This is a genomic window from Citrobacter sp. MGH104 (assembly GCF_001034485.1).
GTDB classification, from domain to species: domain Bacteria; phylum Pseudomonadota; class Gammaproteobacteria; order Enterobacterales; family Enterobacteriaceae; genus Citrobacter; species Citrobacter freundii.
This window is the reverse complement of record NZ_KQ089818.1, coordinates 115344-173014: the sequence shown is the minus strand read 5'-3', so window position 1 is coordinate 173014 and position 57671 is coordinate 115344. Positions and strand designations below refer to the sequence as shown.

General features: G+C 51.4%; 52 protein-coding genes and 1 pseudogene (2 of these 53 cut by a window edge). 36 read left to right on the top strand and 17 right to left on the bottom strand.

The features are described 5' to 3' along the window. From SK34_RS00750 to dbpA, 4 genes are all read left to right on the top strand, one after another. A protein-coding gene (locus tag SK34_RS00750) for a methyl-accepting chemotaxis protein (protein WP_016150306.1) crosses the window boundary here: on the top strand, positions 1 to 1008 show its 3' portion. The gene continues 102 nt to the left of window position 1, outside the view; the window shows 1008 of its 1110 coding nt (coding positions 103-1110); its start codon lies off the left edge, out of view; it ends in the stop codon at positions 1006 to 1008. A gap of 154 nt (positions 1009 to 1162) precedes the next feature. Continuing rightward, positions 1163 to 2146, top strand: a complete 984-nt coding sequence (zntB, locus tag SK34_RS00745) for a zinc transporter ZntB (protein ID WP_003020379.1) — start codon at positions 1163 to 1165, stop codon at positions 2144 to 2146. 275 nt (positions 2147 to 2421) lie between these two features. Further along, on the top strand, positions 2422 to 2589 hold the full coding sequence (gene ynaL, locus SK34_RS25085; protein ID WP_085951593.1) for a proline-rich small protein YnaL: 168 nt from the start codon (positions 2422 to 2424) through the stop codon (positions 2587 to 2589). Positions 2590 to 2617: 28 nt separating this feature from the next. Then, complete coding sequence (gene dbpA, locus SK34_RS00740) at positions 2618 to 3991, top strand: ATP-dependent RNA helicase DbpA (protein ID WP_048232112.1); 1374 nt, start codon at positions 2618 to 2620, stop codon at positions 3989 to 3991. Between the two features lie 93 nt (positions 3992 to 4084). On the opposite strand, the gene ttcA is transcribed toward dbpA, so the two are convergent. The 5 genes from ttcA to nifJ form a co-directional block, all read right to left on the bottom strand. Further along, on the bottom strand, positions 4085 to 5020 hold the full coding sequence (gene ttcA, locus SK34_RS00735; protein WP_003833209.1) for a tRNA 2-thiocytidine(32) synthetase TtcA: 936 nt from the start codon (positions 5018 to 5020) through the stop codon (positions 4085 to 4087). 198 nt (positions 5021 to 5218) lie between these two features. Then, positions 5219 to 5653, bottom strand: coding sequence for a universal stress protein UspF (gene uspF, locus SK34_RS00730; protein WP_003020369.1), 435 nt, complete (start codon positions 5651 to 5653; stop codon positions 5219 to 5221). Positions 5654 to 5734: 81 nt separating this feature from the next. After that, on the bottom strand, positions 5735 to 5947 hold the full coding sequence (locus SK34_RS00725) for a KTSC domain-containing protein (protein WP_003020366.1): 213 nt from the start codon (positions 5945 to 5947) through the stop codon (positions 5735 to 5737). A 145-nt stretch (positions 5948 to 6092) separates the two neighbouring features. Further along, positions 6093 to 7223, bottom strand: a complete 1131-nt coding sequence (gene ompC / locus SK34_RS00720) for a porin OmpC (protein WP_044710856.1) — start codon at positions 7221 to 7223, stop codon at positions 6093 to 6095. A 366-nt stretch (positions 7224 to 7589) separates the two neighbouring features. Beyond that, on the bottom strand, positions 7590 to 11114 hold the full coding sequence (nifJ, locus tag SK34_RS00715; protein WP_048232111.1) for a pyruvate:ferredoxin (flavodoxin) oxidoreductase: 3525 nt from the start codon (positions 11112 to 11114) through the stop codon (positions 7590 to 7592). Between the two features lie 274 nt (positions 11115 to 11388). Between nifJ and SK34_RS00710 the strand changes: the two genes are divergently transcribed. Further along, positions 11389 to 11655: a putative hemolysin gene (locus tag SK34_RS00710; protein ID WP_003020360.1), complete on the top strand. Its 267-nt coding sequence runs from the start codon at positions 11389 to 11391 to the stop codon at positions 11653 to 11655. Positions 11656 to 11668: 13 nt separating this feature from the next. On the opposite strand, the gene hslJ is transcribed toward SK34_RS00710, so the two are convergent. Continuing rightward, on the bottom strand, positions 11669 to 12088 hold the full coding sequence (gene hslJ, locus SK34_RS00705) for a heat shock protein HslJ (RefSeq protein ID WP_003840829.1): 420 nt from the start codon (positions 12086 to 12088) through the stop codon (positions 11669 to 11671). A gap of 112 nt (positions 12089 to 12200) precedes the next feature. After that, a complete protein-coding gene (locus SK34_RS00700; RefSeq protein WP_003020354.1) occupies positions 12201 to 13190 on the bottom strand; it encodes a 2-hydroxyacid dehydrogenase in 990 nt (329 codons plus the stop codon). 615 nt (positions 13191 to 13805) lie between these two features. Between SK34_RS00700 and SK34_RS00695 the strand changes: the two genes are divergently transcribed. The 10 genes from SK34_RS00695 (at position 13806) to SK34_RS00650 (ending at position 22953) form a co-directional block, all read left to right on the top strand. Then, positions 13806 to 16445 carry a YdbH family protein gene (locus SK34_RS00695; protein ID WP_048232109.1) on the top strand — a complete coding sequence of 880 codons (2640 nt, stop codon included), beginning with the start codon at positions 13806 to 13808 and terminating at the stop codon, positions 16443 to 16445. Next, a complete protein-coding gene (locus tag SK34_RS00690; RefSeq protein ID WP_003020350.1) occupies positions 16442 to 16633 on the top strand; it encodes a YnbE family lipoprotein in 192 nt (63 codons plus the stop codon). The genes SK34_RS00695 and SK34_RS00690 overlap by 4 nt, the downstream gene beginning before the upstream one ends. Before the next feature lie 7 nt (positions 16634 to 16640). Beyond that, positions 16641 to 16967: a YdbL family probable chaperone protein gene (locus SK34_RS00685; RefSeq protein ID WP_032935636.1), complete on the top strand. Its 327-nt coding sequence runs from the start codon at positions 16641 to 16643 to the stop codon at positions 16965 to 16967. 107 nt (positions 16968 to 17074) lie between these two features. Further along, entirely contained in the window at positions 17075 to 17680 is a 606-nt protein-coding gene (locus SK34_RS00680) for a CDP-alcohol phosphatidyltransferase family protein (RefSeq protein ID WP_032935638.1), read from the top strand. Then, positions 17677 to 18594, top strand: a complete 918-nt coding sequence (locus SK34_RS00675; protein WP_048232106.1) for a phosphatidate cytidylyltransferase — start codon at positions 17677 to 17679, stop codon at positions 18592 to 18594. The genes SK34_RS00680 and SK34_RS00675 overlap by 4 nt, the downstream gene beginning before the upstream one ends. Before the next feature lie 3 nt (positions 18595 to 18597). Beyond that, a complete protein-coding gene (locus tag SK34_RS00670; RefSeq protein ID WP_032935643.1) occupies positions 18598 to 19239 on the top strand; it encodes a lysophospholipid acyltransferase family protein in 642 nt (213 codons plus the stop codon). Further along, positions 19232 to 20992, top strand: a complete 1761-nt coding sequence (locus tag SK34_RS00665; protein ID WP_048232105.1) for a bifunctional alpha/beta hydrolase/class I SAM-dependent methyltransferase — start codon at positions 19232 to 19234, stop codon at positions 20990 to 20992. Before SK34_RS00670 ends, SK34_RS00665 begins: the two co-directional genes overlap by 8 nt. Continuing rightward, complete coding sequence (locus SK34_RS00660; protein ID WP_032935646.1) at positions 20982 to 22286, top strand: phosphatase PAP2/dual specificity phosphatase family protein; 1305 nt, start codon at positions 20982 to 20984, stop codon at positions 22284 to 22286. The genes SK34_RS00665 and SK34_RS00660 overlap by 11 nt, the downstream gene beginning before the upstream one ends. Further along, positions 22262 to 22663, top strand: a complete 402-nt coding sequence (locus SK34_RS00655) for a hypothetical protein (protein WP_044710836.1) — start codon at positions 22262 to 22264, stop codon at positions 22661 to 22663. Before SK34_RS00660 ends, SK34_RS00655 begins: the two co-directional genes overlap by 25 nt. A 98-nt stretch (positions 22664 to 22761) precedes the next feature. Beyond that, a complete protein-coding gene (locus tag SK34_RS00650; RefSeq protein WP_003020344.1) occupies positions 22762 to 22953 on the top strand; it encodes a hypothetical protein in 192 nt (63 codons plus the stop codon). 43 nt (positions 22954 to 22996) lie between these two features. Here SK34_RS00650 and azoR read toward each other — a convergent pair whose 3' ends face one another. After that, on the bottom strand, positions 22997 to 23602 hold the full coding sequence (gene azoR, locus SK34_RS00645; RefSeq protein ID WP_003020341.1) for an FMN-dependent NADH-azoreductase: 606 nt from the start codon (positions 23600 to 23602) through the stop codon (positions 22997 to 22999). Positions 23603 to 23803: 201 nt separating this feature from the next. On the opposite strand from azoR, the gene hrpA reads away from it, so the two are divergent. From hrpA to aldA, 3 genes are all read left to right on the top strand, one after another. Continuing rightward, positions 23804 to 27706 (top strand): ATP-dependent RNA helicase HrpA, encoded by a 3903-nt coding sequence (gene hrpA / locus SK34_RS00640; protein ID WP_048232102.1) that lies wholly within the window; start codon positions 23804 to 23806, stop codon positions 27704 to 27706. A gap of 80 nt (positions 27707 to 27786) precedes the next feature. After that, positions 27787 to 28584, top strand: coding sequence for a YdcF family protein (locus tag SK34_RS00635; RefSeq protein ID WP_171820670.1), 798 nt, complete (start codon positions 27787 to 27789; stop codon positions 28582 to 28584). A gap of 199 nt (positions 28585 to 28783) precedes the next feature. Further along, a complete protein-coding gene (gene aldA / locus SK34_RS00630) occupies positions 28784 to 30223 on the top strand; it encodes an aldehyde dehydrogenase (RefSeq protein WP_048232099.1) in 1440 nt (479 codons plus the stop codon). 41 nt (positions 30224 to 30264) lie between these two features. Here the strand turns inward: aldA and SK34_RS00625 are convergent, their stop codons facing one another. Continuing rightward, the gene (locus SK34_RS00625; RefSeq protein ID WP_003843756.1) at positions 30265 to 31191 is read right to left on the bottom strand and encodes an alpha/beta hydrolase; all 927 of its coding nucleotides are present in this window, start codon (positions 31189 to 31191) and stop codon (positions 30265 to 30267) included. A gap of 126 nt (positions 31192 to 31317) precedes the next feature. Continuing rightward, positions 31318 to 32319 (bottom strand): type I glyceraldehyde-3-phosphate dehydrogenase, encoded by a 1002-nt coding sequence (gene gap / locus SK34_RS00620; RefSeq protein WP_003020325.1) that lies wholly within the window; start codon positions 32317 to 32319, stop codon positions 31318 to 31320. 189 nt (positions 32320 to 32508) lie between these two features. Here gap and cybB point away from each other — a divergent pair, with 189 nt between their 5' ends. From cybB to SK34_RS00605, 3 genes are all read left to right on the top strand, one after another. Then, positions 32509 to 33039: a cytochrome b561 gene (gene cybB, locus SK34_RS00615; protein ID WP_044700084.1), complete on the top strand. Its 531-nt coding sequence runs from the start codon at positions 32509 to 32511 to the stop codon at positions 33037 to 33039. A 172-nt stretch (positions 33040 to 33211) separates the two neighbouring features. Next, positions 33212 to 33631 (top strand): translesion error-prone DNA polymerase V autoproteolytic subunit, encoded by a 420-nt coding sequence (locus tag SK34_RS00610; RefSeq protein WP_003020321.1) that lies wholly within the window; start codon positions 33212 to 33214, stop codon positions 33629 to 33631. Positions 33632 to 33633: 2 nt separating this feature from the next. After that, on the top strand, positions 33634 to 34902 hold the full coding sequence (locus SK34_RS00605; RefSeq protein WP_048232098.1) for a Y-family DNA polymerase: 1269 nt from the start codon (positions 33634 to 33636) through the stop codon (positions 34900 to 34902). Between the two features lie 109 nt (positions 34903 to 35011). On the opposite strand, the gene fdnI is transcribed toward SK34_RS00605, so the two are convergent. Genes fdnI through fdnG form a run of 3 tightly spaced genes read right to left on the bottom strand, consistent with a single transcriptional unit; the run spans position 35012 to position 39608 of the window. After that, entirely contained in the window at positions 35012 to 35665 is a 654-nt protein-coding gene (gene fdnI / locus SK34_RS00600) for a formate dehydrogenase-N subunit gamma (protein ID WP_003020312.1), read from the bottom strand. Beyond that, positions 35658 to 36545, bottom strand: coding sequence for a formate dehydrogenase subunit beta (gene fdxH / locus SK34_RS00595; RefSeq protein ID WP_003836079.1), 888 nt, complete (start codon positions 36543 to 36545; stop codon positions 35658 to 35660). Before fdxH ends, fdnI begins: the two co-directional genes overlap by 8 nt. A 12-nt stretch (positions 36546 to 36557) precedes the next feature. Further along, complete coding sequence (gene fdnG, locus SK34_RS00590) at positions 36558 to 39608, bottom strand: formate dehydrogenase-N subunit alpha (RefSeq protein WP_016150294.1); 3051 nt, start codon at positions 39606 to 39608, stop codon at positions 36558 to 36560. A 175-nt stretch (positions 39609 to 39783) separates the two neighbouring features. Here fdnG and SK34_RS24590 point away from each other — a divergent pair. The 6 genes and pseudogenes from SK34_RS24590 to SK34_RS00565 form a co-directional block, all read left to right on the top strand. After that, positions 39784 to 39959 (top strand): annotated as a pseudogene (locus SK34_RS24590) (DUF4113 domain-containing protein); the annotation flags it as partial. A 175-nt stretch (positions 39960 to 40134) separates the two neighbouring features. Next, on the top strand, positions 40135 to 40734 hold the full coding sequence (rclC, locus tag SK34_RS00585; RefSeq protein WP_032932627.1) for a reactive chlorine resistance membrane protein RclC: 600 nt from the start codon (positions 40135 to 40137) through the stop codon (positions 40732 to 40734). A 34-nt stretch (positions 40735 to 40768) separates the two neighbouring features. Beyond that, entirely contained in the window at positions 40769 to 41227 is a 459-nt protein-coding gene (locus tag SK34_RS00580) for a DUF302 domain-containing protein (protein WP_008322331.1), read from the top strand. Positions 41228 to 41348: 121 nt separating this feature from the next. Continuing rightward, a complete protein-coding gene (locus tag SK34_RS00575; protein ID WP_003020296.1) occupies positions 41349 to 41624 on the top strand; it encodes a metal/formaldehyde-sensitive transcriptional repressor in 276 nt (91 codons plus the stop codon). 32 nt (positions 41625 to 41656) lie between these two features. Then, on the top strand, positions 41657 to 42775 hold the full coding sequence (locus tag SK34_RS00570) for an S-(hydroxymethyl)glutathione dehydrogenase/class III alcohol dehydrogenase (RefSeq protein ID WP_003020293.1): 1119 nt from the start codon (positions 41657 to 41659) through the stop codon (positions 42773 to 42775). 169 nt (positions 42776 to 42944) lie between these two features. Continuing rightward, the gene (locus tag SK34_RS00565; protein ID WP_044710829.1) at positions 42945 to 44633 is read left to right on the top strand and encodes a methyl-accepting chemotaxis protein; all 1689 of its coding nucleotides are present in this window, start codon (positions 42945 to 42947) and stop codon (positions 44631 to 44633) included. 40 nt (positions 44634 to 44673) lie between these two features. On the opposite strand, the gene pcaQ is transcribed toward SK34_RS00565, so the two are convergent. Continuing rightward, positions 44674 to 45597, bottom strand: coding sequence for a pca operon transcription factor PcaQ (gene pcaQ, locus SK34_RS00560; RefSeq protein WP_003020288.1), 924 nt, complete (start codon positions 45595 to 45597; stop codon positions 44674 to 44676). Between the two features lie 231 nt (positions 45598 to 45828). On the opposite strand from pcaQ, the gene SK34_RS00555 reads away from it, so the two are divergent. The 4 genes from SK34_RS00555 (at position 45829) to SK34_RS00540 (ending at position 50436) form a co-directional block, all read left to right on the top strand. Then, positions 45829 to 46731 (top strand): manganese-dependent inorganic pyrophosphatase, encoded by a 903-nt coding sequence (locus SK34_RS00555; RefSeq protein ID WP_003020285.1) that lies wholly within the window; start codon positions 45829 to 45831, stop codon positions 46729 to 46731. Between the two features lie 120 nt (positions 46732 to 46851). Continuing rightward, complete coding sequence (gene hglS, locus SK34_RS00550) at positions 46852 to 48195, top strand: 2-oxoadipate dioxygenase/decarboxylase HglS (protein ID WP_003020282.1); 1344 nt, start codon at positions 46852 to 46854, stop codon at positions 48193 to 48195. A 193-nt stretch (positions 48196 to 48388) separates the two neighbouring features. Further along, complete coding sequence (locus tag SK34_RS00545) at positions 48389 to 50044, top strand: glucan biosynthesis protein D (protein WP_003836107.1); 1656 nt, start codon at positions 48389 to 48391, stop codon at positions 50042 to 50044. A gap of 167 nt (positions 50045 to 50211) precedes the next feature. Beyond that, positions 50212 to 50436 (top strand): HP1242/YdcH family protein, encoded by a 225-nt coding sequence (locus SK34_RS00540; protein ID WP_003020276.1) that lies wholly within the window; start codon positions 50212 to 50214, stop codon positions 50434 to 50436. Positions 50437 to 50502: 66 nt separating this feature from the next. On the opposite strand, the gene alr is transcribed toward SK34_RS00540, so the two are convergent. Further along, the gene (gene alr / locus SK34_RS00535) at positions 50503 to 51729 is read right to left on the bottom strand and encodes an alanine racemase (protein ID WP_003020268.1); all 1227 of its coding nucleotides are present in this window, start codon (positions 51727 to 51729) and stop codon (positions 50503 to 50505) included. 218 nt (positions 51730 to 51947) lie between these two features. Here alr and rimL point away from each other — a divergent pair, with 218 nt between their 5' ends. Next, the gene (gene rimL, locus SK34_RS00530) at positions 51948 to 52493 is read left to right on the top strand and encodes a 50S ribosomal protein L7/L12-serine acetyltransferase (protein WP_032935674.1); all 546 of its coding nucleotides are present in this window, start codon (positions 51948 to 51950) and stop codon (positions 52491 to 52493) included. Here rimL and ydcK read toward each other — a convergent pair. Then, positions 52485 to 53465, bottom strand: a complete 981-nt coding sequence (ydcK, locus tag SK34_RS00525) for a YdcK family protein (protein WP_048232096.1) — start codon at positions 53463 to 53465, stop codon at positions 52485 to 52487. The genes rimL and ydcK overlap by 9 nt on opposite strands. Before the next feature lie 113 nt (positions 53466 to 53578). Between ydcK and tehA the strand changes: the two genes are divergently transcribed. The 3 genes from tehA (at position 53579) to SK34_RS00510 (ending at position 56016) form a co-directional block, all read left to right on the top strand. Then, positions 53579 to 54580, top strand: coding sequence for a dicarboxylate transporter/tellurite-resistance protein TehA (gene tehA, locus SK34_RS00520; RefSeq protein WP_003020259.1), 1002 nt, complete (start codon positions 53579 to 53581; stop codon positions 54578 to 54580). Then, entirely contained in the window at positions 54580 to 55176 is a 597-nt protein-coding gene (gene tehB, locus SK34_RS00515; protein WP_003836119.1) for a tellurite resistance methyltransferase TehB, read from the top strand. Before tehA ends, tehB begins: the two co-directional genes overlap by 1 nt. A gap of 168 nt (positions 55177 to 55344) precedes the next feature. Beyond that, positions 55345 to 56016 carry a DUF3313 domain-containing protein gene (locus SK34_RS00510; RefSeq protein WP_003020253.1) on the top strand — a complete coding sequence of 224 codons (672 nt, stop codon included), beginning with the start codon at positions 55345 to 55347 and terminating at the stop codon, positions 56014 to 56016. 37 nt (positions 56017 to 56053) lie between these two features. Here the strand turns inward: SK34_RS00510 and SK34_RS00505 are convergent, their stop codons facing one another. Then, positions 56054 to 56962 (bottom strand): DMT family transporter, encoded by a 909-nt coding sequence (locus SK34_RS00505; RefSeq protein WP_048232094.1) that lies wholly within the window; start codon positions 56960 to 56962, stop codon positions 56054 to 56056. 185 nt (positions 56963 to 57147) lie between these two features. Here SK34_RS00505 and SK34_RS00500 point away from each other — a divergent pair, with 185 nt between their 5' ends. Next, positions 57148 to 57671: the 5' portion of an AraC family transcriptional regulator gene (locus tag SK34_RS00500; RefSeq protein WP_003836123.1), read on the top strand. 346 nt of this gene lie beyond the right edge of the window; only the first 524 of its 870 coding nucleotides appear in the window; the start codon lies at positions 57148 to 57150; its stop codon lies beyond the right edge, outside the window.

Below are 57671 nucleotides of genomic sequence, written 5' to 3'. Positions count from 1 at the left end.
ATTATCATTGGAACTAATTTGGTCAGTTTTACTTCTATATTATGTTTGTGGTGGTACATGACGAAATATTTGGTCGTGCCAATTAATACGGTTAAAAGAAGCATTGAGGAGGTAACCTCCGGGAATCTGGCGATTAGTATTCCAGAGTTTGGCAATAACTGTGCGGGGAGATTAATACCGGGCATTAATAGTTTATCAAGTAATATCTCAACACTCGTTAATGAGATCAGAACATCTTCACAAACGGCGATGGCGCTCTCTGAACAGCTCGCGGAACGCAGCGCTGAGTTATCAGTAAAAACAGAGCAGCAATCCGGAGCATTAATGCAAACGGCTGCCAACATGGATGAAATAGCGGTCAGCACGCGTAACAATGCAGAGAATACGCAAATGGCGAGTGCTAAGGCCAATATTGCAACACTATCTGCCCGGCAGGGCGGTGATTTAATGGTGCAGGTCGCAACCAATATGCAGTCGATCACCGAGTGCGCCCAGCAGATGACAGAAATTATTACCCTGATAGATGGTATTGCATTCCAGACAAATATTCTGGCATTGAATGCCGCCGTAGAAGCGGCGAGAGCGGGAGAACATGGCAAAGGTTTTTCCGTGGTGGCCGGAGAGGTACGAATGCTCGCGCACCGTAGCGCAGATGCCGCTAAGAATATTAAACATCTGATTGCCCAAACTCATGAAAACGTTCAGCAAGGTGCGGCTATTGTGCGTGAAGCTGAAAAAAATATGCAGGATATTGTTGGTGGTGCCGGGCAATTAAACCAACTGATGGGCGAGATATTAACCACTACGCAGGAGCAGGAGAAAGGGATCATCAGTATTACTCATGCGCTCGCGGAACTGGAAAACGTTACCCAGAGTAACGCCATTATGGTGGATGAACTGTCTGACTCTTCGGATATTCTGAAAAATCAAGTGACTGACCTCCAGTCGCGAACGCACAAGTTTCGCTTAAGTCACGCTTTTGAATCTGAGAGACGCCAGCGGGCTTAACAGGGTACCTCGCAACAAGCGCCACATTTGTCGGCGCTTTTTTTGTTATCAGATACTTTTATGAGTCATTTCAGCACAATGGGACAATGAGATATTGCTTAACATATTCTGACGGCTAGACTAACGAAAAAAGCTGAATGTTTGTGGAGGCGCTGTGGAAGCCATTAAGGGAACGGATGTTAATGTGCCGGATGCCGTGTTTGCCTGGCTGTTGGATGGGCGTGGTGGGGTGAAACCACTGGAAGATAACGATGTTATCGACACTCAGCATCCCTGCTGGCTGCATCTTAATTATACTCATCCTGAAAGTGCGCAATGGCTGGCGACAACGCCCTTACTTCCCAATAACGTGCGTGATGCGCTGGCGGGTGAAAGCACGCGCCCGCGTGTCAGCAGGGTAGGAGAAGGTACGTTAATCACGCTGCGCTGTATCAACGGCAGCACCGACGAGCGGCCTGACCAACTGGTAGCGATGCGTTTATATATGGATGAACGTCTGATTGTCTCAACGCGTCAGCGCAAAGTGCTGGCACTGGATGATGTGGTCAGCGACCTCCAGGAAGGTACAGGGCCGGCTGATTGTGGCGGTTGGCTGGTGGATGTTTGTGATGCGCTGACCGATCATGCCAGCGAATTTATCGAACAGTTGCACGACAAAATTATCGATCTGGAAGATAACCTGCTCGATCAGCAGATCCCGCCGCGTGGCTTCCTGGCATTACTGCGTAAGCAGTTAATTGTGATGCGCCGTTATATGGCGCCACAGCGTGATGTCTATGCCCGGCTGGCGAGCGAACGGTTGTCCTGGATGACTGACGACCATCGGCGACGGATGCAGGATATCGCTGACAGGCTGGGGAGAGGGCTGGATGAAATCGATGCCTGTATTGCCAGAACCGGTATCATGGCGGATGAAATTGCGCAGGTGATGCAGGAGTCTCTGGCTCGCCGAACGTATACAATGTCATTGATGGCAATGGTTTTTCTTCCCAGCACATTCTTAACCGGGCTTTTCGGCGTTAACCTCGGCGGTATCCCCGGCGGTGGTTGGCAGTTCGGTTTCTCACTTTTTTGTATTCTGTTAGTGGTCCTGATTGGTGGTGTTACTTTATGGTTGCATCGTAGTAAATGGTTGTAACAACAACGTTTTTTAGTGACTTTTGCGCATGAAAACGTCCTGAATTTTGAGCGAGGTCAATAAACCATCTACCTATTCGGGGCAATATCTCTCTCGCAGGTGAATGCAACGTCAAGCGATGGGCGTTGCGCTCCATATTGTCTTACTTCCTTTTTTGAATTACTGCATAGCACAATTGATTCGTACGACGCCGACTTAGATTAGTCGGCTTTTTTTTGCCTGCAGGAAATCAGCGTCTACCCTAAAAGAGTCAACCTGAATGACTGGAGGAGTATATGACCTGTCTGATTGCAACTGCGCACACGGATTCGCTCCCGACTGACCCGGTTCCCATTCCCGATCCCATTCCTCGTCCGCAGCCAATGCCGGATCCGCCGCCGGATGAAGAACCTATTAAATTGTCGCATCGTGGGCGTAGATCTGCGAGGATACGCGCCTGCTGAATGTGAGTTTTTACCGCGAGATTAAATTGTGACCGCTTTTTCAACCCTGAATGTTTTACCTGCTGCTCAACTCGAGAACCTTAACGAGCTGGGTTATCTTGAAATGACGCCTGTTCAGGCTGCCGCATTACCGGCAATCCTGGCGGGGAAAGATGTTCGCGTGCAGGCTAAAACCGGCAGTGGCAAAACGGCTGCTTTTGGTCTTGGGCTATTACAGCATATTGATGCCGCGCTGTTTCAGACGCAGTCTCTGGTGCTGTGCCCAACCCGAGAGCTTGCCGACCAGGTGGCGGGTGAACTGCGTCGTTTAGCGCGCTTTCTGCCAAACACCAAGATCTTAACGCTATGCGGTGGGCAGCCCTTTGGTGCACAGCGTGACTCTCTGCAGCATGCACCTCATATTATTGTCGCCACGCCGGGGCGTTTACTCGACCACCTGCAAAAAGGCACCGTTTCTCTGGAAGCCCTGAATACGCTGGTTATGGATGAAGCCGACCGTATGCTGGATATGGGCTTTAGCGATGCGATTGATGATGTCATTCGCTTTGCACCAGCTTCTCGCCAGACCTTGCTGTTTTCTGCGACCTGGCCGGAAGCCATTGCCGCCATCAGTGGCCGGGTGCAACAAAATCCATTAACCATTGAAATTGATACGGTCGATGCGTTACCGGCGATTGAACAGCAGTTTTTCGAAACCTCCAGCCACGGAAAAATTCCGCTGCTGCAAAAATTGCTCAGCCAGCATCAGCCTGCTTCATGCGTCGTTTTTTGCAACACCAAAAAAGACTGTCAGGCCGTGTGTGACGCATTGAATGAGGCGGGGCAAAGCGCACTTTCACTGCATGGAGATCTTGAACAGCGCGATCGCGACCAGACGCTGGTGCGTTTTGCCAACGGCAGCGCACGCGTTCTGGTTGCCACCGATGTGGCCGCACGTGGCCTGGATATTAAATCACTCGAACTGGTGGTTAACTTCGAGCTGGCGTGGGATCCGGAGGTTCATGTCCATCGTATCGGACGTACCGCGCGAGCCGGTAACAGCGGTCTGGCGATTAGTTTCTGTGCGCCGGAAGAAGCACAGCGTGCCAATATTCTTTCTGAAATGCTGCAATTGAAGCTGAACTGGCTGCCAGCGCCAGCTAACGTGTCAATCCTGCCGCTGGAAGCAGAGATGGCGACGTTATGCATTGATGGTGGCAAAAAGGCTAAAATGCGTCCTGGTGATGTTCTGGGGGCTCTGACCGGTGATATTGGCCTGGATGGCGCCGATATCGGCAAAATTGCCGTTCATCCGGCACACGTCTATGTCGCCGTTCGCCAGAACATAGCGCCCAAGGCGTGGAAACAATTGCAAAACGGTAAGATTAAAGGCAAGACTTGCCGAGTTCGTTTATTGAAATAAATACCCATTGGAGTGCCTGATGGTGCTCCGCTTACCAGGCCTACAACGGGTATATGCTCGTTGTAGGCCTGATAAGACGTTTACATAATCGCCTTACTTCACTTCCACCACGTTCAGGCGTAACTCATCCAGTTGAGCATCATCTTCTTCTGGCTGCCAGCCCGCAGGCTGCAGCGGGATCTCTTCACGATCGAACGCTAAATCACCGCCGTCCACAACCTCTGAACCGTGTTTAATGCCTTTAAAATCGAACAGATTGATATCGCTCAGATGTGAAGGCACAACGTTCTGCATCGCACTGAACATGGTTTCAATCCGACCTGGATAGCGTTTGTCCCAGTCACGCAGCATGTCAGCAATGACCTGACGCTGCAGGTTAGGCTGTGAGCCGCACAGATTGCACGGAATAATCGGGAAACCTTTCGCTTCGGAGAAGCGCTCGATATCTTTCTCACGGCAGTAAGCCAGCGGACGGATCACGATGTGCTTACCGTCATCACTCATCAGCTTCGGCGGCATACCTTTCATTTTTCCGCCGTAGAACATGTTTAAAAACAGCGTTTGCAGGATGTCGTCGCGATGGTGGCCGAGCGCAATCTTGGTGGCACCTAACTCGGTTGCCGTACGGTACAGAATGCCGCGACGCAGGCGAGAGCAGAGCGAGCAGGTCGTTTTGCCTTCAGGGATTTTGTCTTTGACGATCCCGTAAGTGTTTTCTTCAACAATCTTGTACTCAACGCCCAGCTGTTCCAGATACTCCGGCAGAATGTGCTCTGGGAAGCCGGGTTGTTTTTGATCGAGGTTAACCGCAACCAAGGAAAAACTGATCGGGGCGCTTTGCTGCAAATTACGCAGGATCTCCAGCATGGTATAGCTGTCTTTCCCGCCGGAAAGACACACCATAATGCGATCGCCGTCTTCGATCATATTGAAGTCGGCAATGGCTTCGCCCACGTTACGACGCAGACGTTTTTGCAATTTGTTCAGGTTGTATTGTTCTTTCTTGCTAATATCTTGATTTTGCGACATTTAATAGAGGCTCAATTCATAGTGTGGCATCAGAAGAGTATGCATCACGCCGGATAGTCCGGCAAAAGAAGTCTGATATAAAAACTGTGGCGTGTATGGTACGGATAAGCGGGAAAAATGTCAGCACATTTAGGACAGGAATCGTGGGGTATAAGTGGTAGAAACAAAAAGCCCGCAGCGATGTGCGGGCCTGAAAGCTTAGCGGACTACCAGTACCGAACACTCCGCATGACGCACTACTGCTGCGGCGTTAGAGCCCAGCAGGTAGGTGGTGATGTCAGGTCGGTGTGAGGCAATAATGACCATATCAGCCGGTAATTTTTTGGCGATCTCCAGAATCTTATCTTTCGGCGCACCTTCTGCGACATGAATGTGCACTCTGTCCGTTGGGATATTGAACTTCTTGATAATCTCTTCCAGTTGAGATTTTGCTTCGGCTTTCAGATCGTCCATGGCCGGTAACTCTGCCGAGTAGGCCAGTCCCAGAGAAGCGTAATAGGGCAGTGACGGAATTACGGTCAGAAAATGGACCTGCGCATCGTCAATTTTGGCCTCTGCTTCAACATGGGCAATAACGCGTTGAGTTAATTCTGAGTCTGAAATATCGATGGGTACAAGAATCGTTCTGTTCATAAAACCTCCTGTTTAAGTATCCACCTAAAGCTTACCGCGTAATGGCACTTTATGTACAATGACAAAGATCACATTTTGGCATCACTTTATTTTGATTTCAGGAAACTTGCCTTTTATTACGCCGTCGTAAAATCGACCTTTCGAGACCACGCTCAGGAAATCACGAAAAATACGGGCAGGGACAGGCTGATATTGCAGGGTAGCCAATTGGTGAAAGCGAATTTCCAGCGTGTGAGAGGATTCGTCATAGCCGACGGATGCAATACGGGATGATTTTACAGGATGATGATTCATTGCAGGTATCCTCTACTACAGGTCTTAATGCAAGATATCATCTATCAGAGAGATGTTTTAACGCAACAGATATAATGTTTTGATTTGGATAAAACAGAATTGTTAGAACATAAAGAGAGCCCGCTGTTGCCAGCGGGCTGAGGGATTAGAACTGGTAAACCAGACCTAATGCAACTACGTCATCAGTAGAGATGTTGTTACGAGTGTAGAAGCTGTCGTCTTCGTCCAGCAGGTTGATTTTGTAATCAACATAGGTGGACATGTTTTTGTTGAAGTAGTAGGTAGCGCCGATATCAGCATATTTAACCAGGTCTTTGTCACCGTCGGTAGCGTTCAGGTCTTTACCTTTAGACATCAGGAAAGACACAGCCGGACGCAGACCGAAGTCGAACTGGTACTGTGCAGTGACTTCGAAGTTCTGGGTTTTGTTGGCTACGCCGCTGTCGCCGTACGGAGTCATGTTACGGGTTTCGGAGTACATGGTTGCCAGATAGATGTTGTTGGCATCGTATTTCAGGCCGGTAGTCCATGCGTCAGCGGTATCACCGCCAGCAACGTTGCCGCCAGCTTTACCTGCGTTAACCTGCTCGTTAGTACGGTCAGAAGTGGAGTATGCCGCACCGAAGCTCACGCCCATACCCAGATCGTAGGTAGAGGAGATACCGAAGCCGTCGCCGTTAGAGTTCTGAACGTTACGGTCGCCACCGTTACCGTTACCGGTACCTTCCTGCTCATCACCCGCTTGTTCGTTTGCGCCCTGATACTGCAGTGCAAAGTTCAGACCGTTCACCAGACCGAAGAAGTCAGTGTTACGGTAGGTTGCTACGCCGTTAGCACGGCCGGTCATAAAGTTATCAGCATAGGTGTAGGAGTCACCGCCGAACTCAGGCAGCATATCGGTCCAGCCTTCTACGTCGTACAGTACGCCGTAGTTACGGCCGTAGTCGAATGAGCCGTAGTCGCCGAATTTCAGACCGGCAAAGGCCAGACGAGTGAAATTATTGTTGCGGTTGCCTTCAGTGGTGTTGGCATTGACCTGATATTCCCACTGACCGTAACCGGTGAGCATATCGTTGATCTGAGTTTCGCCTTTGAAGCCGCCACGAACATAAGTCTGATCGCCATCTTTGTTGGCATCATCAGAGAAATAACGCAGGCCGTCTACTTTACCGTAGAGATCTAATTTGTTGCCGTCTTTATTATATACTTCAGCAGCGTGAGCAGCGCCTGCAGCCAGCAGGGCAGGAATTACGAGAGCCAGTACTTTTCTGTTCATTGAAATAATCCTTTAGTTTTTTTATTAACCTGTGACTACCCATGTAGGGAGTAAAAGCATGCTAAAGGAGAAGTTCCGTAAAGAGATAAATATGAATTGTTACGCCTTAAGTAAAACCTTAAATAAATAATTCTACGGAAATGATGATAATTGCGATGAATGTGTTGCGTGAAAATATATAAAATAAAAATTATACAATTGAATTTTGTTGGGCTATTCTGCGCGTGTTATATGCCTTTATTGTCACGTTTTATTTTTCGTTGGTATATTGATGGTAATTATTAATTAGCCAGCGAATAAATTGACAAGCCCGAACAACTGTTCGGGCTTTTTTTTTGGTTCCAGGCAAATACTGAGATAAATGTATTACTCGGCACCGCTCTTTTCTGCTTTACCTGCCAGTTGGGCCAGGAAGTCGTAGCGTTTTTGCAGATCGGCGGCGGCGTCTTTCCACAGCTGCTCAGCAACTTCTGGCTGTTGGGCATTCAGGCGGCGGAAGCGCTGCTCGTTAAGCAATGTTTCGGCCAGCGCGTCTGACGGTGGGCGAGAGTCCAGCGCCAGCGGCAATTTACCTTCATCTGCACGACGCGGATCAAAGCGGTACAGCGGCCAGAATCCGGTCGCCGTCAGCTGGCGCATCTGATCGTGGCTTAGCGCGAGATCGTAACCGTGCTCCTCACATGGGCTATAGGCGATAATCAGCGACGGACCCGGATAGGCTTCTGCTTCCTGAATCGCTTTCACCGTCTGGTTCAACTGTGCGCCCAGAGAGATCTGTGCAACATACACGTGCCCGTACATCATCATACTGACGCCAAGATCTTTACGCGCCTTGCGCTTGCCGTGTTCGCCAAATTTGGTGACAGCCCCGAGCGGTGTGGCTTTCGACGCTTGTCCACCCGTGTTGGAGTAACATTGAGTATCCAGCACCAGAATATTGACGTTCTCGGTCAGACTCAGGACGTGATCCAGACCGCCAAAACCAATATCGTAAGCCCAGCCGTCGCCGCCAATCAGCCAGATGGATTTCTCGACCAACGCGTCGGCATCGGTTAACAGCTGCTGTGCGCCTTCGACATCTTTCAGGTGCTGGCGCAGCGCGGCAACTTGTTCACGGCGTACTTCTGGCGTCGCTTCAGCGCGCAGGGCGTCATTCAGTTCAGCCGGAATGTTATCGGCAAACTGTTCCAATAAACGCATAACGCGCACACGGTGCTGATCCACCGTCAGACGGAAGCCCAGACCGAACTCGGCGTTATCCTCAAACAGTGAGTTTGCCCACGCTGGCCCACGACCGTTAGCGTCGGTGGTATACGGCGTTGAGGGCAGGTTACCGCCATAAATCGATGAACAGCCGGTCGCATTGGCGATCAGCATGCGGTCGCCGTACAGCTGCGTAAGCAGTTTGATATACGGTGTTTCACCACAGCCCGAGCAGGCGCCGGAATATTCAAACAGCGGCGTTATCAACTGTGAGGTACGAATATCAATGCGTTCCAGTTTAGTGCGGTCTATTTCCGGCAGATTGAGGAAGAAGTCGTAGTTAACTTTTTCTTCTTCAACATGCTCAAGGCGCGACATCATATTGATGGCCTTGATCTCCGGATTCTGCCTGTCTTTCGCCGGGCACACTTCGACGCACAGATTACAACCGGTGCAATCCTCAGGCGCAACCTGCAGGACATATTTCTGACCGCGCATATCGCGTGATTTCACATCCAGAGAATGCAGGCTGGCAGGGGCGTTTTCCATCGCTTCTGGTGAAACCACTTTGGCGCGGATTGCCGAGTGCGGGCAAGCGGCAACGCAGTGGTTACACTGGGTACACAGCTCTTCCTTCCAGATGGGGATCTCTTCGGCGATATTGCGTTTTTCCCAACGCGTGGTGCCCATTGGCCAGGTGCCGTCTGGCGGCAGCGCGGATACGGGAAGAGCATCACCCAGACCGGCGAGCATTGCCGCGGTAACGGTTTTCACGAAATCCGGCGCGGCATCAGAAACCACCGGTGGGCGGTTAGCGCTGTGCGGGTCAACTGGCTGGAGTGCCACTTCGGCGACGGATTCACGCGCCAGAGCCAGCGCCTGCCAGTTACGTTCAACCAGATCCTGACCTTTACTGCTATAGCTTTTCGCAATCGCACCCTGCAATTCAACCAACGCGCTGTCGCCGGGTAAGATTTGCGTCAAATGGAAGAATGCCATTTGCATAACGGTGTTAATACGCGCTGCCAGACCGCATTCGCGAGCGATTTTGGCCGCATTAATCACGTAGAAACGGGCCTTCTTCTGATTCAGTACTGCCTGAACTTCCTGCGGCAAACGCGCCCAGACTTCATCCACGTTGTAAGGAGTATTAAGCAGGAAGATCCCGCCTGGTTTCAGGCGCTCGGCCATCTGATACTTATCGATAAATTGCAGTTGGTGACAGCCAACAAAATCGGCTTGTGAAACCAGATACGCTGATCGAATAGGCTGCTCGCTGACGCGCAGGTGAGAAACCGTCAGACCGCCTGCTTTTTTCGAGTCATACACGAAATAACCCTGCGCATACCACGGCGTCGAGTTACCGATAATCTTGATATTATTTTTGGTGGCCGACACGCTGCCGTCACTGCCCAGACCGTAGAACAGCGCTTCGAGCTTCGCGGTACCGGGCAGGGTGCTTTCCGGTAGCGGTAGTGACAGGTTGGTGACATCATCATAGATACCAACCGTAAAGCGAGGTTTCGGCTTCGCGCTACTCAGCTCAGTAAAGACCGCCATGACGCAGTCCGGGCCAAACTCTTTGGAAGAAAGGCCATAACGCCCGCCAATTACGCGCGGTAGGGTTTCCCGCTCGCCGCAGTTAAAGGCTTCCGCCAGCGCGGTCATTACATCCAGATACAGCGGTTCTGCCTGAGCACCCGGCTCTTTAGTGCGATCCAGAACGGCGATGCTGCGTACGGTTTCCGGCAGGGCGCGCAGTAAATGTTTGGCAGAGAATGGGCGGAACAGCCGAACTTTCAGGACGCCAACTTTCTCTCCACGAGCAAGTAACTCTTCGACGACTTCTTCGCAGGTACCAATTGCAGAACCCATCAAGATAATGACACGTTCCGCCTGTGGATGACCGTAATACTCAAAGGGTTGATACTGGCGGCCCGTCGCCGCGGCGAAGTCGTTCATCGCCTGTTCGACGTTTTCGTAAACCGCGTTGTACCAGGGGTTTGTCGCTTCACGCGACTGGAAGTAGGTATCCGGGTTCGCAGATGTCCCGCGAATAACGGGATGTTCAGGGTTTAGCGCGCGGGCACGATGCGCATCAATTTCAGCTTGCGGCATCAGGCTGAGGATCGTGTCATCGGCCAGCGGCACAATTTTATTGATTTCATGCGATGTGCGGAAACCATCAAAGAAATGAATAAACGGAACCCGACTTTTCAGAGTGGCCATTTGTGAAATGAGCGCAAAGTCCTGTGCTTCCTGTACGCTGCTGGCACACAGCATCGCGCACCCTGTCTGGCGCACTGCCATTACGTCGGAATGGTCACCGAAGATAGACAGCGCATGAGTAGCAATGGTACGCGCGGCAACGTGCAGCACAAATGGCGTCAACTGACCGGCCAGTTTGTACAGCGTTGGGATCATCAGCAACAGGCCCTGCGATGAGGTAAACGACGTAGAGAGCGCACCGGTCTGCAATGCACCGTGAACGGTCGCGATTGCGCCGCCTTCTGACTGCATTTCTACGACGCGAGGGGTATCTCCCCAGACGTTTTTAAGCCCGTTTCCGGCCCAGGCATCCGCCTGTTCAGCCATCGTCGAACTGGGCGTAATCGGGTAGATGGCGATAACTTCGCTGGTACGAAATGCGACTGAAGCAACCGCACCATTACCGTCAATTGTGATCATACTGACACCCTTACATTGCGCAAAAAGAGGGACTCGCGTAACTGCGGCGAATCCTGTAGTTATCTTTCTATTTTAGCAAAAGCGCTAAAGACAGATTTTCGCTTTTGTGTCCTGGGAATAATCAGAATGAATGGTTTGATCAAAGGAGTAGCTAAAAAATTGCCAGAAAATGTAAACAGCACGCATAAATGCGCATTTTGCCTCTCGACGGCAATGTTTCCGCTGCCTATTATTTATGGCTGTGTCGTTTGGTTAATTTTCAGAGGGGAGTAAGATGCGCGCAGCGTTTTGGGTAGGGTGTGCCGCGTTATTATTATCGGCGTGCAGCAGTGAACCTGTTCAGCAGGCAACCGCCGCTCATGTCGCACCGGGGATGAAGGCCGCAATGTCCAGTTCTGGAGAGGCAAATTGCGCCATGATTGGAGGTTCGCTCTCCGTGGCACGCCAACTGGATGGTTCTGCCATCGGCATGTGTGCATTACCTAACGGCAAACGCTGTAGTGAGCAGTCGCTTGCCGCCGGAAGCTGTGGGAATTATTGAGCCACTGCTTTTATTACATTAAATCTGCCAGTTTAAACGTCAACGTTTGTTCTGCTGTAGCCAGTGTTAACTGGTCAGCAGTCAGATCAACCTGTGCGCCTTGCTTAAACATCTCGCTGACGATGCCGTCGAGCGCGTTAAGCTGTGGATCGGCGCACATCATGCGCGTCATTGCCATGTCTTTCACTTTTAATTCACCGTCGGACAGCTTGCCCTGACCATGGAACTGATTACACATTTTTCCCGACACCGTCATATTTTCACCGAAACTTAATTCAGGTGGGTTATTGGCGACGGTTACCGGCTTGCCATTGACGCTCTGCAAAACGAAGCGGTGATGCTGCAACTGTTCGCGATTGACGGACACTTTTCCATTGCTCACACAGCCAGCCATCAACATGCTGAGCGCAATCAACGTGACAACTTTCTTCATTCTATTTCTCTGGGTTTGTGACGGGAATACATTCAATATAATAATGATACTGAGTGTTTTATCATCGGTGATTGTCTGAAAATGCTCCCCTGAATCCAGGGGAGCACGGAAATCAGAAGAGGGCGTTTGGACAGGTTTCGCCTTTGGAGATTTGAGCCAGATTCTGTAGCGTAGTCTCAGAAATGCTGGTTAACGCTTCGGCGGTCAGGAACGCCTGATGCCCGGTAAACAGCACGTTATGACAGGCCGACAGGCGACGGAACACATCATCCTGAATCACGTCATTGGATTTATCTTCAAAGAACAGATCGCGTTCGTTTTCATACACGTCCATACCCAGAGAACCAATTTTCTGGTTTTTCAGCGCATCAATAGCGGCTTGCGAGTCGATCAATGCACCACGACTGGTGTTAATAACCATCACGCCGTTTTTCATTTGCTCAAAGGCTTCATGATTGAGCAGATGATAATTCTCCGGTGTTAACGGGCAGTGCAGAGAGATGACATCGGACTCGGCAAATAGCGTTTTAAGATCGACATATTCAACGCCTAACTCCAGCGCAGCAGCGCTTGGGTAGGGATCAAACGCCAGCAGGCGCATACCAAAACCTTTCAGGATCCGCAGGGCCGCAATACCGATTTTACCGGTACCGATCACCCCAGCCGTTTTGCCATACATGGTAAAGCCGGTCAGCCCTTCAAGAGAGAAGTTGGCATCACGGGTACGCTGATAAGCGCGGTGAATGCGGCGATTCAGCGTCATCATCATGCCAATCGCATGCTCAGCGACGGCTTCCGGTGAATAGGCTGGCACACGTACGACCTGCATACCCAGCTCTTTTGCAGCGTCGAGATCGACGTTGTTGAACCCGGCGCAACGTAGCGCGATATATTTCACGCCATGCTTTTTCAGCTCTTCCAGAACAGGGCGGCTACCATCGTCGTTGACGAAAATGCACACGGCTTCGCAGCCATGGGCGGTTTTGGCTGTTTTTTCCGTCAACAGAAAGTCAAAGAATTCAAGTTCAAAACCAAAAGCCTCGTTAACCTGCTGCAGATACTTCTTGTCGTACTGTTTTGTACTATAGATGGCGAGTTTCATAAGACTTTCTCCAGTGATTTTGACGTCACATTAATCCAATTCAAATTATTTTACAAAATATAAAAAGTTATTGATAGTCATAGACGTAATGAATAATTCCAACGTATATCTGGTTAGTGTGGGCAGATTACGCGTTTTCAACAACTGGAGAATTTTCATCCAGCTCATGCCGGTAAAGACAACGTGGTTAAAAAGCCAGCCGAATCACATCCTGACAGCTACGCTTATACAGGTAGCAAATATCGGGAGGAGTCATGCTAACTCACTCTGAAGCAAAACGATGGGCCACCTTAATGCTGAAGGCGGCATTATGTGATGGTATGAAACCTGATGAGATTTCCCGGCAGGTACATCTGGTCTGCGATCATCATGGTAGGGAGTGCCTCGAAGAACTCATTGAAGAAATTCTGATAGAAGCAGGTCGTATAGGACCTAAACATAGCGATGGACAACTGAGGCCCCATTGAGTCTGAATCTTAATATCCCCGACGGCACGTGTAACAGCGTGCCTATAAAACGGTTATCTATCCTTAATGTGGGCATATCCAGTTAAACATGCCACAATACGGGCCTAAACCGGCTTAAATTTTTGCTAAATCAGGATATTAACTACCCATGAAGGGTAAATATAAAGCCGTTCTGGCACTCCTCTTATTATTGATTCTCGTGCCGCTGACGCTAGTGATGACGCTTGGCCTGTGGGTGCCTACGTTGGTGGGTATCTGGTTACCCGTTGGAACACGCATCGCGCTGGACGAGAGCCCGCGGCTGACACGGCATGGGTTACATATACCTGAACTCCGCTATCTGGTTGAAGATTGTCCGCTAGCGCGCATTACTCAGGCGGATCTGTCTCACCCCAGCCGCTGGTTGCTGAATGTCGGGACCATCGAGCTGGACTCAGCTTGCCTGGCCAAATTGCCGCAGACAGAGCCGTCGCCTGTAGCGCCCAAAACGCTGGCTGAATGGCAGTCAATGCTGCCTAATACCTGGATTAACATCGACAAACTTATTCTCTCTCCATGGCAGGAATGGCAGGGAAAACTGTCACTCTCGCTTACTCCCTCTACTCAACAGCTGCGTTACCAGGGGGAAAAAGTTAAATTCCAGGGGCGTTTGCACGGGCAAAACCTCACAGTAACTGAGCTGGATGTTGCGGCATTTGAAGGCCAGCCGCCGGTAAGACTGGTCGGTGAATTTACTATGCCACTGGTGCCCGATGGACTGCCGGTAAGCGGTCATGCGGTTGCGACGTTAAGTTTGCCGCAAGAACCTACGCTTGTGGACGCCGAACTGGAGTGGCAACAAAACAGCGGACAACTGATCGTCATGGCGCGGGATAATGCCGATCCGCTGCTTGACCTTCCGTGGGAAATAACACGCCAGCAACTGACCATCAGCGACGGACGCTGGAACTGGCCTTATCAGGGATTCCCGTTAAGTGGCCGGCTGGGCATGAAAGTTGAAAACTGGCAGGCAGGACTGGAAAACGCGGTGGTGAGTGGGCGTCTGAATGTTCTGACGCATGGCGACGCCGGTAAAGGAAATGCCGTATTAACGCTGGGGCCGGGTAAGCTTGGCATGGATAGTAGCGAGATGCCGCTACAGTTTACCGGTGAAGCGAAACAGGGCGATCTGATCTTCTACGCGAAATTACCCGCGAGACTCACCGGAAGTCTGAACGATCCGCAATTGGCTTTCGAGCCAGGGGCGCTGCTGCGCTCACGTGGGCGGGTGATTGATTCGCTGGATATTGACGAGATTCGCTGGCCGCTGGCAGGGGTAAAAGTCACGCAACGCGGTGTGGATGGGCGTCTGCAGGCTATTTTACGTGCGCATGAAAACCAGATGGGGGGCTTTGAACTGCATCTGGATGGCCTGGCAAATGATTTTCTTCCTGATGCTGGTCGTTGGCAGTGGCGATATTGGGGTGAAGGCAGCTTTACGCCGATGCATGCCCGTTGGGACGTAGCGGGTAAGGGGGAATGGCATGACAACACCCTGAAGCTATTTGATCTTTCCACCGGATTTGATCATTTGCAATACGGTACGATGAAGGTGGAAAACCCACGCCTGGTGATGGACGAACCGATAGTCTGGGTGCGGGATGCAACCAAACCGACATTTAGCGGCGCGCTGTCGCTGGACGCAGGGAACACCACCTTCACCGGGGGAAGCGTGTTACCACCATCGACGCTGAAGTTCAGCGTCGATGGTAGCGATCCGACAATCTTCCAGTTCAAAGGCCAGCTTCACGCTGGGGCGATTGGGCCCGTACAGTTGAATGGTCGTTGGGACGGTATCCGCCTGCGCGGACAGGCCTGGTGGCCAAAACAATCGCTCACCGTATTCCAACCGCTGATCCCACCTGACTGGAAAATGAAGCTACGAGAAGGTGAGCTGTATGCGCAGGTCGCGTTTTCGGCAGCCCCGGAGCAGGGCTTTGAAGCGGGCGGTCATGGAGTGTTAAAAGGCGGTAGCGCCTGGATGCCCGATAACCAAATCAACGGTGTCGATTTTGTATTGCCTTTCCGGTTTAGTGAAGGTGCATGGCAACTGGGTACGCGTGGACCTATTTCATTGCGTATTGCGGAAGTGGTGAATCAGGTGACGGTGAAAAATATCGCCGCCGATCTGCAGGGGGCATACCCCTGGAGTGAAAACAACCCGTTACTGTTGAGCGATGTCAGCGCTGACCTGCTGGGGGGCAAAATCATCATGCAGCAACTGCGGATGCCGCAGCACGATCCGGCCTTATTGCGAGTGCAGAATATCTCTTCCAGCGAGCTTATCAGTGCGGTTAACCCCAAACAGTTCGCCATGTCTGGCCCGGTCAGTGGCGCGTTGCCATTATGGCTGGATAATGAAAAATGGATCATTAAAGACGGCTGGTTGACTAATCCAGGGCCGATGACGTTGCGTATTGATAAGGATACCGCTGATGCGGTCGTCAAAGATAACATGGCGGCGGGGGCGGCCATTAACTGGCTGCGTTATATGGAAATAAGCCATTCGTGGACGAAAATAAATCTGGATAACCTCGGTGTCTTAACCATGCAGTCAACCGTGACTGGCAATAGTCGGGTGGATGGCAAAGTAGGTACAGTTAATTTGAATTATACCCACGAGGAAAACGTCTTTACGCTATGGCGCAGCTTGCGTTTTGGCGACAATTTACAGGCATGGCTTGAACAAAATGCAGCGCTGCCGGAAACCCATTGCCCGGAAGGCAAGGAATGTGAGGAACAACAATGAAAACGATAGCTGCCATGCTGGGTCTGCTGGCTTCATCTCTGCTGGTAGGGTGCACTCCCAGAATCGAAGTGGCTGCGCCAAAAGAGCCCATCACTATTAATATGAACGTCAAAATCGAGCATGAGATCCATATCAAAGTTGATAAAGACGTCGAAAGCTTATTGAAATCGCGCAGCGATTTGTTCTGAGGTCATGATGAGAAAACAGTTTGCAGTGGCGCTGGTCGTTCTGAGTTTACTCAGTAGCAATGCGTGGGCATTGACCCTGAATGAAGCCAGAACTCAGGGTCGAGTAGGAGAAACGCTCAATGGCTATCTGGTTGCATTGCAAACCGATGCCGAAACGCAGGCACTGGTGAGTGAGATTAATAAAGCGCGCAACGCCAGCTATCAGCAAGTGGCAGAGAGCAATAATATTCCGCCAGATGAAGTAGCAAAAATGGCCGGGCAAAAGCTGGTTGCTCGCGCTAAACCGGGTGAGTACGTTCAGGGTATAAATGGTAAGTGGTTGAAAAAACAATAGCGTATTTTTATTAACTCAATTTATTCAGTTACTCCCATAAAAAGTAATAGGCGGCAACGGTTAATTAATCCACTATATTTAAATCAACAAATTATCAAGGAGTGATGATGACGCTTTATCAGATAAAGCCCGCCTTTCAGGCGCTTTTGCGGCCTGTCATGTTCTGGTTACATAAAAAAGGCGTCACGGCAAATCACGTTACCCTTACCGCGATGGCGCTTTCTTTTGTGACCGGTGCAGTGCTGGTTATTTTCCCCCAACCTGAGTGTTTTGTTCTCCTGCCCATCGTGTTGTTTATACGGATGGCGCTCAATGCTCTGGACGGCATGCTGGCGCGGGAATGCAACCAACAATCGCGACTTGGGGCCATTCTCAATGAAAGCGGAGACATTCTTTCCGACATTGCGCTTTACCTGCCGTTTATGCTGCTCCCCGACAGTAACGTATTACTGGTTATGATGATGCTGTTCTGTGCGGTGATGACGGAGTTTTGCGGCGTGCTGGCACAAACGATTAATGGCGTCCGCAGCTATGCCGGACCGCTGGGTAAAAGCGACAGAGCGTTGGTATTTGGTGCGTGGGGTTTGGCACTGGCGCTGTGGCCACAGGTTGTGCAGTGGAACAATGTGCTTTGGGGTATTGCTACGCTCTTACTGCTATGGACGGTAATTAATCGCTGTAAAAGTGCATTGCGTAACGAGGTCGTGAAATGATGCTGTTAGAGAAGTCACTCGCGGTCATTTTTGCGCTGCTGTTGATTGCAACGGTGGTGAATGGATTACTGGTGTGGCGACGACCAGGCAAAGACTGGCGGGAACTGACGTTACGCATTCGCACCTGGTGGGTAATCATCGTCTTGTTTTCTTTGGCTATTTTAAGTCCACACTGGCTAGCGTTAACCTTTTTTGCGTTAGTGAGTTTTATGGCGCTAAAGGAATTTTTGACGCTGGCACCGTCGCGTCAAACCGATCGCATGCCGCTGCTGTGGATGTTCATTGCTATTCCGATTAACTACTGGCTGATTGGCATCAACTGGTACGGCATGTTTGTCGTCTTTATCCCGGTCTATGCATTCTTATTCTTACCGGTTCGTATGGTGATTGCGGGTGATACGCAGGGCTTCTTACGTTTTGTCTCGCAGCATCACTGGAGCCTGATGACCACCGTATTTGCGTTCAGCCATGTCGCATTTTTACTGGTGCTACCTGATGATGGCAAACAAACTGGCGCATTACTGGTGCTCTTCCTGGTGGGGTTAACGGAATTCAACGATATTGCGCAGTACCTGTGGGGCAAATCGATTGGGCGTATCAAGGTTATGCCTAAGGTCAGCCCTAACAAGACGCTGGCGGGACTGGTCGGCGGCGTGGTAACGACTACGCTGATGGCGGCAGTGCTTGGGCCAGTCATGACACCATTAAACTTACCGTTGTCACTGCTGGCAGGTTTTATTATCGGCCTCAGCGGTTTTTGTGGCGATGTGGTGATGTCGGCAATAAAACGTGATATCGGCGTGAAGGATAGCGGAACACTGCTGCCAGGCCATGGTGGCATTCTTGATCGACTGGATTCACTGATCTTCACCGCTCCTGTTTTTTTCCATTTCATCCGCTACTTTTGCTACTAACTTATGATGAACTCAATTCTGCGAACGCTGTTTACGCTTTGCATTGTCTGGCCAGTGATATGGCTGTGGCTTGGGCTGCGTATCAGGCATCGGGAGCGGCTACCCACTCGCGGCCCGGCGATTATTGTCGCCAATCACAACAGCCATATGGACGTGTTTGCACTCCTTTCGCTCTTTCCGCTACGCCGCCAGGCGTCTATTCATCCTGTGGCTGCTGCTGATTATTTCCTGCGTAATAAGGTGATGGCCTGGTTTGCGCTGAATATTCTCAACATTATTCCCATTTCGCGTAAGGGCGGAGAAACCAATCCACTGGCGCAGTGTGAACAGGCATTACGCGACGGCAAGATCCTGATCCTCTTCCCGGAAGGCACGCGCGGTGAGCCGGGAAAACTGTCACCACTTAAATCTGGGTTATGGCATCTGAGCCAGCGAGTGTCGGACGTGCCGATTATTCCCGTCTGGCTACGTGGGACGGAACACGTAATGGCGAAAGGGAATCGTATACCGCTGCCGTTGTTTATTGACGTCAATATTGGCAGATCATTGCGTTTTCATGATGATAAACACCGCTTCATGGACGAACTCAGGCAGCAGTTGTTGCTGCTACAGCAACAAACCACAGGAATGCAGCCACATGAATAATACACGAGTGCCAGACGAGCGAAATTTTTTGACCAGCGATAACACCGTGCTGTTTTATCGTCACTGGCCTGCGCCTGCGCCGGGCATGACACCCAAAGTGATTGTTCTGTTCCATCGTGGACACGAACATTCCGGGCGGCTGCAGCATATTGTGGACGAACTGGCGATGCCGGACACCGTATTCTATGCCTGGGATGCACGTGGTCACGGACACTCGCCGGGCCAGCGTGGTTATAGCCCCTCGCTGGCGCGCTCGGTGCAGGATGTTGAAGAATTCGTACGTTTCGCCGCAGCAGACAGCCAGGCCGCAATGGAAGATGTGGTCGTCGTAGCCCAAAGCGTAGGCGCGGTACTGGCTGCAACCTGGGCACATGACTATGCGCCTGATATTCGTGGACTGGTGCTGGCGTCACCGGCTTTCAAAGTGAAATTGTATGTGCCGTTTGCCCGCCAGGGGTTAACGTTGCTGCACCGGCTGCGTGGCCTGTTCTTCGTTAATTCTTATGTTAAAGGCAAATACCTGACGCACGATGTTGATCGCGTGGCCAGCTTTAACCTTGATACTCAGATCACCCGGGCCATTGCGGTAAACATCCTGTTGGATCTCTACAAAACGGCAGAGCGAATTGTCAGCGATGCCGCTGCCATTACGTTACCTGTGCAGTTGCTGGTGTCCGCGGATGATTTCGTTGTGCATCGCCAGCCGCAGATTGATTTTTATCAACGTCTGAGAAACCCACTTAAAGAATTGCACGTGCTGCCGGGTTTTTACCACGACACGCTGGGCGAAAAAGATCGGCACCTGGCGTTCGATAAAATGCGCGATTTTATTACGACGCTCTATGCTACGCCGGCGCAGCGTTTTGATTACAGTAACGAAGACCGCTGGAGCCCAGAAGCGGATACCTGGCGGATGCTCAATGGCGGACCTGAGCCGTACTCTCTTGAAGATCTAGCGTACCGCGGTTTGCGCTATGGCATGAAGCTTCTGGGGACGCAATCTACGGGCGTACGTCTGGGATTTGACACCGGTTTTGATTCCGGTAGTACGCTGGATTATGTCTATCGCAACCAGCCTCAGGGCAGCAGTGCGTTGGGGCGTTTAATTGACAAAAACTACCTGAACAATGTCGGCTGGCAGGGGATCCGCCAGCGTAAGGTTCATTTGCAGAGGCTGATTAGCCAGGCAGTCGCACAGTTGGCGGAGCAGGGCACGTCAGTGCATGTGGTGGATATTGCTGCCGGACATGGACGCTATGTACTCGATGCGCTGGAAGGCGAACCTGCGGTAAGTTCAATTTTATTGCGCGATTACAGTGAGCTGAACGTGAATAAAGGTCGCGAAATGATCGCAAGCAGAGGCATGACTGACATTGCGCACTTTGAACAAGGTGATGCCTTCAACCGCGAACAATTGGCAGCGCTGGAGCCTCGTCCCACATTAGGGATTGTCTCCGGTTTATACGAGTTGTTTCCTGAAAACACGCTGGTCAAAAACTCTTTGGCCGGGCTGGCTGAGGCGATAGAGCCGGGGGGCGTGTTGATCTATACCGGGCAGCCCTGGCATCCACAGCTAAAAACGATCGCCTGGTCGCTGACCAGCCATAAAGACGGTAAAGCGTGGGTGATGCGTGTGCGTACGCAGGGGGAAATGGATGCACTGGTTCGTGACGCGGGTTTTGAAAAGTGTACACAACTGATTGATGAGTGGGGAATTTTCACCGTTTCCATGGCGGTGCGTCGTGCTTCCTGAGCAGCGTAAAGTCATGGTGCAGGCAGTCGGTTGGTTACTGCTGCTGGCGCCCTTTTTTTTCCTTACGTATGGCAAGGTAAATCAGTTTACCGCCTGGCAAGACGCGCAATATCAGAACGTTGGAAGTATCGTTTTTAACTGGGAGTCGGCCATTCCTTTTATTCCATGGACCATTCTTCCTTACTGGAGTCTGGATCTGTTTTACGGATTATCCCTGTTTATTTGCACCACGCGTTTCGAGCAGCGTCGACTGGTGCTCCGGCTGGTACTGGCATCGGTGATTGCTTGCGGTGGTTTTTTACTGTTTCCGTTGCAGTTTAGCTTTACGCGTCCCGAAGTGACGGGGGCGGCGGGTTGGCTGTTTGCACAACTGGAGCAGTTCGATCTGCCATATAACCAGTCGCCATCACTGCATATTATTCTCTGCTGGCTGTTGTGGCGGCATTTCAGTCGCTACCTGTCAGGCGGTTGGCGCAGACTCTGTGATAGCTGGTTTTTGCTGATCGCCATATCCGTTCTTACCACCTGGCAACATCATTTTATCGATATTATTACCGGACTGGCGGCAGGAATGTTGATTGACTGGATGGTACCGGAACGACGCCGCTGGCGCTGGTGTAAACCGGATGCAGCGCGCGTGAGGTTGCTGCGGCGATACCTGATGGGGGCGGTCGTATGTTTCATTGCCGCAGTGTTGCTGACGCCATGGTTGTTATGGCCTGCGCTGGCGTTATTGATCGCCGGGTGCGGCTACGCTGGATTCGGTGCGGCAACGACGGCGAAAGATTCGCAGGGCCGACTCCCTCCTGCTGTTTACTGGCTGTCATTGCCATGGCGAGCAGGAATGTGGCTGTCGATGCGTTGGTTTACCCGCCGTTTGCCTGCGGTAAGTTCGGTGGTACCCGGAGTGTATCTCGGTAGTTTTCCGCGCCAGGAACCAGCACAACATGCGGTACTGGACGTGACCTTTGAGTTTCCTCGTGGACGGGCGACGGCCTCACGAACGTATCACTGCGTACCAATGCTGGATTTAGTGATCCCGAATGAAGCTGAACTTCAGCAGGCGGTGAGCAGTCTGGAGACCCTGCGTGAGACGCAGGGTACGGTGCTGGTGCATTGTGCTTTAGGACTATCGCGTAGTGCGATGGTGATTGCGGCGTGGCTGTTACGCCATGGCCATGCAACCACGGTAGAGCAGGCCGTGGCACAGATCCGTGCGTGTCGACCGCAGGTGGTGCTGACTGATAAACATCTGGAGATGCTGCAACAATGGCAACGGAAAGTGACAACGTAACAGAAGATGAGATGCTTCGGCATGGTTTGCTGCGGCACACGCTGGCAAGCTGGCGCTTCATCCTGCTTTTTTCCCTCGCTCCGATGGTGTGGGTGCTCTTTGCCGCACCGCCAGGTATCCTGCGTGCCATTATCGCGCTGCTGTGCGCCATTGTCTGGTTTGGCTGTTGGCGATTATGGCTCGACGAGCGCTATTTTTCGCTGATCACTGCACATAACAATGTGCAGGCAGGTGATGCTCTGTGCTTTATCTGGCGTCGTGAGCGACTGAAAACGTTAACGCTGGCCGACCGGCAGTCAGGCGCATTGCAACAGTGTCGGTACACGCTTCGTTTGGTTATTGTTCTGTGGGCTGTCTGGCTGGTACTGCTTGTGTAGTATCCATCTAAATTACTCATCGACATCGCAATAGTTGCCACACGGCATAAAATGGATGCTGATATAGTCCAACACCGGTCGCGTTGTGGGGTGAAATCATGTGGCTTCTCAAGTGGTATGTCTGGAATCGTTGGGTATTCAAACTGTTAAGCCGGGATGTCGCGGAGCCTGAACAATTTTTGCTTCATTGCTGGGAAGAGAATCTGGCGAAATGCAGGGATTATGCAACCATCTGGCGTGATATTAATCGCATTCACGGCAAACAGATACGGGTACAGGTAAAGAAGTAAGTGCCGGAGAAACCCTCTCACCGGACGGTGAGAGGGGGAATTATCAGGCAGCAACTACGCTGTCGATAGCGGCTTTCGCGTCGGATTGTGCTTTAGACGCCACTTCCGGGCCGTAAGCAATACCTTCAGCAAAGACGACATTCACGTCGGTGATGCCGATAAAGCCCAGGAATACGTTCAGGTACGGCGTGATCAGGTCGGTTGGTGTATCTTTATGGATACCACCACGGCTGGTCAGCACCACAGCGCGTTTACCCGTCACCAGACCTTCCGGGCCTTTCTCGGTATAACGGAAAGTCACACCAGCGCGGGCAATCAGGTCAAAGTAGTTTTTCAACTGCGTAGGGATGTTGAAGTTGTACATCGGCGCGGCGATAACAATCACATCATGCGCTTTCAGCTCAGCAATCAGCTCATCGGACAGCGCCAGCGCTTCCTGCTGACGCGGTGTCAGCGGTGTATCGCTCGGGCGCATCGCACCCACCAGTTCGCCATCCAGTACCGGTACAGGATTTGCTGCCAGGTCACGGACAGTGATTTCATCAGCAGAGTGCTTTTCACGCCACTGTTCAACAAAATAATCAGACAACTGACCAGACTGAGAGTACCCTGCCAGAATACTGGATTTAAGAACTAATACCTTGCTCATGGGTGTTTCCTTTTATGTGTTTGAAGGGGGTGAGCCCCGTTGCTTGTTGACACTTTATTCACAATCCTGTCGCAGTGATAGCGCAATATATCGAATCCTATGTTCGAAATTATTGAACAACACATGAAAAGCGCCGATGTGGTACTCTATACCCATCATCTAAAAGAGATTTAACCCGGCAGAGCACTGCCTTTTAACGCTATGACAGAACAACAAAAATTAACCTTCAACATGTTGCAGCAACAGCTGGATTCATTGATGCTGCGTGACAGACAGCGTTTTGCCCGCCGCCTGCACGGTGTGAAGAAGGTTAAAAATCCTGATGCACAACAGGCCATTTACCAGGAGATGGCGAAAGAGATTGAGCAGGCAGCCGGTAAAGTTGTGCTGCGTGAAGCGGCGCGTCCGGAAATCAGCTATCCGAAAAACCTGCCCGTCAGCCAGAAAAAGCAGGATATTCTGGACGCAATTCGCGATCATCAGGTGGTGATTGTTGCTGGCGAGACCGGCTCGGGGAAAACCACCCAGTTACCCAAAATCTGTATGGAACTGGGGCGCGGGGTAAAAGGGCTGATCGGCCATACCCAACCGCGTCGTCTGGCGGCGCGCACCGTGGCGAACCGTATTGCGGAAGAGCTGCAGACCGAGCCGGGCGGCTGTATTGGTTATAAAGTTCGTTTCAGCGATCATGTCAGTGATAACACCATGGTCAAGCTGATGACGGACGGTATCCTGCTGGCGGAAATCCAGCAGGATCGACTGCTGATGCAGTACGACACCATCATCATCGATGAAGCGCATGAACGCAGTCTGAATATCGACTTTCTGCTCGGCTATCTGAAAGAACTTCTGCCGCGTCGCCCGGATCTAAAAATTATCATCACTTCGGCGACCATCGATCCTGAACGCTTTTCAAAGCATTTCAATAACGCGCCGATTATCGAAGTCTCCGGCCGAACGTATCCGGTGGAAGTGCGCTATCGCCCGATTGTTGAAGATGCAGATGACACCGAGCGTGACCAACTGCAGGCGATTTTTGATGCCGTAGATGAGCTAGGCCGTGAAAGTCAGGGCGACATTCTGATCTTCATGAGCGGCGAACGTGAAATCCGTGATACCGCCGATGCCCTGAATAAACTGGATTTACGCCACACCGAAGTGTTGCCGCTGTATGCGCGTCTTTCAAACAGTGAGCAGAACCGTGTATTCCAGTCGCACAGTGGTCGCCGTATCGTGCTGGCGACCAACGTGGCAGAAACGTCGCTGACCGTTCCGGGAATCAAATACGTCATTGATCCAGGCACCGCGCGTATCAGTCGCTACAGTTACCGCACCAAAGTTCAGCGCTTGCCGATTGAACCGGTGTCGCAGGCTTCTGCCAACCAGCGTAAAGGCCGCTGTGGTCGTGTTTCGGAAGGGATCTGTATTCGTCTGTATTCCGAAGACGATTTCCTGTCGCGTCCGGAGTTTACCGACCCGGAGATCCTGCGTACCAACCTGGCATCCGTTATTTTGCAGATGACCGCGTTGGGGCTGGGCGATATCGCGGCGTTCCCGTTTGTTGAAGCGCCGGATAAGCGCAATATTCAGGACGGTGTACGCCTGCTCGAAGAGCTGGGGGCGATAACCACCGACGAACAGGCAACAGCTTACAAGTTAACGCCGTTGGGCCGTCAGCTGTCGCAACTGCCGGTGGATCCGCGTCTGGCGCGCATGGTGCTGGAAGCGCAAAAACATGGCTGCGTACGTGAGGCGATGATCATTACCTCGGCGCTGTCCATTCAGGATCCGCGCGAGCGTCCAATGGACAAGCAGCAGGCTTCCGACGAGAAGCACCGCCGTTTCCACGACAAAGAGTCTGATTTCCTCGCGTTTGTGAACCTGTGGAACTATCTCGGCGAGCAGCAAAAAGCGTTGTCGTCAAACCAGTTTCGTCGCCAGTGCAAAGTCGACTTTCTGAACTATCTGCGCGTGCGAGAGTGGCAGGATATCTACACACAACTGCGCCAGGTGGTGAAAGAGTTGGGTATTCCGGTTAACAGCGAACCTGCTGAATATCGGGAGATCCACGTCGCGTTGCTGACCGGTTTACTGTCTCATATCGGGATGAAAGATACCGATAAACAGGAGTTTACCGGGGCGCGTAACGCTCGCTTCTCGATCTTCCCGGGGTCAGGTTTATTCAAAAAACCGCCGAAGTGGACGATGGTAGCGGAGTTGGTGGAAACCAGCCGCTTGTGGGGACGCATTGCCGCGCGTATCGATCCTGAATGGGTGGAGCCGGTAGCCCAGCATCTGATCAAACGTTCATACAGTGAGCCGCACTGGGAACGCGCGCAGGGTGCTGTGATGGCGACAGAAAAAGTCACTGTCTACGGCTTACCGATTGTTGCGGCCCGTAAGGTGAATTACAGTCAGATCGATCCTGCGTTATCGCGTGAACTGTTCATTCGTCATGCGCTGGTGGAAGGTGACTGGCAAACGCGCCATGCGTTTTTCCGCGATAACCTGAAACTACGAGCGGAGGTGGAAGAGTTAGAGCACAAATCACGCCGCCGCGACATTCTCGTCGATGACGAAACGATGTTTGAGTTCTACGACCAACGTATCAGCCATGAGGTGGTTTCTGCTCGTCACTTTGATAGCTGGTGGAAAAAGGTCAGCCGTGAAACCCCGGAGTTGCTCAACTTTGAAAAGAGCATGCTCATCAAAGAGGGCGCGGAGAAAATCAGTAAGCTGGATTATCCGAACTTCTGGCATCAGGGTAACCTTAAGCTGCGCCTGAGCTACCAGTTCGAACCCGGAGCCGATGCGGACGGTGTGACCGTACATATTCCACTCCCGCTGCTCAACCAGATCGACGAGAGCGGTTTTGAATGGCAAATTCCAGGACTGCGCCGCGAACTGGTGATCGCCCTGATTAAGTCGTTACCAAAACCGGTACGACGCAACTTTGTACCCGCACCGAACTATGCGGAAGCGTTTTTAGGCCGCGTCACGCCGCTGGAACTGCCGCTGCTGGACTCGCTGGAGCGTGAACTGCGCCGCATGACCGGCGTCACCGTTGACCGTGAAGACTGGCACTGGGATCAGGTGCCCGATCACCTAAAAATCACCTTCCGGGTGGTGGATGATAAGAACAAGAAGCTGCAGGAAGGGCGTTCGCTACAGGATTTGAAAGATGCGCTGAAGGGCAAAGTTCAGGAAACATTGTCTGCGGTGGCCGATGACGGCATCGAACAGAGTGGATTGCACATCTGGAGCTTCGGCCGGCTTCCGGAAAGTTACGAACAAAAACGCGGTAACTATAAGGTGAAAGCGTGGCCGGCGCTGGTCGATGAGCGTGACAGCGTTGCCATCAAACTGTTTGATAATCCGCTGGAACAACAGCAGGCGATGTGGTGCGGTTTACGCCGCCTGTTGCTGCTGAATATTCCATCGCCAATCAAATATTTGCACGAGAAGCTGCCCAATAAAGCCAAGCTGGGGCTGTACTTTAACCCGTACGGTAAAGTTCTGGATTTGATTGACGACTGTATCTCCTGCGGTGTGGATCAGCTAATTGACGCCAACGGTGGTCCGGTGTGGACCGAAGAAGGCTTTGCGGCGTTGCATGAAAAAGTGCGGGCTGAACTGAACGATACGGTGGTGGAGATTGCGAAGCAGGTCGAACAGATCCTGACCGCAGTGTTTAATATCAACAAACGTCTGAAAGGTCGCGTAGATATGACCATGGCGCTGGGGCTTGCGGATATCAAAGCGCAAATGGGCGGGCTGGTCTACCGTGGATTCGTCACCGGCAACGGTTTCAAACGTCTGGGCGATACGCTGCGTTATTTGCAGGCGATTGAAAAACGGCTGGAGAAACTGGCCATCGATCCACACCGCGATCGCGCGCAGATGCTGAAAGTGGACAGCGTGCAGCAGGCCTGGCAGCAGTGGTTCAATAAACTGCCGCCCGCGCGCCGCGAAGATGACGATGTCAAAGAGATCCGCTGGATGATAGAAGAGCTACGCGTCAGCTACTTTGCCCAGCAGCTTGGCACGCCGTATCCGATTTCGGATAAGCGTATCCTGCAGGCAATGGATCAGATTACGGGTTAACGCAGTGCTGGACCGTAGGCCGGATAAGGCGTAGTCGCCATCCGGCATCTGTATCCGGTAAAGCATAAATTCCAGGAGTCATGAACATGAGACAGTTTCCGCCACTTTCCGCTAGCACCCTTGCGGCGATTAACACCGTGGGGCAATGGCTGGCGCAAAATGATTTCGCTGAAAATATTACGGTGCAGACAGATTGCGTGATTCTGGCCGGGAACGCAGTGATCCCGACCATCGATGCAGCCTGTCGGATAGCGAAAGAGCAACAGGTTCCCTTGCTGATTAGCGGCGGTATCGGTCACTCAACGACCTTTCTGTATGCCGCCATCGCAGAGCATCCACGCTACCACACGATTCGTACCACTGGTCGCGCGGAAGCGGCGATCCTTGCCGATATCGCGCACCAGTTCTGGCACATTCCTGGTGAGAAGATTTGGGTAGAGGATCAGTCCACCAACTGTGGGGAGAACGCCCGGTTTAGCTGTGCGTTACTGCGTCAGGCGACCCAAACCATGGGGACCGTCATTGTGGTGCAAGACCCTACCATGCAGCGCCGCACCATGGCGACATTTGAACGCGTCACGCGTGACGACCCTCAGGCCCCACGCTGGATCAGTTTCCCCGGTTTTGTCCCCGAGTTGATTGAGCAGGGCGACGGCGTGGATTTTGCCCCGACCGCCGAAGGTCTGTGGTCGGTGGATCGTTACCTGTCTCTCATTACCGGTGAGCTTCCGCGCCTGCGTGATGATGCAACCGGCTACGGGCCTTGCGGCCGCGATTTTATCGCCCATGTTGATATTCCTCAGGACGTTGAGCAAGCCTGGCAGCAGCTAAAAAATGATACCGCGCTGACCGACTTACTTGAGAGCCGTTCTCTGTAATCCCTTCTGCCCGTTTGTCGGCGTTTTACGGCAAACGGGCAGAAAGCCCACCCGTTTTTTCTCTTCATAATCACTTTGCCAGGCGCTTTTATGAAGCAGTTCACAGAACCGCCACTCCAGCGATAATGCGCCATGCATGATTGATATTAATTAACAATAGTTTTACTTGTTGAAAACAAATCAATCACAGGAGAGCCGCATGTCAGTACCCGTACAACATCCTATGTATATCGATGGGCAGTTTGTGACTTGGCACGATGACGCCTGGATTGATGTCGTCAATCCGGCCACGGAAGAGATTATCTCGCGTATTCCCGATGGGCGTGCCGAAGACGCACGTAAAGCGATCGATGCCGCGGATCGCGCTCAGCCGCAATGGGAAGCGTTGCCTGCCATTGAACGGGCAAACTGGTTACGCAAAATTTCTGCGGGTATCCGCCAGCGAGCCGATGAAATCAGCGCGTTGATTGTGGCGGAAGGTGGAAAAATTCGACAACTGGCTGACGTTGAAGTCGCGTTTACCGCCGACTATATCGATTACATGGCGGAGTGGGCGCGTCGCTATGAAGGTGAGATCCTGCAAAGCGATCGCCCGGGTGAGAATATCCTGCTGTTTAAGCGTGCACTGGGCGTGACGACGGGCATTCTGCCGTGGAACTTCCCGTTTTTCCTGATTGCCCGCAAACTGGCTCCCGCCTTGCTGACGGGGAATACCATTGTCATTAAGCCGAGTGAATTCACACCGAATAATGCCATCGCCTTTGCCAAAATTGTTGATGACATTGGTTTACCGCGCGGGGTCTTTAATCTGGTGCTGGGACGCGGTGAAACGGTCGGTCAGGAACTGGCCGGAAACCCCAAGGTGGCGATGGTGAGTATGACCGGCAGCGTCGGTGCGGGCGAGAAAATTATGGCCGCAGCGGCCAAAAACATCACTAAAGTTTGTCTGGAGTTGGGTGGTAAAGCTCCGGCTATCGTGATGGACGATGCTGATCTTGAGCTGGCGGTGAAGGCCATTGTTGACTCGCGGGTGATCAATACCGGACAGGTATGCAACTGTGCTGAGCGCGTATACGTTCAGAAAGGTATCTATGACCAGTTCGTTAATCGTTTGGGTGAGGCGATGAAAGCCGTGCAGTTTGGCAATCCGGCCGAACGCAATGACATTGCGATGGGGCCGCTGATTAACGCCGCTGCGCTGGATCGTGTGGAGCAGAAAGTCGCACGAGCGGTGCAGGAAGGGGCCAGAGTGGCGCTGGGCGGTAAGGCTGTTGTCGGCAAAGGTTATTACTACCCGCCGACGTTACTGTTAGACGTGCGCCAGGAGATGGCGATTATGCACGAGGAGACGTTTGGTCCGGTGCTGCCGGTGGTGGCGTTTGATACGCTGGAACAGGCGTTGACAATGGCCAATGACAGCGACTACGGTCTGACCTCATCGATCTATACGCAGAATCTGAATACGGCAATGAAGGCGATTAAGGGGCTGAAGTTTGGTGAAACCTATATTAATCGTGAAAACTTCGAGGCGATGCAGGGCTTCCACGCTGGCTGGCGTAAGTCCGGGATTGGCGGGGCTGATGGTAAACATGGCCTGAACGAATACCTGCAAACGCAAGTGGTGTATCTGCAGTCCTAAGTTTTTCGCCGGGTGAGTCTTTACGCCACCCGGCGCCATCCTCACACTTTAGTGGCTACCCAGTTCATCATCATTTCCGGCCAGATGGCCAGCGGTAACCCTTGCGCATCGCGAATACCAAATCCGTGCTTACCGCGTTCAAACAGATGCATTTCGACCGGAACGCCCTGCTCACGTAGCGCATTAAAGAAGACCAGGCTGTTTTCTACCTTCACCGCCGGATCGTCAATGGCGTGTAGCAGGAATGTCGGCGGCGTTGTGCTATCCACGCGTTCTTCCAGAGAATAGTGGCGCAGATCTTCCTTTTCGGGCTTAGCGCCAACCAGCTCAAGACGAGATCCCGAGTGACCGATGTCTTCGCGCAGAGTGACAACCGGGTACACCAGTGCCATAAACGCAGGGCGCGCAGGTTGCTCGTCTACGTTATCTATCGGCATATAAACCGTTTCGGCAAACCGGGTTCCCAGACTGGCGGCCACGTGACCACCGGAAGAGAAGCCCAACACACCGATACGATCAGGGTTAATTTTCCATTCATGGGCGTTGGCGCGAATGTAGCGCATGGCGCGCTGGGCATCGGCCAGCGGCGCGTTTGCGCCTTCCTCATGGCCATCACCCGGCATACGGTAGGTCATCACAAACAGGGTATAACCGCGAGCGTTAAAGAACGGTGCCAGTACGCTGCCTTCTTTATCCATCACCACGCGACGATAAGAGCCGCCTGGCGTGACAAGGATCCCTATGCCGTTAGGTTTTGCGGGGGCATAAACGGTAATTTCCGGGGCGCGAATACCGGTGACCGCACGATCATACTGAGATGTTCCTGTATGTCGGGGTTCAGGCGTAAACACCGCATCGCTGTTTTTTGCTCCGGGGGCTTCCCCCTGCGGCCAGAATGAGACGGTGGTGGCCTTAGCAACGGCTTGCTCCATCATGTTTTCTAACGTTTCACGACTCAGTGCTTCCATTACTATGCTCCCTCAGTGGCAAAGGTTAGCTATAGCACAGTCAGTGAATCGAAAACGGGGAGAGACTCACAACGTATTGAATTCGCGGGAAATGAAAGAGGGCGGAGGCGAGCCTCCGCCAGAACATTAGAGCTTGATAAACTTATCCAGCGTACGAATAAGTTGGGTGACAAAACCGTATTCGTTATCGTACCAGGCGACTGTTTTTACCAGTTGCAGATCGCCCACTTCGGTAATTTCGGTTTGTGTCGCATCAAATACCGAACCGAAATGCGAGCCAATGACATCTGACGAGACGATTTCCTCATCGGTATAACCAAATGACTCATTGTCTTGCGTGGCTTTTTTCAGCGCGTTGTTAACCTCTTCAGCAGTGACTTTTTTCCCCAATACCGATACCAGTTCCGTGACGGATCCTGTTTTCACCGGAACACGCTGGGCGTGGCCTTTTAATTTTCCGCTCAATGCCGGAATGACCAGACCAATGGCTTTGGCGGCTCCGGTGGTATGGGGAATGATATTCTCCGCTGCTGCCCGTGAGGCGCGCAGATCTTTCCCGCGAGGTCCATCAACCAGCGACTGCGTTCCCGTGTAGGCGTGGATGGTGGTCATGGTGCCAAGCTGAATACCGAAGCTGTCGTGCAGGGCTTTCGCCATCGGTGCGAGGCAGTTAGTGGTGCACGATGCGACCGAGATAATCCGATCGTTCGCATCCATTGTATCGTCGTTGACGTTAAAGACGATGGTTTTCATATCGCCAGCCGGGGCGGATATCAGCACTTTTTTGGCCCCTGCATCCAGGTGCGCGTTGGCTTTTTCTGTCGAGGTATAAAAACCGGTGCACTCGATGATTATCTCAGCGCCAGTGGTTTTCCATGGGATATTTTTGGCCTCTTTTTCTGCGTAAACCGCGATTTTTTTACCGTCGACAATCAGCGCGTCTTCGGTAAAGTCGATGCTCCAGGGAAACGGGCCGTAGTTTGAATCGTGCTTTAACAGATAGGCGAGAATTTTGGGCGAGGTGAGGTCATTAATGGCCACAACCTCCACGTTGCTTTTGACTTCCAGTAGTCGACGCAATACCAGACGACCGATACGACCAAAACCGTTAATGCCAATTTTACTCATGGTTTTCTCCTGTCAGGATGAGGCGGTACGACATATTTTCCCTACCAGGCTTAGTCCAGACAGGCATCCTCGGCAATAGCGGTTCTTGCGGTTAAGCGTAAGCGACTGAAAATGGGTGAACAAAAGTTAATGAATTTTTAACAAAAGCCCGTTATGTTGACGCATTATTGTTTTTATTCAGGAAGTGTTATGGGGAATAAGTATTCTGGCCTGCAAATCGGTATTCACTGGCTGGTCTTTTTGTTGGTTATTGTGGCGTACAGCGCCATGGAGTTTCGCGGATTTTTCCCGCGCAGCTATCGCCCCTTGTTCAACATGGTGCACGTCTCCTGCGGTATCACTATTTTAACGCTGATGGTGGCGCGTCTGCTGGTCAGGCTGAAATACCCGGCTCCGCCGATTGTGCCAAAACCGAAGCCGATGATGACCGGAATGGCGCATCTGGGGCATCTGGTTATCTATCTGTTGTTTATTGTCCTGCCGATTATTGGGCTGGTGATGATGTACAACCGGGGTAACCCGTGGATTGCATTCGGCATCGTTATGCCGCATGCGCCAGAGGCGAACTTTGATTTAGTGGATATGCTGAAGTCCTGGCACGTGACGCTGGCAAATCTGGGTTATTTTGTTATTGCTCTGCATGCTGGTGCTGCCCTGATGCATCACTATTTCTGGAAGGACAATACGTTGTTGCGCATGATGCCGCGAAAACGCTCCTGAGGTAATGCCCCGCAAATGTGGGGCATTTTTTTAGCCGATTATTTTTCCAGACATCATAAAAGCTTATCGACAAGATGGTTAAACAACGCTCAATTCGCCACACTTGTCACTTGATCACTGTCTTCATTAAAACTACTGTATATAAATACAGTTACATGAGAGGCAGATTATTATGTTGTTTTTCCAGCCAGTTGAACACCGCGAAATCAAACACTTCCCGCTATTTAGCGATCTCGTGCCCTGCGGTTTTCCCTCTCCTGCGCAGGATTACGTTGAGAAACGTATCGATCTCAACGATCTGTTGGTGCAGCATCCCAGCGCAACCTATTTTGTTAAATCGTCTGGTGACTCCATGATGGGGGCAGGGATCGGTGCTGGCGACTTGCTGGTAGTCGACAGTGCCAGAAAAGCGGCCCACGGAGACATTGTGGTTGCTGCTATTGAAGGCGAATTCACCGTTAAGCGCCTGCAATTGCATCCGGTGGTGATGTTGAAGCCAGAGAACAGCGCCTACGCGCCGATCATGATCGGCAGCGAGGACACGCTGGATATATTTGGCGTGGTGACATTCATCATTAAATCTGCGGGCTGATTATGTTTGCGCTGGTGGATGTTAATTCATTTTATGCCAGCTGTGAGTCGGCATTCCGGCCCGATCTGAAGGGCAAACCCGTTGTCGTTCTTTCAAATAACGATGGCTGTGTCATTGCCAGTAGTGCGGAGGCAAAAGCGCTTGGCGTTAATATGGGCGCACCATATTTCAAACAGAAAGATCTGTTCAGGCGCTATGGCGTGTTCTGTTTTAGTTCGAACTACGAATTGTATGCGGATATGAGCAGCAGGGTGATGTCGATTCTGGAGGAGCTGTCGCCGCGTGTGGAGATGTACAGTATTGATGAAGCCTTTTGCGATTTAACGGGCGTGCGAAACTGCCGGGATCTGACGGATTTTGGTCGGGAAATCAGAGCAACCATTTTACAAAAAACACGCCTCAAGGTTGGGGTCGGTATCGCCCAGACCAAAACCCTGGCCAAGCTGGCTAACCATGCTGCCAAAAAGTGGCAGGAACAGACTGGCGGGGTGGTGGATCTCTCGAATATTGAGCGCCAGCGTAAGCTGATGACTGCGCTCCCGGTTGATGAAGTCTGGGGTGTTGGACGCCGTATCAGTAAAAAACTTGACGCTATGGGCATTAAAACGGTCTGCGACCTGGCAGATACCGATATTCGCTTTATCCGCAAACATTTCAACGTTGTGCTTGAGCGCACTGTGCGGGAATTGCGCGGTGAACCTTGCCTGGAGCTGGAGGAGTTTGCGCCAGTTAAGCAGGAAATTATCTGCTCAAGATCGTTTGGTGAAAAACTCACGGATTACAACGCGATGCGAGAGGCAATTTGTACCTATGCTTCACGTGCTGCGGAAAAGCTGCGCAGAGAGCACCAGTTCTGCCGGTTTATCTCTACGTTTATCAAAACCAGCCCATTTTCCCTGAATGAACCGTATTACGGTAACAGCGCATCGATAAAACTGCTGACACCAACCCAGGATAGTCGGGAAATTATAAGGGCGTCCACATGTAGCCTGGATGCAATATGGCGAGAGGGGCTACGTTATCAAAAAGCAGGGGTCATGCTGGGCGATTTTTTTAGCTCAGGTGTTGCACAGTTGAATCTTTTTGATGACAACGCTCCACGGCATAACAGCGATAAGCTGATGGCCGTTCTGGATACGCTCAATGCTGAAAAGGGTAAAGGAACGCTCTATTTTGCCGGACAAGGTATACAACAACCGTGGGCGATGAAGCGAGATATGCTCTCACCGCGTTATACCACGAGATACAGTGATTTGCTGCGGGTTGGATAGGGTCTGGGAGGGCCTTTTATTCGCCTGATAATCAGGTCTCGCAGCGCCGCAGCATATCACTGGGCCATTGAGAGAATAAGACCGCTGAATAACAGCGGCCTTATTGCTTTTATTTAGACTCTAATTCCGGTGCTTTTTCTTCAGTAAGTTCAACCTCACGATACCAGCGAGGATGGTGTTTCTTCGCCCAGCGTCGACTCACTTTCCCTTCGATCATCCCTTTAATTGAACCTTTTACCCAAAACGCCATGTACATATGGATCAGAATGGCGTGGATCAGCACAATGGCTGCTGTCGCGTGGATTAACAAACTCCAACGAACAATGTTAATTGAGAAATAATGGGCAAAGTAGGGCCTCCAGATAATAACGCCGGTAATCAGTAATACCAGAATTAGACTCATGATGCTCCAGAACATCATTTTCTGCCCTGCGTTGTATTTCCCCACATCAGCGACTTTATGCTCATTGCCTTTAAGTACCTCAACGATCCCTTTAATCCAGGGAAGGTCCTGTTTATCGGGAATGTTGTGGTGTACAAAACGGACGAACATAAACATCAGCACGATGAAAATCATCACCCCGAAAAACGGATGTAGAATTCGCCCCATTTGCGGTGTACCGAAAGTTTCGGTGAGCCATTGCAACGTCGGGAAGAACAGCGCAATACCGGAAAGCGACACCAGGAAGAAGCTTATTACCACCGTCCAGTGACAAGCACGGTCGATGAATTTGGTGCGCAGAATCATTTTGCTTTTACTCATGACCGTTCTCCTCTTCATCATCATCCGTCTCTTTGTTTGGGCCGACTCCCACGTAGTGGTAAATCAGCCCGGCAAAGGTGGCGATAAATCCGGCGGCGGAGAGTGGTTTTAAAATCCCCTTCCAGAAGTTCACTGGTGCGGCGATTTTTGGCTCATCCGGCAGATTGTGGTACAGCGATGGTTGATCCGCGTGATGAAGTACATACATCACGTGGGTACCGCCGACCCCTTGCGGGTTGTAGATGCCCGCATTGGCATAGCCGCGTTTTTTCAACTGCGCCACGCGAGTTTCCGCTACATTGAGCATCTCTTTTTTGGTGCCAAACTGGATAGCGCCGGTCGGACAAGTTTTCACGCAGGCCGGTTCCTGGCCCACGCTGACCCGGTCAACGCACAGCGTACATTTGTAGACCCGGTTATCTTCGGGATTAAGTCGCGGAATATTGAACGGGCAGCCAGCAATGCAGTAGCCACAGCCAATACAGTGCTCGGACTGAAAGTCGACAATCCCGTTGGCATACTGAATGATTGCTCCAGCGGATGGACAGGCTTTCAAACAGCCGGGATCGGCGCAGTGCATGCAGCCGTCTTTGCGGATCAGCCATTCCAGCTTGTCGTTCTGGGTGGTTTCGCTAAAGCGCATCACCGTCCAGGACTTAGCGCTGAGATCGGTCGGGTTGTCGTAGACGCCGTTGCAGTAGCCCACTTCATCGCGAATATCGTTCCACTCTGAGCAGGCGACCTGACAGCCTTTACAGCCAATACAGGTAGTGACATCAATTAATTTTGCCACTTCTGCACGGTAATCCCGCGCCTGGGGCGGCGGCGTGATGCTGTTCGTCGCCGAGCGTTTAATAATATCTTGTGATTGCATAGCCATGAGTTCCCTTCCTTACGCTCGCTCGATGTTGACCAGAAACGCTTTATACTCCGGTGTTTGCGAGTTCGCGTCACCCACCGATGGCGTTAACGTATTGGCGAGGAACCCTTTGCGTGTGGCGCCTTCAAAGCCCCAGTGACAAGGGATACCGATAGTATCGACCTGCTTACCATCGATCGTCAGCGTTTGCAGACGTTTGGTGACCACCGCCTTCGCTTTGATAAAGCCGCGTTTCGACATCACTTTCACCGTATCACCTGCCGCAATGCCTTTTTTGCTCGCCAGCGCCTCACCGATTTCGATGAATTGATCGGGTTGAGCAATGGCGTTGAGCAGCGCATGTTTGGTCCAGTGGCGGAACAGTTCGGTAATGGAGTAAGTTGTGGCGACGTACGGGAAGGCATCCGCTTTACCCATATTGGCGATATCGTCATGGTAGATACGCGCAACCGGGCTGGATACAACATCCGGGTGCAGCGGGTTGGTACCAATAGGCGACTCAATGGGTTCGTAATGTTCCGGGAATGGCCCGTCGTTCATTTTGTCGATGGAGAACAGACGCGCTACGCCTTCCGGATTCATGATAAACGGACCAACGTTGCTGCCCGGTGCGGCCTGGCCGTAGTCGGCTACGTCCATACCGGCCCATTTTTTGCCATTCCAATGCAGCAGGGTTCGTTTGGGATCCCACGGTTTTCCTGATGGATCGGCCGAAGCGCGATTGTAGAGAATACGGCGGTTGGCAGGCCATGACCACGCCCAGCCCGGTGTGCAGCCCAGACCATACGGATCGCTGTTGTCGCGATTGGCCATCTGGTTGCCTTGTTCTGTCCAGCTTCCGCAGTAGACCCAGCAGAAACTGCTGGTCGAGCCGTCATCGCGCAACTGTGCAAAGCTGCTGAGCTGCTGGCCTTTTTTGGCTATAAGCTGGCCTTTGTCATCATAAAGGTCTTCAAGCGCCTGGCCATTTGCTTCACGCGCAATCTCTTCTGGGTGTGGGTCGTATGGATCTTTATAATTCCAGGCAATATTCAACAAGGGTTGCGGATTCGCTCCACCTTCCTGTTGATACAACTCGCGCAGCCGCATAAACAGGCGACCGAGGATCTTCCCGTCATGTAAGGCTTCACCTGGTGGTTCTGCCGCAGCCCAGTGCCACTGCAACCAACGCCCGGAGTTAGCGATTGAACCATTTTCTTCAGCAAAACAGGAAGAGGGCAGACGGAAAACTTCGGTCTGAATATCTGCCGGGTTTACATCGTTCATCTCGCCATGATTTTGCCAAAAATTGGACGACTCAGTGACCAGCGGATCGATAACCACCATATATTTCAGTTTTGAAAGCGCGCGAGTTGATTTGTTTTTATCTGGAAACGCCGCCAGCGGATTGAAGCCCTGAACGATGTAACCATTAATCTTCCCTTCGAGCATCAATTCAGCCTGGGTCATTACGTCATACAGGCGATCCCATTTAGGTAGCCAGTCGTAGCCCCAGTTATTTTCCACTGTTGCATTGTCGCCCCAGAAACTTTTCATCATGCTAACAAAGAACTTCGGCGTATTTTGCCAGTAATTGACCTCATTCACGCCTAGCGCAGGCGGCGTGATTTGCGAAATATAGGTCTGGTAGTCTGGCTGTTTTTCCGACGGCAGCGGCATATAGCCCGGCAGGTTCGTCGACAACAAGCCAAGATCGGTATAGCCCTGAATATTGGAGTGGCCACGTAAGGCGTTAACGCCACCGCCCGCCATGCCTATATTGCCCAGTAGCAACTGGAGCATAGCGGCGGCGCGGATAATCTGTGCCCCGGCGGAGTGGTGTGTCCAACCCAACGCATACAGAATAGTAGCGGTGCGGTCAGGCACGCTGGTGCTGGCGAGAATTTCGCAGATACGATTGAAATCTGCCACTGAGGTCCCACACAACCGGTTAACCATTTCTGGCGTATAGCGGTCGACGTGGGCTTTCAGCAAATTCCACACGCAGCGTGGATGAGACAATGTTTCATCACGCAGGGCATTACCCTGTTCGTCAAGCTGATAGAACCAGCTCGATTTATCGTACTGGCGTTTTTTGTCGTCATAGCCGCTGAACAAGCCGTCGTCGAACTGATAGTCATCGCGGATAATCAGGCTGGCGTTGGTGTAATGGCGCACATAGTCGTGCTGCACTTGGTTGTTTTCCAGCAGATAACGGATTACACCGAGCAGGAATGCGGTGTCGGAACCCGCGCGTATTGGCGCATACAGATCGGCGACGGCGGCGCTACGGTTAAAACGCGGGTCGACTACCACCACGGTGGCGTCGTTTTTAGTTTGCGCTTCGACTACCCATTTAAAGCCTACCGGATGTGCCTCAGCGGCATTACCGCCCATAATAAGCACTACGTTGGCATTTTTAATATCGACCCAGTTGTTGGTCATCGCACCACGTCCAAACGTTGGTGCAAGAGCAGCAACGGTGGGGCCATGACATAACCGTGCTTGACAGTCGATAGCGACCATACCTAGTCCGCGAGCAAATTTACCGTCGAGGATCCCGGTTTCATTACTTGCCGCTGAGGAGCATAGCATGCCCGTGGTGGACCATCGGTTGACGGTAACGCCCTGGGCATTTTTCTCAATAAAGTTGGCATCGCGGTCATCTTTCATAAGTCGGGCAATACGATTAATCGCATCATCCCAGCTAATACGCTGCCATTTATCCGAACCCGGTGCGCGATATTCGGGATACTGCAGACGGGTTTCACTATGAATATAATCCAGCACGCCAGCGCCTTTAGGGCACAACGATCCACGGCTCACCGGATGATCCGGATCGCCCTCAATATGGTAGATACTTTCTTTGACGTTTTTGGCTGTATCGCCAAGGCTGTACATCAGCATGCCGCAGCCTACTGAGCAGTACGTACAGTTATTACGTGTCTCTTTTGCTTTTAAGAGTTTGTATTGACGGGTTTCCGCGTGAACGGAAAAAGATGATAAGAATCCGAGAGATGCAACAGTTGTTCCTGCCATACCGCCCGCGCAGATTCGAAAGAACTGCCTCCGGCTGAGCTCCATTTTTTTCTCCAGCTTAAACTTAAGACATGAAAAAGTATGGTTATTGTAAGGTTAAATTGTTTTATAAACCATTAACTTTTAGTGGTTATTGACGTGGGAGCATATTAATGCTGTAAGCCTGGGGTATGGATTGGTAAAAATTGATCATGTCAGGTTGGTTGCCGATACGTACGGTGAACTGAATCTTTTTGACGACAACCTAACGCTGTGGCGTAACAGCGATAAACTGATGGAGGTATCTGGGAAAAGGGTAAAGGAACGCTCTGCTTTGCCGGACAAGGGATACAGCAACCGTGGGCGATGAAGAGAGACATGCTTTCACCACGTTATACAATCAGTTGCTGCAAGTAGTTTGATAGCCAAACCGAAAACAAGGAGTTCATTCCACTCAACCGAACTTATCCATAGTCTATATTTTGACCTTTACAGACGATCAAACAAAAATTATAGATTCCTGAACATATAGGCATATAAATAACAAGGTTATAAAGGTCGTGATTTCTACAACACAGGACCTCTGGATATGATGGATAAACTATACCAATATGTTTCAACGAAAGAAAACGTGGGAATAAATCTTTGTCGCATTTCTATTGCCATTGTATTTATGTGGATAGGATTGTTGAAGTTCATTCCCTATGAAGCAGATAGCATCGTTCCTTTTGTAGCTAATAGCCCATTTATGTCTTTCTTTTATAACGATCCGAGTAATTATACTCAGTTCATGAACCATGAAGGCGAATTAATAGAGGCTAACCGCGCATGGCATCATGCGAATAATACTTATGGGTACTCTACCGGACTTGGTGTTGTTGAAGTCATTTTCTCATTATTGATTCTTGCTCATTATGTATCACCAAAAATCGGTTTTTGGGGGGCGACACTTGCCTTCTTAACTCCTTTTGTCACTCTGACATTCCTGATATTTACACCAGAAACATGGGTAAGTGGCCAGGATTCTCACACCGGGTTTCCCTATCTTTCTGGCGCCGGGCGACTGGTCTTAAAAGACACGATAATGATGGCTGCGGGTCTTATTGCGATGGTGCATTCTGCCAAATGTATCCTTGCACAGAATCAGCACGAGAGAGATTATACCGGCAAAGTATCCGCTGGTCTTAGATAGCTTTCCAGACTATCGTTAAATTAAGGATGTTGTGATGCTTCGGTCTCTAAAAAATATATTTATTACAGCTGCACTGTATCTGCTTATGACGGTAACCAGTCATGCTGCCAACACCGGGAATACTATGATCAAAACGTATAGTACTTATAATTACCAGCAGACCAGAGAGCATCTCATTGCTGCCATTGAGAGTAATAATCTTGTTTTTTTTGGAGAATTTGATCATGCGAAAGAGGCTAAAAATGCTGGACTAACCATGTTACCCACAACCGTCATTATTTTTGGCAATCCTAAAGGTGGCACATCATTAATGCAGGCATATCCTGATATGGCGCTCGATCTTCCCTTTAGAGTATTGATTCGGGAAGAGTCGGATGGACGTGTAGTCGTTGGATATCATCCGGTTGAGATATTACAGACTTATGGACCAGATACTGCGGCAATTCAACCCTTAAAAAATCTGGAAAAATTAGTTCAGAAAGCCATTCAGTGACCTGGCGACCAGGGCTCATCTGACGAGGCCTGGTCGTCACCCTCTCATTAAATAGATGTTAGTTTTTTACAATTACATAAAAATTCTGATAGTATACCCCCCTATAGTATATGGAGGGCGTATGCCGCATTCACCCGAAGATAAAAAACGCATTCTCACTCGTGTACGCCGTATTCGCGGTCAGGTTGATGCGCTTGAGCGCGCACTGGAATCTGGCGAACCATGCCTGTCGATCCTGCAACAAATTGCCGCCGTACGCGGCGCATCCAATGGTCTGATGGGCGAAATGGTTGAGATCCACCTGAAAGATGAACTGGTCAGTGGGGAGACAACACCAGACCAGCGAGCTGTGCGCATGGCTGAGATCGGCCATCTTCTGCGTGCTTATCTAAAATAACACCATCACCTTGCAATAATGGGAAGAGACAAATGAAATCACGTGCAGCAGTTGCATTTGGCCCCGGCCAACCGTTAAAAATTGTTGAAATCGACGTCGCACCACCAAAGAAAGGTGAAGTGCTGGTTAAAATTACCCACACCGGCGTGTGCCATACTGACGCTTTTACGCTCTCAGGCGACGATCCGGAAGGCGTGTTCCCGGCGGTACTGGGCCATGAAGGCGGCGGCATTGTGGTTGAAGTGGGGGAAGGCGTCACCAGCCTGAAACCGGGCGATCATGTGATCCCGCTGTACACCGCAGAGTGCGGCGAGTGCAAGTTCTGTAAATCGGGTAAAACTAACTTGTGTCAGGCCGTGCGGGCGACACAGGGCAAAGGTCTGATGCCTGATGGCACAACGCGCTTCTCGTATAACGGCGAGCCGATTTATCACTATATGGGCACCAGTACCTTCAGCGAATATACCGTTTGCGCAGAGATCTCGCTGGCGAAGGTTAACCCGCAGGCTCCGCTGGATAAAGTGTGTCTGCTGGGATGTGGCGTGACCACCGGTATCGGAGCGGTCCATAACACCGCGAAAGTGAAGGAAGGCGATACCGTAGCCGTATTTGGTCTGGGCGGTATTGGCCTGGCGGTGATTCAGGGCGCAGTGCAGGCAAAAGCCGGGCGTATTCTGGCTGTTGATACCAATCCGGAGAAATTCAAATTGGCTGGTGAAATGGGCGCGACCGATTTCATCAACCCAAACGATTACGATAAGCCGGTGCAGGACGTGATTGTTGAGCTCACCGACGGTGGCGTGGACTTTAGCTTTGAGTGTATCGGCAACGTTAACGTGATGCGTGCGGCGCTGGAGTGTTGCCATAAAGGGTGGGGCGAAAGCATCATCATTGGGGTGGCGGGTGCCGGTCAGGAGATCAAAACACGTCCGTTCCAGTTAGTAACCGGTCGCGTGTGGCGCGGTTCCGCGTTTGGCGGCGTAAAAGGGCGCACTCAGTTGCCGGGTATGGTCGAAGAAGCAATGAGCGGAAAAATTCAGTTAGATCCGTTTATTACGCATCGCCTGCCACTGGAGCAGATTAACGAAGCGTTCGATTTAATGCATCAGGGTAAATCCATCCGTACTGTTATCCATTTTGGTGATAACTGATTCATTGGCCAGCGGATTTCACCGCTGGCACTTTCCTGAATTTTTTAGAATTATGTTGTGAAAGTGTGACGAATCCGGCGCTTTTCACGGTAAGTAAACTTCCCGGATTGCCGATGACTATCTAACGGGCGTGTTTTCACGCATAAACCCTACAAGAGAGTCGACGGTCATGGACAACACTACATCGATGCAAGCCCTGCATAAACTGGGCTTTCTGCATCAAATCCGGCTGGTTCCGCTGTTTTCCTCCATTCTCGGTGGCATCCTTCTGCTATTCGCCTTAAGTTCCGGGCTGGCAGGTTATTTTCTTATGCAGGCCGATCGCGATCAGCGCGATGTAACCGATGAGATTCAGGTCCGGATGGGGTTATCTAACAGCTCTAACCACTTACGCACCGCGCGCATCAACATGATCCATGCTGGTGCGGCGAGCCGTATTGCTGAAATGGATGACATGAAGGCCAATATTGCCGAGGCAGAAAAACGTATTAAGCAATCGCAGGACGGTTTCAATACTTATATGGCTCGTGCGGTGAAAACTACTGCTGGAGAGGCGTTAGACGCTGAACTGAGCGCCAATTTCAAAGCCTATATCGATGGCTTACAGCCTATGCTCAAGTACGCTAAAAACGGCATGTTCGAGGCGATCATCAACCATGAAAATGAACAGGCCAGACCGCTGGACTCTGCTTACAACAAAGTATTGTTAAAGGCGATCGATATTCGTACCGCCAGGGCGAATCAGTTAAGCGAACAGGCGCACCAACGTACACAGCTTGGCATGGCCTTTATGCTGGGGGCATTCGTTCTTGCGCTGGCACTGACCGTGATGACGTTTATTGTTCTGCGCCGTACCGTTATTCATCCTCTGTTACGTGCGGCCCAGCGCATTGAGCAAATTTCAGAAGGGGACCTGACAATGCCAGAGGAACCCACCGGGCGCAGCGAAATTGGGCGCCTGAGCCGTCATCTGCAGACAATGCAACGGTCGCTGGCGAAAACAGTGGGCACGGTACGTCAGGGCGCGGAAGAAATCTACCGCGGTACCAGTGAGATTTCGGCGGGTAATACCGATCTGTCTTCACGTACCGAACAACAGGCCGCGGCGATTGAACAAACGGCGGCCAGCATGGAAGAGCTGACGGCTACGGTGAAGCAAAACGCCGACAACGCGCATCATGCGAGTACGCTGGCGGAAGATGCGTCCGGCAAGGCCAGCCGGGGCGGTCAGATGGTCTCTGGTGTGGTGAAAACCATGGGCAATATCTCAACCAGCTCGAAGAAAATCTCTGAAATTACCGCCGTTATTAACAGCATTGCCTTCCAGACCAATATCCTGGCGCTGAACGCGGCGGTTGAGGCGGCGCGGGCAGGAGAGCAGGGGCGTGGGTTTGCAGTGGTGGCTAGTGAGGTCCGTACGCTGGCAAGCCGCAGCGCTCAGGCGGCAAAAGAGATTGAAGGATTGATCAGCGAATCTGTCCGACTGATTGACCAGGGTTCCGGAGAAGTCGTCGCAGCGGGCAATACGATGACGGATATTGTCGATGCGGTAAAACGCGTGACCGACATTATGTTGGAAATTGCGGCGGCCTCTGATGAACAAAGCCGGGGCATCGTCCAGGTAAGCCAGGCGATTTCAGAGATGGATAAGGTCACACAGCAAAACGCCTCATTGGTTGAAGAAGCATCGGCTGCTGCGGCCTCTCTTGAAGAGCAGGCCGCACGCTTAACGGAAGCCGTCGGAACATTCCGTTTAACCGGGACAAGCGCAATTAAACGCGTTCCGGTAACTACTACGCCGGGTCATTCACATCCGCAGGCGGCAACGGCCAGCGGCGATAATTGGGAAACGTTTTAATCATCAATAAAGGGACCATCTGGTCCCTTTATTTTTGGCATCAAAATGGTACGGTTTTGCGTATTGCGGCGATAAGGATCTGCGCGGCCTGAGAGAGTTGCACATCGACACGAGTAAGAATCCCGATGGGTTCACCCGCCCCGTGGGTAGGTATCGGCAACGACACCAGCGTCGCCTGGCGTAAATCCTCTCTAACCGCACCTGAAGGGACAAACCATACATAGTCGTAATCAACCGTCAGTTGGCGGGAGAGCGATGCTGAAAGTGTTTCAATGCAGCCTGGCGGCATTTTACAACCCTGACTTTGCAACAATGCTTCTGCGTGCTGGCGAGGCGCGGTTCCTTTTGGCGAAACCACCACCGGCCACTCCATTACCCGACTTAATGTGATGGTTTCCTGCAACAACGGGTGGTTAGGGCGCACGACCAGTTTAAGTGATTCCAGAAACAACAATTCATAATTCAGACCGACCATCAATTCCGGATCGGCCATGCGACCAATGCCAAGGTCGATTTCCCCGGATTTTAAACCTGCCAGAATCATCGGATTGCTCATGGTGGCGACTTGTAGCGTGGTCTCCATTTGCTGCTTGTGGAAAGGACCAATTACCGCAGGCAGAATGCCCAGTGCCGCGGTGGGTAAGGCCCCAATCCGTACGACATCAGTCTGCGATTCTTCGCGCTGATTTAACGCTTGTCCGGCAGTGTTGAGCGCATCCAGCACTCTTACCGCGTGGGTAAGAAACTGCTCTCCTGGCAGCGTTAACTGCGCGCCAAGGCGGCCACGCTCAAAGAGCCGGGTCCCGGTCAGTTGCTCCAGTTCATTTAGCGTTTTGGAGAGAGCCGGTTGACTCAGGTTAAGGGTCTCAGCCGCGCGCCCCAACGTTCCCTGCTGTGCAACGGCGACAAAAGTATGAAGGTGGCGCAAGCGAATGCGCTGATTGAACAGAACATTTTTTTCCATAAGCGATGTTAAAAACAGAGCCGTATCGGTGACAAGTAAAGTTGTTTGTTTTTGATAACCTGATAGCAAAATATTATTAACATTTATCATGTTTTACTTACAACTGATTTATTTTGCTTATGTTTTGTACAGCGTTGCTGGGTGGTGGGATCTTGGAAGGGAGTATGTTCAGTCGTTATACTTTGGTTATTGTTTACTTTTGAACGATTTCTCTTCACAAGGCACTGATGAATGATACATGTAATAGGGCACCTTAATCCCGATAGCGATGCCATCTGCACCGCCGCAATGACGGCTCGTTGGCTTAGTTTACGTGGCCAGCAGGCGACGGCATGGCGTTTGGGCGAGCCTAACCGCGAAACGCAGTTTATCTTTGAGCATGCGGGGCTGACGATGCCTGAACGGTTGACGTTTGAACTGACCGATCGTGATGTCTGGCTGGTCGATTTCACCGAGCCTGCCCAGGGGCCGGAATCGTTGACAGAAAGTAACGTGGTGGGAATTATCGATCATCACCGACTTGGTGGGTTAGTCACCCGTCTGCCACCGGAAGTGTGGGTGAAGCCCGTCGGCAGTAGCGCAACCCTGCTGTGGCAACTGATGACGGAAGATGAACGCAACCAGTTATCTTCCGCTGAGGCTATTTTACTGCTCGGCGCTGTATTGAGTGACACTGTCACGCTTCGTTCACCAACGACCACCACTGACGATCGCCTGGCGGTTGATGCGCTGGCCCAAAAAACCGGAGTGGATCTTGACGCTTTCAGTCGCGACCTGCTGTCAGCCAAAACAAGCGTGGAAGGGATGAGCGCCCGCGAACTTTTGCAGAAAGACATTAAAACCTTCACCATCCATGGACATTCAGTCTGTGTAGCGCAGCTTGAACTGTATGCGCTGCAACAGGTGGATGCGGTGCTGGACGATCTCCGTCAGGAAATGGCGCGCTATGCAGAGGAAAAGAATGCTGCGTTGGTCGTGCTGATGCTCACCGACATCAATCTGGGTGACACCAGCCTGTGGTTTGCTGGAGCAGAACTTTCAGACATCCCGCAACCCTGCAAGGTCGAAGGTATGCTTAGCCGTAAAAAACAGATGCTCCCCTGGCTGGAAAGTCATTTGAAACCCCGTCAGTAGGTACTGTTCATCGTTTATATGGGTGGGAAGTTTACGCGGGGTCACACTTTGTAAATTCTTCCCACCGGAGTCAGCGGTGTTTTCTACACTCCAGGTAATATTCACTGGAGGCATGACATTATGGCGAACACCATCACGGCAGATGAGATTCGGGAACAATTTTCGCAGGCAATGTCAGCAATGTACCAGCAGGAAGTCCCGCAATACGGCACGTTGCTGGAACTTGTCGCTGATGTGAATCTGGCGGTACTGGAAAATAATCCGACGCTGCATGAAAAACTGGCGAATGCGGATGAACTGGCCCGGCTAAACGTTGAGCGCCATGGCGCTATTCGAGTGGGGACCGCGCAGGAGCTTTCTACGCTGCGCCGAATGTTTGCCGTTATGGGCATGTATCCGGTGAGTTATTACGATCTCTCCCAGGCAGGCGTCCCCGTACATTCCACAGCCTTTCGTCCCATCGACGATGCCTCGCTATCGCGCAACCCGTTTCGGGTATTCACCTCGTTATTACGTCTCGAACTAATCGAAAACGCCGCGCTGCGGCAAAAAGCCGCTGAGATCCTCGCGAAACGCGATATTTTCACTCGCCGTTGTCACGAGCTGCTGGATGAATTTGATGCGCAGGGTAGTTTTACATCTGAACAGGCGCAAGAGTTTGTGCATGAAGCGCTGGAAACATTCCGCTGGCATCAGCACGCCACGGTCGATGAAGAGACCTATCACGCATTGCATAACGAACACCGGCTGATTGCTGATGTAGTGTGTTTCCCCGGTTGCCATATCAACCACCTGACGCCGCGTACGCTGGATATCGACCGGGTGCAGTCGATGATGCCGGAATGCGGCATTGAACCGAAAATACTGATTGAAGGGCCGCCACGCCGCGAGGTGCCCATTTTATTACGTCAGACGAGTTTCAAAGCGCTGGAAGAACCGGTGTTGTTTGCCGGTGAAATGCGCGGCACTCACACGGCACGTTTCGGTGAAATCGAACAGCGCGGTGTGGCCCTGACGCCGAAAGGCAGAGCGTTATACGACGAATTGCTGAATAAAGCGGGAACGGGGAAAGACAATCTGACGCACCAGTTACATCTTCAGGAGGTGTTCAAGGCGTTCCCGGACAGTGAGTTTCTGCTACGCCAGCAGGGACTCGCCTGGTTTCGTTATCGGCTGACGCCATCAGGCGAAGCGCATCGCCAGGCAATCCGTCCGGATGACGACCCGCAACCGCTCATTGAGCGAGGGTGGCTGGTTGCGCAACCCATCACCTACGAAGATTTTTTACCGGTGAGCGCCGCAGGGATTTTCCAGTCCAATCTGGGGAATGAAACGCAGGCTCGCAGCCACGGGAATTCCAGCCGCGACGCGTTTGAACAGGCGCTGGGTTGCGCGGTTTATGATGAGTTTGCGCTGTATCAGGAAGCGCAGGAGCGAAGTAAACGTCGGTGTGGTTTACTTTAATGGAATTTACATGGGATTCAGTCTGTTCCCATCGACATAAAATATTTTCGATTTTGTACAGATAATCGGCGACCAACAATTGGATTATTAATGAATTTTGTCTAGAGTGAGCGGTCAGAAATGTGCACTCTCTTGCCGCTGATTTTGACCGGCGCGGGACCATTTACACGACCAGAAGGACTCACTTTCAGGCATGAATCGCAGACGATTTATTAAAGGTTCAATGGCAATGGCCGCCGTGTGCGGAACCAGTGGTATTGCATCACTCTTTTCCCGCGCCGCCTTTGCGGCAGAGTCTGACATTGCAGACGGAAAAACCGTACGTTTTGATTTTTCCGTTCTGCAATCGATGGCCCATGACTTAGCACAGAAACCCTGGGGCGGCGCACCGCGCGCGTTACCGGACACGCTGGCGAAACTGACGCCGCAGGCCTATAACAGCATTCAATATGACGCAGAGCAGTCTCTGTGGAACAACGTTGAAAATCGTCAGCTTGATGCGCAGTTCTTCCACGTGGGAATGGGTTTTCGTCGCCGTGTACGCATGTTCTCGGTTGATGGCAGTACGCATATGGCGCGTGAAATTCACTTCCGTCCGGAACTGTTTAAATATAACGATGCGGGCGTGGATACCAAACAGCTGGAAGGGCAGACTGACCTCGGATTCGCCGGGTTCCGTGTTTTTAAAGCGCCAGAACTGGCCCGCCGCGATGTCGTTTCTTTCCTGGGTGCCAGCTATTTCCGCGCCGTGGATGACACCTATCAGTACGGTTTATCGGCCCGCGGTCTGGCGGTAGATACCTACACCGACAGCAAAGAAGAATTTCCTGATTTCACCTCTTTCTGGTTCGAGACGGTTAAACCGGGCGCAACCTCCTTTACCGTGTATGCACTTCTCGACAGCCCAAGCGTAACCGGTGCATTCAAGTTCGTGATCCACTGCGAGAAAACGCAGGTGATTATGGATGTGCAAAACCACATCTATGCGCGCAAAGACATCAAGCAGCTCGGCATTGCGCCGATGACCAGCATGTTCAGCTGCGGCAACAATGAGCGTCGGATGTGCGACACTATTCACCCGCAAATTCATGACTCCGATCGTCTGGCGATGTGGCGGGGCAATGGCGAGTGGATCTGCCGCCCGCTGAATAACCCGCAAAAGCTGCAGTTCAACGCCTATACCGATAACAACCCGAAAGGGTTTGGCTTGCTGCAACTCGATCGCGACTTCTCCCATTACCAGGACATCATGGGCTGGTATAACAAGCGTCCAAGCCTGTGGGTCGAACCGCGAAACCAGTGGGGCAAGGGGACCATCGGCCTGATGGAGATCCCGACGACCGGCGAAACGCTGGATAACGTTGTCTGCTTCTGGCAGCCTGAGAAGAAGATCAAAGCCGGCGATGAGCTGGAATTCAAATATCGCCTGTACTGGAGCGCTCAGCCGCCGGTGCGTTCACCGCTGGCTCGCGTGATGGCGACCCGGACAGGCATGGGCGGTTTTCCGGAAGGATGGGCGCCGGGCGAGCACTACCCGGAAAAATGGGCGCGCCGTTTTGCCGTTGATTTTGTTGGTGGCGATCTAAAAGCTGCTGCGCCGAAAGGCATTGAACCGGTGATTACGCTCTCAAGCGGTGAAGCGAAACAGATTGAGATCCTCTACGTGGAGCCAATCGACGGTTATCGCATACAGTTTGACTGGTATCCGACCTCTGACTCAACCGATCCGGTAGATATGCGTATGTTCCTGCGTTGTCAGGGTGACGCCATCAGCGAAACCTGGCTGTATCAGTACTTCCCACCAGCGCCGGATAAACGTCAGTACGTTGACGACCGCGAGATGCGTTAATCACTCTCTTTACGGCTCTCCTGATGGGGAGCCGTATCTGCATTCATCCTCATAACGACTCTGTACACTATTTACTCGATCCTGTTCGCATTTTTCTGTATGGCAAATGGGTACTCTGTGAGTGTGTATTTCTTATACACGTTCTTGTCCACTAACAGGGAGAAAGTATGTTTCCAGAATACAGAGACCTTATTTCCCGACTGAAATCCGAGAACCCTCGCTTTCTGTCCTTATTCGAAAAACACAACAGCCTTGATCATGAGATCTCCAGACTGGAAGGTTCGGATGGTCGGGGGTATAGCTTGGACATTGTGCGTCTTAAGAAACAGAAACTCCACCTGAAGGAAGATTTGCTCAAAATTTTGCAAAGAGAGAGTGTCAGTGAGAGCTAAGTAGAATGGCGCTTGCTGTGTAAAAGGGCTTCCAGCGAGAAAAGGAAGCCCTTCCTGTTTTAGGTGTTAATCGACCATCACGCGTTTGTTCGTCGCCCCCCAGAGGATCGACATTTCAGTGAACAGTGCGCCGCTAATTTCTTCGACTTCTTCTGCGCTAACCTGCGCATTTCCCTGTTTACCGAACAGCACCACTTCATCGCCAGATGCAACCTGCGGTAAATCGGTTACATCGACGATCACGGTATTCATGGATGTTTTACCCAGTACCGGAACCCGCTGGCCGCGGATCAGCACGTGTCCCGCGTTACTGAATACACGGCGATAACCATCGGCATAACCTGTCGGGATATTGGCCAGAACGGAATCACGTTTAAGGGTATAGGTTCTGTCATATCCGACGGTGTTTCCTTTGGGGTAATGGTTTACCGACGCGATGGCGGATTTAAATGTCATGACGCGTTTGTATTCGGTGCTGGCGATGGTATCGCCATAAAAAATACCGCCAACACGAACCATGTCGAGCCAGGATTCTGGAACGGTCAGGGTGGCGAACGTATTCGCGACATGCAGGGTGACATCTTCGCGCTTAAGCCCGGTAATTTTCAGTACCTGGGCCGATTGCGTGTTGAAACGGGCCAGATCGCGTCTAACCACCGCAGCATCTTCTTCCGGGAAATGCGACATGATGCCAACAATTTTCAGGCCGGGTAATGCGGAAATGGCGCGGGCTTCTTCCAGACCTGCAGCGGTACTGACTTCCAGACCGTTACGCGACATACCGCCAGAGTTCAGTGCCAGATGAATACGAATGATTTTACCTTTCTCCTGAGCAATGGCACTCAGACGCTTAGCCATATCCAGATTACCGATCAGCTCTTCGGTATCGAAGTCCGCTGCCTGGCGCATCTCTTTTTCCGTCGCGTTGCGAACGCGCATGAGCTGTGATGTATAGCCTGACTGGCGAACGGTTCTAATCTCCTCATTGCTGGCGATGCCAATACATTGCACGCCGTTTTGCATCATCACCGGTGTTACCAGTGAGAGATCGTGGCCATACGCGTCTCCTTTAAGAATGGCGCACATCCGGGTTTTATCTGCCAGCAGTTGCTGAACTTTATGAATGTTATATTCCAGTGCGCTACGGGAAATTTCCAGCGTGGTATTATCCACGACCTGTTGCTGATTGACTGCAAAGGGAACGGGGCCTGCTTGAGTGGAGGAAACGGGTTGGTGACAGGCGGTAATCAGTAAAAGCGGAATAAGTGCTAAACGACCCAAAGGTGCTGCCATGCTTGCTCCTTAGCAATAAAGTGAAAGTGTTATTGTCATCATTACGGTCTATCCATGAGGGGATACCCGGATCACCAGAGTAACGGGTTCCACGCCAGAGATTCTTTCTAAGTGATTGCTGTTACAGCATAAAAATAAGACTTCCCCGACTCTAAACAGAGTAATATCGGCTACTGCCAGTCAGAAATGCCCCGTTTACGATTGCAAAGGAGATAAACATGTCAGAAATAATAATCGTTAGTGACGCGCTGGAACTGCGTGCCGTCGAAGAACAACACGTCCCCCCTCTGCATCAGTTGGTGCTTAAAAATAAAGTCTGGCTCCAGCAGTCGCTGAACTGGCCGCAGTTTGTGACTTCTGTGGAGGACACCCGCAAGAATGTGCAGGGCAATATGATGTTGCACCAGCGCGGCTACGCCAAAATGTTCCTTATTTTCGAACAAGGGGAGGTGGCTGGCGTTATCTCGTTTAACCAGATAGAACCGCTGAACAGAGCCGCTTATATAGGTTATTGGCTGGACGAAGATCACCAGGGCAAAGGTATTCTGTCTCAGGCGCTACAGGCATTGATTCAGCATTATGCGCAGCGCCAGGAGATTCGCCGCTTCGTGATTAAATGTCGTGTAGATAACGTCAAGAGCAACCAGGTGGCGTTGCGTAATGGCTTCCAACTGGAAGGATGCTTACGACAAGCGGAGTTCCTCAATGGCGATTACTATGATGTGAATCTCTATGCCCGCATCATTGATGACTCTTCAGAATAAACCGGCGATAGGGGTGCGCGTAATACGTTGTTCGCCGTTGATCACTTTTGGCCCGCGCAGATGGATCGCATCGCCATCAAAGGCTTCAACTTGGGCCTGACCGGTTATCTCAATATGATGCTCGATCAGCACTTCACCCAGAATACAGGCGTGGCCTTCAATCAGGATGTGCCCATCCAGCAGAATTGGGCCGCCGCGTAATTTTGCATGCCCCCCGACCAGCACATGGTGCTTCAGCACACAGTTACCTTCAACCTCCGCGTATTCCGCCACCTGCGAGCTATAGCGCAGGGTAGGAATGGCGTCTTCATCAGTTCCGGCGATGACACGCGCATGTCCATAGACTTTAGCGCAATCGCAGATCCAGACATTATTCTCTTCGTTACCTTCTACCCGTGCAAAATCAAAAACTTCAGCCCGATGTTCTATAAAGGCATAGTTGATAATTGCATCACCATAGATCTGCACCTGATGCACCACGCGTGAATTGCTGACTGTCGCCCGATCGTAAATTTGCAGGAGCTGGTCGTTTTCACGAGTAAGTCCTTTGGCGGCGATAATTTCAGAGTCACACACAACGCGCGCATCACCGCAGAGAAGGCACTCACCGCGAACAACAGAATCCCGAATGGTGACGTTGTCACGTATTTGCGCGTTATGGCTGATTTCTGCTCGGTCAATCCAGGCGGCATCACCAATCTGCGCGCCATCTCTGACCACGCTTGCCTGTGTAATACGGGCATTTCCGGATATCGTCGCGCCGGAAAACGCGAGCGCATTCTCATCGTAAATCCAGCAATCGCCACTTTGCGAAAGCACGCTTTCATCATCAATCCAGCCACCGAGCGTACCGGCTTTAACATCATTAAAATCAATGAGCGCAATTATCTGGCGTAGTAATACGCTCTTTTTATTGCCATTATCCTGGTAACTAAAGGCGCGAGGTTCATCGCCCAGACGATATTTGGTCATAGCTCATTTCCATGTTGCGCACCTTAGTTAAACGTAGCAAAGTTTTCCGTACTGGCTAAATTCGTGGAAATTCCATAAAATGCATTTCAAATATACTTTAAAAAATAAACAAAATGAGTAAGAGCAAGCAAAGTGAGCGAGTCCTCAATCTTCCGGCCGGTTATTTTGGCATGGTACTGGGCATCATCGGGATGGGGTTCGCGTGGCGATATGCCAGCCAGGTATGGCCTGTAAGCCACTGGATTGGCGACGGTTTAGTGATCCTTGCGATGGTCATCTGGGGATTGTTGACGCTGGCCTTTATTAGTCGTTTACTGCGTTTTCCTCATAGCGTACTGGCGGAAATTCGTCATCCGGTGATGAGCAGTTTTGTCAGTCTGTTTCCGGCTACAACGATGCTGGTCGCGATTGGTTTTGTCCCGTGGTATCGACCGCTGGCGATTGTGTTGTTCAGCATCGGCGTGGTGATACAGCTGGCGTATGCGGCCTGGCAAACGGCTGGATTATGGCGTGGCGAGCACCCGGAAGAGGCCACCACACCGGGTCTGTATCTGCCAACCGTTGCCAATAACTTTATCAGCGCCATGGCCTGTGGTGCGCTTGGCTTCAACGATGCCGGATTGGTGTTTTTGGGCGCAGGGGTATTTTCCTGGCTCAGTCTCGAGCCGGTTATTCTGCAGCGTTTACGAAGCTGCGGCGAGCTGCCGACGGTTTTACGGACTTCACTTGGTATACAACTGGCGCCTGCGCTGGTCGCCTGTAGCGCGTGGCTTAGTGTGAACGGTGGCGAGGGAGATACGTTAGCCAAAATGCTGTTCGGCTATGGTCTGCTGCAACTTCTGTTTATGCTACGCCTGATGCCGTGGTATTTGTCACAGCCGTTTAATGCGTCTTTCTGGAGCTTCTCGTTCGGCGTGTCGGCACTGGCGACTACGGGGCTGCATTTAGGGCACGGCAGCGAGTCAGGTTTTTTTCATACGCTGGCGATCCCGCTGTTTATTTTTACCAATTTTATCATTGCGCTATTACTGATACGTACGTTTGCATTGCTGATGCAGGGAAAACTGCTTATTCGCACCGAACGTGCTGCATTACTGAAATCTGAGGATAAATAATGATCCGTTGTGACGAAAACTACTTTACTGAGAAATATGATTTGACCCGCACGCATTCCGATGTCGTCGACGCGGCAAAAATTGTTGCCCCGGGCAAAACGTTAGATCTGGGCTGCGGGAATGGCCGTAACAGTCTGTACCTGGCGGCCAACGGTTATGACGTTACTGCATGGGACAAGAATCCGATGAGCATCGCCAATCTGGAACGCATTAAAAACGCGGAAGGGCTGACTAATCTGCACGCTGAGGTGGCGGATCTCAATGCGCTAAACTTTGACGGTGAATACGATTTTATTCTTTCTACCGTGGTGATGATGTTCCTGGACGCGAAAACCATCCCGGGCCTGATTGAAAATATGCAGCGCTGCACCAACCCAGGTGGGTATAACCTGATCGTCGCGGCAATGGATACCGATGATTTTCCGTGCACCGTTGGGTTCCCGTTTGCGTTTAAAACAGGGGAGTTACGCCGCTACTACACAGGTTGGGATCTGCTGAAATATAACGAAGACGTAGGTGAACTTCATCGTACGGATGAGCACGGCAACCGAATTAAACTACGCTTTGCAACAATGCTGGCGCGTAAAACGGTCTGACCTGCCCATTTGTGATAACTCTTTCTACGTTCAGCATTTTTTTCGTGCTGAATATTAAGAAAACGTTAAGATAAAATTGTGCGGGCCTTACCATTTTTAGTTCATCCAAAATGATTTCCTTTTGCTATTATTTCAGATGCATATCTGCAAATACTAAGGGATCGTTCCATGCGTGCTCAAACTTTATTTAAAGTTGCAGTGCTTACGGGTTTACTGGCGTTATCAGGCTGTGCTTCAAAAATTACGCAGCCTGATAAATATTCAGGTTTTTTAAAAGATTACTCCGGCCTGAAGGAAACAAAATCTGCAACCGGACAGCCGGTGCTGCGTTGGGTTGATCCCAACTTTAATGAGTCTAAATACGATAACATCGTTTATAACCCGATCACGTATTATCCGGTTCCTAAACCAACCACCCAGGTCGGTCAGCAGGTTCTTGATAAGCTGTTGAGCTATACCAATACCCAAATGAAAACTGCCCTGGCAAAACGTAAACCGCTGGTTACGACGCCAGGCTCGCGCAGTCTGATTTTCCGCGGGGCAATCACCGGTGTTGCTACCAGCAAAGAAGGGCTGCAGTTCTATGAAGTGGTCCCGGTTGCACTGCTCGTTGCGGGTACGCAAATGGCGACGGGGCACCGTACCATGGACACGCACCTCTTTTTCGAAGGTGAGTTGATTGATGCGGCAACCAATAAACCTGTCATTAAAGTTGTACGTCAGGGTGAAGGTAAAGACCTGAACAACGAAAGTACGCCGATGGCGTTCGAAACGTTGAAGAAAGTTGTTGATGACATGGCGACTGATGCTTCCATGTTTGACGTAAATAAAAAACAATAATAACGAAGAACGCACCATCCCTGGATGGTGCGTTTTTTTATGCCGCCCGGCGACGATATACGAGTTTACCCATCAGCGTTTCTGGTCGGGCAAACATCACCAGATTCCCCAGCAAAATCAATACTAATCCCACAATCGCATTAACCTGCCAGACATACCCTTCATACAACGTAGACAGCGTTAGCGCCACCAGTGGAAAAAGCAGTGTACTGTATGCCGCTTTACTGGGACCAATGCGTCCGACCAGCGTGAAATAGGCGCCGAAGGCGATTACCGAACCAAAAATAGCCAGATACAACAGCGCACTGAGATAACTGAAGGTCCACTGTGGCGTGAAGCTGTCGCCGCGCACCAGCGCAATGGTAGCAATCAACACGGTGCCGTACAGCATCGCCCAACTGTTGGTGGTCATCACCTCGAGACCTTTTTTCTGATGACGCAGACTTATCATATTGCCCAGTGAGAAACCAAAAGTGCCGAGGGCGCTTAAACTAATCCCCAGCAGCAGCGAGTGATTCAACCCGCTGTTGACCAAATCCTGCCAGAACAAGGTGACGATACCTGTCAGCCCCAGCCCGGCGGCAACATAAAAGCGTCCTGGTGGTTTTTGACCAAAAAACAGGTAGCTATTAACCGCATTGAACAGGACCGCCATCGAGAAAATGACGGATTCGAGACCAGTATTGATCCACGCAGCGGCAGTGTAAAAACACCAGAAGTTAAAGCAAAAAACGCATCCACCTTGTAACAGACAAAACAGATGATCGCGTCCGGAAAGCTTACGCAATTTCCCGCTGATCAGCAGGATGGCTATCATCACGGTGCTGGCGATGGCAAAGCGCCAGAAGATGGAAACTGGCGCCGCAACCGGGCCTTGTTGCAGGTAAATCGCAATCCATGTCGTTCCCCAAATCACCACCACCAGGCAGTACAACAGTCCGTTCATACAACTCTCTCTTTTTGGTCTTCAGGCGCACACTGTGCCACGTCGGGTAGCAGGGGGCTTTCATCGGCTTGCGGTGGACTTGCAAAATCTTGCGCTTTTTTTAGTGTAAAGGTGAAAAGGAAGCTGTTAACGATATGTAGCTGATATAGACTGAAAGCCTGCTAACTTATTTTGAATGTGATGGTATGTCTCAGCCCTACGGTGCCTTTGAAAACTTACGCAAACACAATGCCGTGCTGCACGAGTCGGTTGCGTTACATTCGGGGATCCAACTGGCTGCCTGGTCAAACAAGCGCGACACCATTACCCAGTATTGCGATCACCACACGCTCAGTTTATACATCGCGGATGGCTACGAGAGTTATCACAAAACGGCGGGAGGCTGGAAGAATGGCGGCGGACCGGATCGTTTTTGCCTGATGCCAAAAGAGAGTGAGTCCAGTTGGGATATTCGTGACGATCTTTCCTTTGTTCATCTCTATTGTACCGATGCTCACCTGCGCGAAGTGGGTGAAAAAGTCTGGGACAAAAGCCCCTATAGCTTCACGCTTGACGAGCATACTTTTGGTAGTGACCCGGGGATCACGGCGGTTTACCGTCAGTTTTTGCTTGGTAACGACTGGCTGCAACCCGCTAATCACCTCACGCTTAGCGCGGCATCTTCACTACTGTTAACGCATCTGATCCAGCATTACAGCAACGTTCAATG

Bases quoted from the DNA above. Each gene is read 5' to 3' on its own strand.
- ynaL (WP_085951593.1), top strand. From the start codon at position 2,422: ATGACCTGTCTGATTGCAACTGCGCACACGGATTCGCTCCCGACTGAC.
- ttcA (WP_003833209.1), bottom strand. From the start codon at position 5,020: ATGTCGCAAAATCAAGATATTAGCAAGAAAGAACAATACAACCTGAAC.
- uspF (WP_003020369.1), bottom strand. From the start codon at position 5,653: ATGAACAGAACGATTCTTGTACCCATCGATATTTCAGACTCAGAATTA.
- SK34_RS00725 (WP_003020366.1), bottom strand. From the start codon at position 5,947: ATGAATCATCATCCTGTAAAATCATCCCGTATTGCATCCGTCGGCTAT.
- ompC (WP_044710856.1), bottom strand. From the start codon at position 7,223: ATGAACAGAAAAGTACTGGCTCTCGTAATTCCTGCCCTGCTGGCTGCA.
- nifJ (WP_048232111.1), bottom strand. From the start codon at position 11,114: ATGATCACAATTGACGGTAATGGTGCGGTTGCTTCAGTCGCATTTCGT.
- SK34_RS00710 (WP_003020360.1), top strand. From the start codon at position 11,389: ATGCGCGCAGCGTTTTGGGTAGGGTGTGCCGCGTTATTATTATCGGCG.
- hslJ (WP_003840829.1), bottom strand. From the start codon at position 12,088: ATGAAGAAAGTTGTCACGTTGATTGCGCTCAGCATGTTGATGGCTGGC.
- SK34_RS00700 (WP_003020354.1), bottom strand. From the start codon at position 13,190: ATGAAACTCGCCATCTATAGTACAAAACAGTACGACAAGAAGTATCTG.
- SK34_RS00695 (WP_048232109.1), top strand. From the start codon at position 13,806: ATGAAGGGTAAATATAAAGCCGTTCTGGCACTCCTCTTATTATTGATT.
- SK34_RS00690 (WP_003020350.1), top strand. From the start codon at position 16,442: ATGAAAACGATAGCTGCCATGCTGGGTCTGCTGGCTTCATCTCTGCTG.
- SK34_RS00685 (WP_032935636.1), top strand. From the start codon at position 16,641: ATGAGAAAACAGTTTGCAGTGGCGCTGGTCGTTCTGAGTTTACTCAGT.
- SK34_RS00680 (WP_032935638.1), top strand. From the start codon at position 17,075: ATGACGCTTTATCAGATAAAGCCCGCCTTTCAGGCGCTTTTGCGGCCT.
- SK34_RS00675 (WP_048232106.1), top strand. From the start codon at position 17,677: ATGATGCTGTTAGAGAAGTCACTCGCGGTCATTTTTGCGCTGCTGTTG.
- SK34_RS00670 (WP_032935643.1), top strand. From the start codon at position 18,598: ATGATGAACTCAATTCTGCGAACGCTGTTTACGCTTTGCATTGTCTGG.
- SK34_RS00665 (WP_048232105.1), top strand. From the start codon at position 19,232: ATGAATAATACACGAGTGCCAGACGAGCGAAATTTTTTGACCAGCGAT.
- SK34_RS00655 (WP_044710836.1), top strand. From the start codon at position 22,262: ATGGCAACGGAAAGTGACAACGTAACAGAAGATGAGATGCTTCGGCAT.
- SK34_RS00650 (WP_003020344.1), top strand. From the start codon at position 22,762: ATGTGGCTTCTCAAGTGGTATGTCTGGAATCGTTGGGTATTCAAACTG.
- azoR (WP_003020341.1), bottom strand. From the start codon at position 23,602: ATGAGCAAGGTATTAGTTCTTAAATCCAGTATTCTGGCAGGGTACTCT.
- hrpA (WP_048232102.1), top strand. From the start codon at position 23,804: ATGACAGAACAACAAAAATTAACCTTCAACATGTTGCAGCAACAGCTG.
- SK34_RS00635 (WP_171820670.1), top strand. From the start codon at position 27,787: ATGAACATGAGACAGTTTCCGCCACTTTCCGCTAGCACCCTTGCGGCG.
- aldA (WP_048232099.1), top strand. From the start codon at position 28,784: ATGTCAGTACCCGTACAACATCCTATGTATATCGATGGGCAGTTTGTG.
- SK34_RS00625 (WP_003843756.1), bottom strand. From the start codon at position 31,191: ATGGAAGCACTGAGTCGTGAAACGTTAGAAAACATGATGGAGCAAGCC.
- gap (WP_003020325.1), bottom strand. From the start codon at position 32,319: ATGAGTAAAATTGGCATTAACGGTTTTGGTCGTATCGGTCGTCTGGTA.
- cybB (WP_044700084.1), top strand. From the start codon at position 32,509: ATGGGGAATAAGTATTCTGGCCTGCAAATCGGTATTCACTGGCTGGTC.
- SK34_RS00610 (WP_003020321.1), top strand. From the start codon at position 33,212: ATGTTGTTTTTCCAGCCAGTTGAACACCGCGAAATCAAACACTTCCCG.
- SK34_RS00605 (WP_048232098.1), top strand. From the start codon at position 33,634: ATGTTTGCGCTGGTGGATGTTAATTCATTTTATGCCAGCTGTGAGTCG.
- fdnI (WP_003020312.1), bottom strand. From the start codon at position 35,665: ATGAGTAAAAGCAAAATGATTCTGCGCACCAAATTCATCGACCGTGCT.
- fdxH (WP_003836079.1), bottom strand. From the start codon at position 36,545: ATGGCTATGCAATCACAAGATATTATTAAACGCTCGGCGACGAACAGC.
- fdnG (WP_016150294.1), bottom strand. From the start codon at position 39,608: ATGGAGCTCAGCCGGAGGCAGTTCTTTCGAATCTGCGCGGGCGGTATG.
- rclC (WP_032932627.1), top strand. From the start codon at position 40,135: ATGGATAAACTATACCAATATGTTTCAACGAAAGAAAACGTGGGAATA.
- SK34_RS00580 (WP_008322331.1), top strand. From the start codon at position 40,769: ATGCTTCGGTCTCTAAAAAATATATTTATTACAGCTGCACTGTATCTG.
- SK34_RS00575 (WP_003020296.1), top strand. From the start codon at position 41,349: ATGCCGCATTCACCCGAAGATAAAAAACGCATTCTCACTCGTGTACGC.
- SK34_RS00570 (WP_003020293.1), top strand. From the start codon at position 41,657: ATGAAATCACGTGCAGCAGTTGCATTTGGCCCCGGCCAACCGTTAAAA.
- SK34_RS00565 (WP_044710829.1), top strand. From the start codon at position 42,945: ATGGACAACACTACATCGATGCAAGCCCTGCATAAACTGGGCTTTCTG.
- pcaQ (WP_003020288.1), bottom strand. From the start codon at position 45,597: ATGGAAAAAAATGTTCTGTTCAATCAGCGCATTCGCTTGCGCCACCTT.
- SK34_RS00555 (WP_003020285.1), top strand. From the start codon at position 45,829: ATGATACATGTAATAGGGCACCTTAATCCCGATAGCGATGCCATCTGC.
- hglS (WP_003020282.1), top strand. From the start codon at position 46,852: ATGGCGAACACCATCACGGCAGATGAGATTCGGGAACAATTTTCGCAG.
- SK34_RS00545 (WP_003836107.1), top strand. From the start codon at position 48,389: ATGAATCGCAGACGATTTATTAAAGGTTCAATGGCAATGGCCGCCGTG.
- SK34_RS00540 (WP_003020276.1), top strand. From the start codon at position 50,212: ATGTTTCCAGAATACAGAGACCTTATTTCCCGACTGAAATCCGAGAAC.
- alr (WP_003020268.1), bottom strand. From the start codon at position 51,729: ATGGCAGCACCTTTGGGTCGTTTAGCACTTATTCCGCTTTTACTGATT.
- rimL (WP_032935674.1), top strand. From the start codon at position 51,948: ATGTCAGAAATAATAATCGTTAGTGACGCGCTGGAACTGCGTGCCGTC.
- ydcK (WP_048232096.1), bottom strand. From the start codon at position 53,465: ATGACCAAATATCGTCTGGGCGATGAACCTCGCGCCTTTAGTTACCAG.
- tehA (WP_003020259.1), top strand. From the start codon at position 53,579: ATGAGTAAGAGCAAGCAAAGTGAGCGAGTCCTCAATCTTCCGGCCGGT.
- tehB (WP_003836119.1), top strand. From the start codon at position 54,580: ATGATCCGTTGTGACGAAAACTACTTTACTGAGAAATATGATTTGACC.
- SK34_RS00510 (WP_003020253.1), top strand. From the start codon at position 55,345: ATGCGTGCTCAAACTTTATTTAAAGTTGCAGTGCTTACGGGTTTACTG.
- SK34_RS00505 (WP_048232094.1), bottom strand. From the start codon at position 56,962: ATGAACGGACTGTTGTACTGCCTGGTGGTGGTGATTTGGGGAACGACA.